Origin of the sequence: Enterobacter sp. R-1.6.2, assembly GCF_035064085.1 — a bacterium.
Taxonomy (GTDB): Bacteria; Pseudomonadota; Gammaproteobacteria; order Enterobacterales; family Enterobacteriaceae; genus Enterobacter; species Enterobacter asburiae_B.
Genome location: NZ_JASEYI010000011.1, coordinates 1 through 56,460 on the forward strand (window position 1 = coordinate 1; position 56,460 = coordinate 56,460).

At 56.6% G+C, this 56,460-nt stretch carries 57 protein-coding genes and 2 pseudogenes (1 of these 59 only partly in view); 33 read left to right on the top strand and 26 right to left on the bottom strand.

Features of this window, described 5'->3' with window-relative positions:
- The first annotated feature begins 3 nt into the window (after positions 1-3).
- Positions 4-60 carry an IS1 family transposase gene (locus tag QMN93_RS26270; protein ID WP_003032489.1) on the top strand — a complete coding sequence of 19 codons (57 nt, stop codon included), beginning with the start codon at positions 4-6 and terminating at the stop codon, positions 58-60.
- A 15-nt stretch (positions 61-75) separates the two neighbouring features.
- On the opposite strand, the pseudogene QMN93_RS13135 reads toward QMN93_RS26270, so the two are convergent.
- A pseudogene (locus tag QMN93_RS13135) lies at positions 76-804 on the bottom strand (CSS-motif domain-containing protein); the annotation flags it as partial.
- A gap of 205 nt (positions 805-1,009) precedes the next feature.
- Between QMN93_RS13135 and QMN93_RS13140 the strand changes: the two are divergent.
- The 3 genes and pseudogenes from QMN93_RS13140 (at position 1,010) to QMN93_RS13150 (ending at position 4,692) form a co-directional block, all read left to right on the top strand.
- A pseudogene (locus QMN93_RS13140) lies at positions 1,010-2,560 on the top strand (EAL domain-containing protein).
- 125 nt (positions 2,561-2,685) lie between these two features.
- Positions 2,686-4,158, top strand: coding sequence for a sensor domain-containing diguanylate cyclase (locus QMN93_RS13145; RefSeq protein WP_193139970.1), 1,473 nt, complete (start codon positions 2,686-2,688; stop codon positions 4,156-4,158).
- Positions 4,159-4,443: 285 nt separating this feature from the next.
- Complete coding sequence (locus tag QMN93_RS13150) at positions 4,444-4,692, top strand: GlsB/YeaQ/YmgE family stress response membrane protein (protein ID WP_006174788.1); 249 nt, start codon at positions 4,444-4,446, stop codon at positions 4,690-4,692.
- 130 nt (positions 4,693-4,822) lie between these two features.
- Here the strand turns inward: QMN93_RS13150 and QMN93_RS13155 are convergent, their stop codons facing one another.
- A complete protein-coding gene (locus QMN93_RS13155) occupies positions 4,823-4,921 on the bottom strand; it encodes a YoaK family small membrane protein (protein ID WP_193139050.1) in 99 nt (32 codons plus the stop codon).
- A 45-nt stretch (positions 4,922-4,966) separates the two neighbouring features.
- A complete protein-coding gene (locus QMN93_RS13160; protein ID WP_064672933.1) occupies positions 4,967-5,995 on the bottom strand; it encodes a sensor domain-containing diguanylate cyclase in 1,029 nt (342 codons plus the stop codon).
- 310 nt (positions 5,996-6,305) lie between these two features.
- On the opposite strand from QMN93_RS13160, the gene QMN93_RS13165 reads away from it, so the two are divergent.
- Both QMN93_RS13165 and QMN93_RS13170 read left to right on the top strand, forming a co-directional pair.
- Positions 6,306-6,560 (top strand): DUF333 domain-containing protein, encoded by a 255-nt coding sequence (locus QMN93_RS13165; RefSeq protein WP_023311246.1) that lies wholly within the window; start codon positions 6,306-6,308, stop codon positions 6,558-6,560.
- 80 nt (positions 6,561-6,640) lie between these two features.
- Positions 6,641-6,946, top strand: coding sequence for a periplasmic protein (locus tag QMN93_RS13170; protein ID WP_039262013.1), 306 nt, complete (start codon positions 6,641-6,643; stop codon positions 6,944-6,946).
- Here QMN93_RS13170 and QMN93_RS13175 read toward each other — a convergent pair whose 3' ends face one another.
- Positions 6,947-7,291, bottom strand: coding sequence for a DUF488 domain-containing protein (locus QMN93_RS13175; RefSeq protein WP_193139052.1), 345 nt, complete (start codon positions 7,289-7,291; stop codon positions 6,947-6,949).
- A 101-nt stretch (positions 7,292-7,392) separates the two neighbouring features.
- Between QMN93_RS13175 and QMN93_RS13180 the strand changes: the two genes are divergently transcribed.
- On the top strand, positions 7,393-8,100 hold the full coding sequence (locus QMN93_RS13180; protein WP_048975694.1) for a CTP synthase: 708 nt from the start codon (positions 7,393-7,395) through the stop codon (positions 8,098-8,100).
- A 32-nt stretch (positions 8,101-8,132) separates the two neighbouring features.
- On the opposite strand, the gene QMN93_RS13185 is transcribed toward QMN93_RS13180, so the two are convergent.
- Positions 8,133-9,320, bottom strand: coding sequence for a CynX/NimT family MFS transporter (locus QMN93_RS13185; RefSeq protein WP_193139054.1), 1,188 nt, complete (start codon positions 9,318-9,320; stop codon positions 8,133-8,135).
- Positions 9,321-9,419: 99 nt separating this feature from the next.
- On the opposite strand from QMN93_RS13185, the gene QMN93_RS13190 reads away from it, so the two are divergent.
- Entirely contained in the window at positions 9,420-10,211 is a 792-nt protein-coding gene (locus QMN93_RS13190) for a helix-turn-helix transcriptional regulator (protein WP_047061599.1), read from the top strand.
- Here the strand turns inward: QMN93_RS13190 and QMN93_RS13195 are convergent.
- Positions 10,195-10,641, bottom strand: coding sequence for a DUF441 domain-containing protein (locus tag QMN93_RS13195; protein WP_024908579.1), 447 nt, complete (start codon positions 10,639-10,641; stop codon positions 10,195-10,197). The genes QMN93_RS13190 and QMN93_RS13195 overlap by 17 nt on opposite strands.
- Positions 10,642-10,786: 145 nt before the next feature.
- Between QMN93_RS13195 and yoaI the strand changes: the two genes are divergently transcribed.
- Positions 10,787-10,891 (top strand): small membrane protein YoaI, encoded by a 105-nt coding sequence (gene yoaI, locus QMN93_RS13200; RefSeq protein WP_010430055.1) that lies wholly within the window; start codon positions 10,787-10,789, stop codon positions 10,889-10,891.
- Positions 10,892-10,912: 21 nt separating this feature from the next.
- Here yoaI and QMN93_RS13205 read toward each other — a convergent pair whose 3' ends face one another.
- The 3 genes from QMN93_RS13205 to yeaG all read right to left on the bottom strand — a co-directional run bounded on the left by QMN93_RS13205 (position 10,913) and on the right by yeaG (position 14,805).
- Complete coding sequence (locus QMN93_RS13205) at positions 10,913-11,413, bottom strand: YbaK/prolyl-tRNA synthetase associated domain-containing protein (RefSeq protein WP_064672303.1); 501 nt, start codon at positions 11,411-11,413, stop codon at positions 10,913-10,915.
- Between the two features lie 98 nt (positions 11,414-11,511).
- Positions 11,512-12,795, bottom strand: coding sequence for a YeaH/YhbH family protein (locus QMN93_RS13210; RefSeq protein ID WP_032651499.1), 1,284 nt, complete (start codon positions 12,793-12,795; stop codon positions 11,512-11,514).
- 75 nt (positions 12,796-12,870) lie between these two features.
- Positions 12,871-14,805, bottom strand: coding sequence for a protein kinase YeaG (gene yeaG / locus QMN93_RS13215; RefSeq protein ID WP_008500713.1), 1,935 nt, complete (start codon positions 14,803-14,805; stop codon positions 12,871-12,873).
- Positions 14,806-15,236: 431 nt separating this feature from the next.
- On the opposite strand from yeaG, the gene QMN93_RS13220 reads away from it, so the two are divergent.
- Entirely contained in the window at positions 15,237-15,983 is a 747-nt protein-coding gene (locus QMN93_RS13220; protein WP_032657936.1) for a MipA/OmpV family protein, read from the top strand.
- A gap of 78 nt (positions 15,984-16,061) precedes the next feature.
- Here the strand turns inward: QMN93_RS13220 and QMN93_RS13225 are convergent, their stop codons facing one another.
- Together QMN93_RS13225 and gapA are read right to left on the bottom strand one after the other, a co-directional pair.
- Positions 16,062-16,946: a D-hexose-6-phosphate mutarotase gene (locus tag QMN93_RS13225; RefSeq protein WP_193139056.1), complete on the bottom strand. Its 885-nt coding sequence runs from the start codon at positions 16,944-16,946 to the stop codon at positions 16,062-16,064.
- Between the two features lie 74 nt (positions 16,947-17,020).
- Positions 17,021-18,016, bottom strand: coding sequence for a glyceraldehyde-3-phosphate dehydrogenase (gapA, locus tag QMN93_RS13230; RefSeq protein WP_023311257.1), 996 nt, complete (start codon positions 18,014-18,016; stop codon positions 17,021-17,023).
- A gap of 339 nt (positions 18,017-18,355) precedes the next feature.
- Between gapA and msrB the strand changes: the two genes are divergently transcribed.
- Positions 18,356-18,769: a peptide-methionine (R)-S-oxide reductase MsrB gene (gene msrB, locus QMN93_RS13235; RefSeq protein ID WP_008500710.1), complete on the top strand. Its 414-nt coding sequence runs from the start codon at positions 18,356-18,358 to the stop codon at positions 18,767-18,769.
- Between the two features lie 41 nt (positions 18,770-18,810).
- Positions 18,811-19,089 (top strand): YeaC family protein, encoded by a 279-nt coding sequence (locus QMN93_RS13240; RefSeq protein ID WP_023311258.1) that lies wholly within the window; start codon positions 18,811-18,813, stop codon positions 19,087-19,089.
- Between the two features lie 45 nt (positions 19,090-19,134).
- Here the strand turns inward: QMN93_RS13240 and pncA are convergent, their stop codons facing one another.
- From pncA to sppA, 3 genes are all read right to left on the bottom strand, one after another.
- Entirely contained in the window at positions 19,135-19,776 is a 642-nt protein-coding gene (gene pncA / locus QMN93_RS13245) for a bifunctional nicotinamidase/pyrazinamidase (RefSeq protein WP_323619703.1), read from the bottom strand.
- Positions 19,777-19,785: 9 nt separating this feature from the next.
- Positions 19,786-20,802: an asparaginase gene (gene ansA / locus QMN93_RS13250; RefSeq protein WP_193139060.1), complete on the bottom strand. Its 1,017-nt coding sequence runs from the start codon at positions 20,800-20,802 to the stop codon at positions 19,786-19,788.
- 63 nt (positions 20,803-20,865) lie between these two features.
- Positions 20,866-22,722 (bottom strand): signal peptide peptidase SppA, encoded by a 1,857-nt coding sequence (gene sppA / locus QMN93_RS13255; protein ID WP_264884891.1) that lies wholly within the window; start codon positions 22,720-22,722, stop codon positions 20,866-20,868.
- Positions 22,723-22,889: 167 nt separating this feature from the next.
- Here sppA and QMN93_RS13260 point away from each other — a divergent pair, with 167 nt between their 5' ends.
- From QMN93_RS13260 to QMN93_RS13270, 3 genes are all read left to right on the top strand, one after another.
- The gene (locus tag QMN93_RS13260) at positions 22,890-23,441 is read left to right on the top strand and encodes an NAD(P)H nitroreductase (protein ID WP_064672307.1); all 552 of its coding nucleotides are present in this window, start codon (positions 22,890-22,892) and stop codon (positions 23,439-23,441) included.
- A 115-nt stretch (positions 23,442-23,556) separates the two neighbouring features.
- The gene (selD, locus tag QMN93_RS13265) at positions 23,557-24,600 is read left to right on the top strand and encodes a selenide, water dikinase SelD (protein WP_039262032.1); all 1,044 of its coding nucleotides are present in this window, start codon (positions 23,557-23,559) and stop codon (positions 24,598-24,600) included.
- A gap of 4 nt (positions 24,601-24,604) precedes the next feature.
- Positions 24,605-26,518, top strand: coding sequence for a DNA topoisomerase III (locus QMN93_RS13270; protein WP_323619704.1), 1,914 nt, complete (start codon positions 24,605-24,607; stop codon positions 26,516-26,518).
- Positions 26,519-26,646: 128 nt separating this feature from the next.
- On the opposite strand, the gene gdhA is transcribed toward QMN93_RS13270, so the two are convergent.
- A complete protein-coding gene (gene gdhA / locus QMN93_RS13275) occupies positions 26,647-27,990 on the bottom strand; it encodes an NADP-specific glutamate dehydrogenase (RefSeq protein WP_048979437.1) in 1,344 nt (447 codons plus the stop codon).
- A 228-nt stretch (positions 27,991-28,218) separates the two neighbouring features.
- Between gdhA and QMN93_RS13280 the strand changes: the two genes are divergently transcribed.
- On the top strand, positions 28,219-28,497 hold the full coding sequence (locus QMN93_RS13280) for a DUF1496 domain-containing protein (protein ID WP_029742006.1): 279 nt from the start codon (positions 28,219-28,221) through the stop codon (positions 28,495-28,497).
- Here QMN93_RS13280 and QMN93_RS13285 read toward each other — a convergent pair.
- Positions 28,457-28,873 carry a pyrimidine (deoxy)nucleoside triphosphate diphosphatase gene (locus tag QMN93_RS13285; RefSeq protein WP_032657918.1) on the bottom strand — a complete coding sequence of 139 codons (417 nt, stop codon included), beginning with the start codon at positions 28,871-28,873 and terminating at the stop codon, positions 28,457-28,459. The genes QMN93_RS13280 and QMN93_RS13285 overlap by 41 nt on opposite strands.
- A 75-nt stretch (positions 28,874-28,948) precedes the next feature.
- Here QMN93_RS13285 and QMN93_RS13290 point away from each other — a divergent pair, with 75 nt between their 5' ends.
- Positions 28,949-29,518 (top strand): carboxymuconolactone decarboxylase family protein, encoded by a 570-nt coding sequence (locus QMN93_RS13290; protein WP_182383372.1) that lies wholly within the window; start codon positions 28,949-28,951, stop codon positions 29,516-29,518.
- On the top strand, positions 29,511-30,128 hold the full coding sequence (locus tag QMN93_RS13295) for a CDP-alcohol phosphatidyltransferase family protein (RefSeq protein ID WP_182383373.1): 618 nt from the start codon (positions 29,511-29,513) through the stop codon (positions 30,126-30,128). The genes QMN93_RS13290 and QMN93_RS13295 overlap by 8 nt, the downstream gene beginning before the upstream one ends.
- Here QMN93_RS13295 and QMN93_RS13300 read toward each other — a convergent pair.
- From QMN93_RS13300 to xthA, 6 genes are all read right to left on the bottom strand, one after another.
- Positions 30,125-31,432, bottom strand: a complete 1,308-nt coding sequence (locus QMN93_RS13300; RefSeq protein ID WP_182383374.1) for a sulfurtransferase — start codon at positions 31,430-31,432, stop codon at positions 30,125-30,127. The genes QMN93_RS13295 and QMN93_RS13300 overlap by 4 nt on opposite strands.
- Before the next feature lie 73 nt (positions 31,433-31,505).
- Positions 31,506-32,126 carry an ATP-binding cassette domain-containing protein gene (locus QMN93_RS13305; RefSeq protein ID WP_182383375.1) on the bottom strand — a complete coding sequence of 207 codons (621 nt, stop codon included), beginning with the start codon at positions 32,124-32,126 and terminating at the stop codon, positions 31,506-31,508.
- Positions 32,126-33,655 carry a thiamine ABC transporter permease gene (locus QMN93_RS13310; RefSeq protein ID WP_182383376.1) on the bottom strand — a complete coding sequence of 510 codons (1,530 nt, stop codon included), beginning with the start codon at positions 33,653-33,655 and terminating at the stop codon, positions 32,126-32,128. The genes QMN93_RS13305 and QMN93_RS13310 overlap by 1 nt, the downstream gene beginning before the upstream one ends.
- Positions 33,628-34,797: an ABC transporter substrate-binding protein gene (locus QMN93_RS13315; RefSeq protein WP_182383377.1), complete on the bottom strand. Its 1,170-nt coding sequence runs from the start codon at positions 34,795-34,797 to the stop codon at positions 33,628-33,630. Before QMN93_RS13315 ends, QMN93_RS13310 begins: the two co-directional genes overlap by 28 nt.
- 6 nt (positions 34,798-34,803) lie before the next feature.
- Complete coding sequence (locus tag QMN93_RS13320) at positions 34,804-35,487, bottom strand: TVP38/TMEM64 family protein (RefSeq protein WP_182383378.1); 684 nt, start codon at positions 35,485-35,487, stop codon at positions 34,804-34,806.
- 6 nt (positions 35,488-35,493) lie between these two features.
- Entirely contained in the window at positions 35,494-36,300 is an 807-nt protein-coding gene (gene xthA, locus QMN93_RS13325; protein ID WP_193139066.1) for an exodeoxyribonuclease III, read from the bottom strand.
- A 433-nt stretch (positions 36,301-36,733) separates the two neighbouring features.
- Here xthA and QMN93_RS13330 point away from each other — a divergent pair, with 433 nt between their 5' ends.
- From QMN93_RS13330 to ves, 7 genes are all read left to right on the top strand, one after another.
- Positions 36,734-37,954 (top strand): aspartate aminotransferase family protein, encoded by a 1,221-nt coding sequence (locus tag QMN93_RS13330; RefSeq protein WP_029742016.1) that lies wholly within the window; start codon positions 36,734-36,736, stop codon positions 37,952-37,954.
- Positions 37,951-38,985, top strand: coding sequence for an arginine N-succinyltransferase (astA, locus tag QMN93_RS13335; protein ID WP_023311275.1), 1,035 nt, complete (start codon positions 37,951-37,953; stop codon positions 38,983-38,985). The genes QMN93_RS13330 and astA overlap by 4 nt, the downstream gene beginning before the upstream one ends.
- Positions 38,982-40,469, top strand: coding sequence for a succinylglutamate-semialdehyde dehydrogenase (gene astD / locus QMN93_RS13340; RefSeq protein ID WP_182383379.1), 1,488 nt, complete (start codon positions 38,982-38,984; stop codon positions 40,467-40,469). Before astA ends, astD begins: the two co-directional genes overlap by 4 nt.
- Positions 40,456-41,781, top strand: a complete 1,326-nt coding sequence (gene astB / locus QMN93_RS13345; protein ID WP_182383380.1) for an N-succinylarginine dihydrolase — start codon at positions 40,456-40,458, stop codon at positions 41,779-41,781. The genes astD and astB overlap by 14 nt, the downstream gene beginning before the upstream one ends.
- Positions 41,782-41,791: 10 nt before the next feature.
- Positions 41,792-42,757 carry a succinylglutamate desuccinylase gene (gene astE, locus QMN93_RS13350; RefSeq protein WP_064672316.1) on the top strand — a complete coding sequence of 322 codons (966 nt, stop codon included), beginning with the start codon at positions 41,792-41,794 and terminating at the stop codon, positions 42,755-42,757.
- A gap of 338 nt (positions 42,758-43,095) precedes the next feature.
- Complete coding sequence (gene spy, locus QMN93_RS13355) at positions 43,096-43,590, top strand: ATP-independent periplasmic protein-refolding chaperone Spy (RefSeq protein WP_033145263.1); 495 nt, start codon at positions 43,096-43,098, stop codon at positions 43,588-43,590.
- A 297-nt stretch (positions 43,591-43,887) separates the two neighbouring features.
- Positions 43,888-44,445: an environmental stress-induced protein Ves gene (gene ves, locus QMN93_RS13360; RefSeq protein WP_023311280.1), complete on the top strand. Its 558-nt coding sequence runs from the start codon at positions 43,888-43,890 to the stop codon at positions 44,443-44,445.
- Here the strand turns inward: ves and cho are convergent.
- Both cho and nadE read right to left on the bottom strand, forming a co-directional pair.
- Positions 44,423-45,301, bottom strand: a complete 879-nt coding sequence (gene cho / locus QMN93_RS13365) for an excinuclease Cho (RefSeq protein WP_196354557.1) — start codon at positions 45,299-45,301, stop codon at positions 44,423-44,425. The genes ves and cho overlap by 23 nt on opposite strands.
- Positions 45,302-45,479: 178 nt before the next feature.
- Positions 45,480-46,307, bottom strand: a complete 828-nt coding sequence (gene nadE / locus QMN93_RS13370; protein ID WP_182383382.1) for an ammonia-dependent NAD(+) synthetase — start codon at positions 46,305-46,307, stop codon at positions 45,480-45,482.
- 232 nt (positions 46,308-46,539) lie between these two features.
- Here nadE and osmE point away from each other — a divergent pair, with 232 nt between their 5' ends.
- From osmE to chbG, 7 genes are all read left to right on the top strand, one after another.
- Entirely contained in the window at positions 46,540-46,884 is a 345-nt protein-coding gene (gene osmE / locus QMN93_RS13375) for an osmotically-inducible lipoprotein OsmE (protein ID WP_010430142.1), read from the top strand.
- A 281-nt stretch (positions 46,885-47,165) separates the two neighbouring features.
- Positions 47,166-47,483 carry a PTS N,N'-diacetylchitobiose transporter subunit IIB gene (gene chbB / locus QMN93_RS13380; protein WP_008500676.1) on the top strand — a complete coding sequence of 106 codons (318 nt, stop codon included), beginning with the start codon at positions 47,166-47,168 and terminating at the stop codon, positions 47,481-47,483.
- A gap of 79 nt (positions 47,484-47,562) precedes the next feature.
- On the top strand, positions 47,563-48,921 hold the full coding sequence (gene chbC, locus QMN93_RS13385; RefSeq protein WP_023311283.1) for a PTS N,N'-diacetylchitobiose transporter subunit IIC: 1,359 nt from the start codon (positions 47,563-47,565) through the stop codon (positions 48,919-48,921).
- Positions 48,922-48,968: 47 nt separating this feature from the next.
- Positions 48,969-49,316, top strand: coding sequence for a PTS N,N'-diacetylchitobiose transporter subunit IIA (chbA, locus tag QMN93_RS13390; protein ID WP_023311284.1), 348 nt, complete (start codon positions 48,969-48,971; stop codon positions 49,314-49,316).
- A 5-nt stretch (positions 49,317-49,321) separates the two neighbouring features.
- On the top strand, positions 49,322-50,164 hold the full coding sequence (gene chbR, locus QMN93_RS13395) for a transcriptional regulator ChbR (protein WP_071789366.1): 843 nt from the start codon (positions 49,322-49,324) through the stop codon (positions 50,162-50,164).
- 109 nt (positions 50,165-50,273) lie between these two features.
- Positions 50,274-51,629: a 6-phospho-beta-glucosidase gene (locus tag QMN93_RS13400; protein WP_182383383.1), complete on the top strand. Its 1,356-nt coding sequence runs from the start codon at positions 50,274-50,276 to the stop codon at positions 51,627-51,629.
- 11 nt (positions 51,630-51,640) lie between these two features.
- Positions 51,641-52,390, top strand: coding sequence for a chitin disaccharide deacetylase (gene chbG, locus QMN93_RS13405; RefSeq protein WP_182383384.1), 750 nt, complete (start codon positions 51,641-51,643; stop codon positions 52,388-52,390).
- Between the two features lie 129 nt (positions 52,391-52,519).
- Here the strand turns inward: chbG and katE are convergent, their stop codons facing one another.
- Entirely contained in the window at positions 52,520-54,769 is a 2,250-nt protein-coding gene (gene katE, locus QMN93_RS13410; RefSeq protein ID WP_182383385.1) for a catalase HPII, read from the bottom strand.
- Positions 54,770-54,855: 86 nt separating this feature from the next.
- Between katE and cedA the strand changes: the two genes are divergently transcribed.
- Positions 54,856-55,212, top strand: coding sequence for a cell division activator CedA (gene cedA, locus QMN93_RS13415; protein WP_072196682.1), 357 nt, complete (start codon positions 54,856-54,858; stop codon positions 55,210-55,212).
- 48 nt (positions 55,213-55,260) lie between these two features.
- Here the strand turns inward: cedA and QMN93_RS13420 are convergent, their stop codons facing one another.
- Positions 55,261-56,460 carry the 3' portion of an L-cystine transporter gene (locus QMN93_RS13420; RefSeq protein ID WP_045336125.1) on the bottom strand. The gene runs 192 nt beyond the window's last position, so 1,200 of the gene's 1,392 nt are visible here — the last part of the coding sequence; its start codon lies off the right edge, out of view; its stop codon occupies positions 55,261-55,263.

A 56,460-nucleotide genomic window follows, 5' to 3' on the forward strand; every position in this document is an offset into this window, starting at 1 on the left:
TCGGTGGAGCTGCATGACAAAGTCATCGGGCATTATCTGAACATAAAACACTATCAGTAAGTTGGAGTCATTACCGATACGGAAGATAAATAACGTTATCGCAATCCAGATAAAACAGAGAATGACCGCGAGAAGCGCAAAGATAAACGGAGGCAACGAGGCGAGCCCGGCGTCGTGATGCTTCACGATGACGCACAGGTCCCAGAAGGCGCTGCACTGTGTCAGGGTCAGGGTAAACAACGTCGAATGCAGCCAGCTCTGCTGATTTAGCTCCGTGGCGGCCGAAAAAAAGACTCTGCCGAAGTCTTTGGTGGTAGCACTGAGCGAATAGCTTGCGGTAACCGGGGTGAATTTATCGTAAGCATAGCGGGAGGTGAAGATAATAATATTATTATAAATTGCCGCATTGCCCGTGAAAAAGTCTTTTCTCGAAAACTGGGCCAGGAGAAAGCCCCTCGGCGTTTTATGCAGTTCTGCAGGAAGTGCAACGGGCGTCGCGAGTTTCCCCCAAAAAGCGGTACAGACTATTTTTCCCTTCTCAATAAAGCCGATATCGGCAAAATAAAGATTATTAAGCTTAATTTGTCTGTAGCGATCGAGGCTGGTTTTATCGCATCCCTGCGTCGTGATGCTTTTGAGACCCAGCGCCACGCTTTGGGACACGTCTTCTGAATAATGTAAAAGGGTACGGGATATTTCACGCTGTTTGCTCTTCTGCTGACCAATGATTACAGCATTGACCGCATAAAGAGACAGGAAGACCAGAAGCGTTGAAACAATAGCAACGTCAATGAGCTTTTTCATTTTCCAGTTATCCAGTCCGCTCCCTGATTTCACAAATCTTAACACAGCCAGGGCAAGGAACAAGCCTGATAGTCACGTCATGTGAGTAAATGCCGGCAGGTGAACTCATACGAAAGTATCAGTTTTTTAAGACAATTCTCAGCTAAGCTATTTTCATTGTTATAAGCAATACCGGGTTAGCACAGGCTCTTCTACCAGAACATCCATGCTTGTTTTTTCTATTAAGGAAAACATCGTGCGCAACGTGATGATCCCTATTCTTAGCGCTCTGTTTCTTTTTCTGAGCGGCATTTTGATTATTAACTGGCAGCTATGACAGATGGCGAAGCTGAGTAATAGTCATACCGCCACGGCGAGCACCCAAAAAATAGAAAACATTCTGGCTGAAGCCGTCAGTGCGGCCAGCACGGCAAAGGGCGTTGCGGCTCAAGGGTGTACCAGTAGCGGACAGCTGGCGCTGGGGACAGAGGCAGCGCTAAAACCGCATCTGCGCGCCATCATGATCGAGCTGCAGGGTAAAATCATCTGTACTTCCCTTCCCGGGAATGGCGTGTTGATTATTCATCCTGAGACGTTACCTGCCGAAAAATTGATGCTGTTACCCGGCAATCGACTGGTGAACGGCATTCCGGTGCTTGTCTTCCAGATGCCCATCGCGGGAGGGCGCGTCATCGTCAGCATCAGTGACGCGCATTTGCAGGACGTCATTGCAAGCGCATCGAACAGCGTGGATCTGAGGCTGGTTGTCGGCGAAAGCATGCTTGTTCGCAACGGCGATGTGAGGGGCTGGAAAGCGGCCTCCTGGACGGGGTCGCTTACGGCATCAACGCAATTTCCCTTTAGCCTGGCGTGGCAACCTCCTGCCTTTTTCAGCCTGACGCGGCTTTTGCAGCAGGGATGGAGCCTGATACTGCTTATTCTCGCGCTATCGGTGGCGGTGGGCATTTTGATCCGCCGATACAAGGGGAAAAGCACCTCATTTGAAGACGACTTGCGTAAGGCCATTTTGCAGGGGGAGATCGAGCCTTATTACCAGCCGATCGTGAACGGCGATACCGGCGGGCTGTACGGCGTTGAGGTCCTGGCAAGATGGAAGCATCCAAAGTCAGGCTTTATCCCGCCGGATGTCTTTATTCCGATTGCCGAACGTAGCGGGTTGATTATTCCGCTGACCAAAGGATTGATGGCGAAAGTAGTGACCCAGCTTAAGCCGCTTTTGCCTAAGCTACCGGACGGGTTTCATATCGGGGTGAACATCAGCGCCAGGCATATTAATGCGCCTTCATTCATCGGTGACTGTCGCGTCTTCGGGAAGGGGTTTCAGGGTAAAGAGGTCAAACTGGTTCTCGAGGTGACCGAGCGTGAACCGCTGGTTGATAATCCTCACCTCGTGGAGAACCTTAACATGCTGCATAACGCCGGCTTTGTTATTGCCCTGGATGATTTTGGTACGGGTTATTCCGGGCTGTCATGCCTTAATGCGCTTGCCATTGATTATATTAAAATTGATAAAAGCTTTGTGAAACGGGTTTCAGAGGAAAAGGACTCAACCATCTTGCTGGACTGCGTCATTGACCTGGCGAAAAAACTCTCATTGCGCATTGTCGCTGAAGGCGTAGAAACAAAAGAGCAACTGGAGTATCTCAACCGTAATGAGATAACCCTGTTACAGGGATATTATTTTGGTAAGCCCGTCTCCTATATCGATTTTATTAAGGTTATTTTATCTAAACCCAGGGAGACCGTTAGTTTGTAAAACGAAATAAAGACGAGCTTCTGTTGTATGCTTAAGTGCAATTCATTTTCCTCTTATCCCGAGCTTTGTTACAGTGACAAGAGTTGTCAGCCAGGGATGTCAGGCGTGATAAGGTGGAAAAGCTCGTGCATGTGAAAAATACTTTTTACACAACAACCATTACCGTCATCATTGTCTCATTGATCATCTCGCTGTCGCTTGCCGTCCAAATTGCTACGTCCAGACAGCAGTCAATACAGCAAATTAATACCGGCGTTGCTAACCTGAGCCATACCCTTGATGTCTATACCGAGGGGATCATGCGCCAAAGCGAAATGTTAATTACTACCGTTTCCGACATAATCGAAATTTATGGCATGACGCCGCAACAGGCGACCAATATTCAGCGGATGATAAATAATCAGGATAATCTTCTTACCCAGATTAATAATGTGGTTGTTTACGACGCTCAGGGCGATATCTTTACCGCGCTGCACGAAACTTTTACAGGCCCACGCAAAGGATCGGACAGGTCATTTTTTATCTATCACAAGGAAAATAAAAATCAGCAGATTTTTATTGGTGAGCCCGTGGTAAGCAGAACCAATGGCAAATGGGTCATTACCATTAGTCGTCGCCTTGAAACCCACACCGGGGCATTTAACGGTGTCGTGGTGGTGACGCTGGGTATTGAGAATTTTCTCGCGCTTTACGGGCAGATTAATATTGGTCACCTGGGCGTCATTGGCTTAACGACGCAATCCGGCGTGCTGCTGGTCCGTCACCCCTTTAAAAATACCTACGTCGGCACGATTTTTTCTGATTCACCCCTCTTCAGGAAATACCTTAAGGTACAAAATACCGGGATAGCCAGTTCCGTTTCGCGGTTTGATAAAATCGAACGCATTTACGCCTATGAGAAAAACCGACGCTACGGGCTGGTGACCACCGTGGCCGTCAGCATTGATGAAGCCCTCGCACCGTGGCGCAAGCAGGCTATTCAGCTGGCGCTGCTCATTTTCGTTTTCACTGCGATACTTATCGTCGCGTCATACTTCCTGTATTCCGACTTATCCAGAAAAACCAGAGATAATAAGGCGCTGAAGATTATCGCTTCCGAGGATGCGTTGACCGGGCTGTACAACCGTCGCATTTTTGATGAAAGAATCCTCTCGGAAATCGCGACTTGTGCCGCGCATGACGCAGCAATTTCGATACTGATTGTGGACGTGGACTACTTCAAAAAATACAACGATAACTACGGCCATCCGGAAGGGGACCGGTGTCTGACGCTGCTGGGAAACAGTCTCCGGGAGAGCCTTACCCGTGATAATCAGATTGTGGCGCGCTATGGCGGAGAGGAGTTTGCGCTGATATTGCCTGATACGGATATCCAGGAGGCGCTTCGACTGGCGCAGACGATTATTCGCAACGTGTTCTCCCTTCAAATCGCGCATGATTTTAGCCCCTTCGGGCGGGTGACGGTAAGCGTCGGGATTTCCACCGCGCGTGCGGTCGACATCGCGGGCAGCCAGCAGAATATCATTATTGCCGCTGACCAGGCGCTCTATCAGGCAAAGCGCGCAGGACGTAACCGGTACGCGTTTGTTGGGGTATGAACAGAAAAAAAAGCCCACTCAGGAGTGGGCAAGAAATACTGGAAGCAATGTGAGCAATGTCGTACTGAATACCTGAGTGTTACGCTCAACTATTCAGTGTTGAGAAAGATAATCTTTCTCAACAAAAGATGCAACCCCACAGTTTATGCGGCTGAACCCTTTTGTTGATGAATAATTGCGCACTCTCTCATTGTGATGCTTATCACAAATTTCCTTTCTGAAATCCTGTGCTATTCTTTTTTGTGTCGTTGATTTAATGACAAAAACCATACAGAGAGGAAAGTTATGGGAATTTTATCCTGGATTATCTTTGGGCTTATTGCGGGTATTCTGGCGAAGTGGATCATGCCGGGCAAAGATGGCGGTGGGTTTATCGTCACCGTAATACTGGGTATTATCGGCGCGGTAGTCGGCGGCTGGATCAGTACGCTGTTCGGTTTTGGCAAAGTCGATGGCTTTAACTTCGGCAGCTTTGCCGTCGCGGTCATCGGTGCGCTGGTTGTTCTGTTTATCTACAGAAAAATCAAAAGCTAAGGCTTACAAGCGTGAAAAAAGGCTGCCAGATGGCGGCCTTTTTACGTAGTGGCGTTTACCACCAGCCAAGCTGCGTGCCGGCAAACGCCGCGATGGCAACGATCAGCATAACGAGGGTCGTTTTTCTCATTTATGCCCCAGGCGCCGCGTAACCACCGACAAAAAACCATGCTAAAAAAATCACCGCCGTTATAAAAATAACGACCGGGAAGAGGATCCCTAGTCTCATATCATCACCTGTTTCGGTTTTTGTAACGCCGTAGAGTGTACGGGGTTAATCCATAGCGAGAAAGCGTGTTTTGCTTTTTCCTTTCTTATCCTGATACATCGCGACATCCGCATCGCGTAATGCGCTGTCCGGATCGGTTACCCGAGGGTCCACTTCGATAACGCCGACGCTGGCTCCGGGGTAAATGAGGTTGACGTTACCCAGCCAGTATTCCCCGGCAATACAGGCGCTCAGGCGCGTTCTGAGCAGCGTGACCTGCGCGTTATCTCCTTCGCTGTGGGATGTGCTCAACGACGCCACCAGAAACTCATCGCCGCCCAGCCTGCCAATGATATCGTCCTGCTGTTTTTCTTCCGTCAGACGCTTGCCCACTTCAATCAGGAACTGGTCGCCAGCCTCGTGGCCGTAGCGATCGTTAATCAGCTTGAAATCATCGAGATCGATGAACGCGATGACGGTGTTACGTTTAAGGTGACGCGCCAGGGAAAACAGCGTGGTCAGATCTTCAAAAATGGCGCGACGGTTGGGTAAACCGGTAAGGGCATCCGTGTAAGAGTGCGCGATGAGGGCCGCGTTGGCTTCGCGAAGCTGGGTTACCAGCGACTCTTTCTGAATGGACTGGGCAATCAGACCGGCGAATAACTTCAGGACCTGTTCACCGCGCTCGCTAAGCGGCTTTCTGGCCGTGCTGGTGGCACAAAGCGTTCCGTAGAGTGAACCATCCGCAAGATGGACAGGAATACTCATGTAGGTCGTAATGCCGAGCGCTTTCGCCGCCTCGCACTCCGGCCAGCGTTCGGGAACGTCGTTGCTGAATACGGTGTCGCTATCCAGCGCGCGCTTGCACAGTGTTTCATCCCATGGGACGCTCAGCCCCTCAGGAATTGTCATCTGCTTGCTGTTGCGGGCGTAGAGGATATGCTGCAGTCGGGCTTCGATATCTACCTTGGTGAGGTAAGTCGACTCCATGTCAGTCACAATCTCCAGCATCTCCAGCAGCTGGCGAACGAGACCTTCAAGGGATTGTTCAGTGGCGAGGGTTTCTGAAACACGGGCAAGGATAATATCCGACATGACGTAGAGTGACTCCCAGGCAGAAGACGTCTGCATCTGCATGTTATGCTGAATTTTTAGACTTCAGGCATAGTAAAACATGAATATAAAAAATTTAATATATGCAGGGAGAGGGCAGCAGCAGAGAAAAAAAGGCCCCGTTGTTGAGACCGGGGCAAAGACATCTTGATTACGGAATGATGTTCTCTGGTCATATCGAGAACATGCCACACTATAGTGTTGAAAAGTGCAGTTAAAATGGAGAAATCATGGAGAAAGGGGCGATGACCCGTTAACCTTAGATTGTCATGATGTCACAAGGATCAATGAGATGAGATTTCTGCTTCTGGCGCTGGCGCTTCCCCTGGCTGCCTGCACCGCGAAAACAACCCCACCCGATGCGCCGAAACCACCGCACGCTATCGGTATGGCGAACCCGGCCTCCGTGTACTGCCTGGAGAAAGGCGGGGAACAGATCCCGGTTCAAAGCCCGCAGGGCGTACGCACGGAGTGCAAACTACCGGGGGGCGAAGTGATTGATGAATGGACGCTCTACCGTCGCGATCGTCCGCAACCCACCAGGTGACAGACCTATATTGCCTGCGATACACTTCTCTTTAGGATTATTCTTAGCCAGTCCCTGGCTACCGTTACCGTGAGAGAAGTATGTTTCAGCTTAAACCGGGCAGCATGGCGATGATCATCGGTGCCCGCACGGCGTCAGGCCGTCGCAATATTGGTAAATCTGTTGAGCTGTTTGGCCTGTGTCAGCCCGGCCTGCGTTTCGTTAACCCGGTCAACGGCGTGATGACGCAATTACCCGCTACCGCCGATCGCGCCCTTTGGCTGGTGACTGGCGATGTTTACGCCTTTGACAATCAGCACGGCTTTGCCTTTGTCCGCGCCGAACATCTGATGCCGCTCACTCCCGATGAAGCGCCGCAAATCCTCGATGAGCTGGCGATCGGCTGATCAGAGATGGCGCAGCCAGTCGGCTAATACCAGGGCGTGATTTTGCTTCGTGTCTTTGGCAGCGTAGAGCAGGGTGACGGTCTGCCTGTTCGCCAGCGTCGCCAGACGCATTCCCTCGTCAGCATGCTGCGCCAGCTCTTCCCGATAGGCTTTGCTGAAGGCGGCGAAATCAACGGTTTCGCTATGAAAGGCCTTGCGTAATTCATTCGAGGGCGTGAGCACTTTGCACCATTCATCATACGCGAGGTCCGTTTTCTTGACCCCGCGCGGCCACAGCTTGTCCACCAGTACCCGATAGCCGTCGTCCGGACCAGCCTGCTCGTATACGCGTTTGCATTGAATCATAATTCCACCCTCCCAATTTAAGGTATTGTGATAATTGCAGAAGATCGGTAGTCTGAGGTTCCTTATGTTATCTGATAATACTCTGGCATAAGGAACCTTTCATGGAACACCTCCCGGTTAAAACGACGCTGCGCATTGCGCTGGTTGGCGATTACAATCCCAGTGTTATTGCGCATCAGGCGATCCCGCTGGCGATTGACGACGCCGCCGCAGTCCTTGACCTCACCGCCGATTACGACTGGCTTGCCACCACTGAGCTGACAAGCCCTGAAGATCTGGTGGGCTACGATGCCATCTGGCTGGTGCCTGCCAGCCCCTATAAAAACACTGAGGCCGCCTTTATCGCCGCGCGCTACGCGCGTGAAAACGGCGTACCGTTCCTGGGCACCTGCGGCGGATTCCAGCACGCGCTGATTGAGTATGCCCGCAATGTGTTGGGCTGGGCCGATGCGGCACATGCCGAGACGGATACCGAAGGCACCATGGTGATTGCGCCGCTGACCTGCTCGCTGGTGGAAAAAACCGATGCCATTGAGCTGCGCAAAAATACGCTGATCGCGAAAGCCTACGGCAAGCCGGAAATAGAAGAGGGTTATCACTGTAACTATGGCGTGTCGCCGGCGTTTTCCCAGGCGCTGGAAAGCGGTGATATGCATGTTACGGGCTGGGACGAACAGGGGGAAATTCGCGCCGCAGAGCTGGTTACGCACCCGTTCTTCGTGATCACCTTATTCCAGCATGAGCGTGCCGCGCTGGAAGGCCGTCCGGTCGTGCTGGTGCAGGCGATGCTGCGCGCGGCTCGCGGGTAGGAAAAGGCAGACCCGATGGTCTGCCAGAGTCTTTAACGGGGCGCGATCTCGCGGTCTCGCCCGGCAAGCACGCCGCAGAGCGCCATTATCACGGCGGCCAGAGCGCAGCCCAGAAGCGGGATTTGCCAGTCTCCCGCGCTATCGTGAATTTTCCCCATCAGCGGAGGGCCGCAGGCGGCGAGCAGATAACCAATCGACTGCGCCATGCCGGACAGCGCCGCAGCCTGGTGCGCGGAGCTGGCGCGCAGACCGATGAACGTCAGGCCGAGGATCATCGTTGCTCCGGAGCCAAAGCCAAACACCAGCGTCCACATCACCGCCATGTCAGGCATAAACCATAGCCCCGCCGCGCTTACCGCGCACATCAGCGCCACCGCGCCGGCGATCCCCCGCTGGTCTTTCAGACGGTGGAGGATCAGCGGAACGGCAAGCCCCGGCACGGCCGTGGCCAGCTGCAACAGCCCGTGCACCGAGCCGGCCTGCGCTTCGCTGTAGCCGTGGCTGAGCAATATCGCCGGCAGCCAGCCGATGATGACGTAGTAAATCAGCGAGTTAATCCCCAAAAAGAGCGTCACCTGCCAGGCGAGGGCCGAACGCCAGATGGCGCGATTATGCAGCGCGCCAGCACCCGTTACCGTCGCAACGTGTTTCTGACGCCACTGCGGCAGCCAGAGCAGCAGCGCGACCAGCGGAAACGCCATCAGCATCAGCAGCGCGCCATGCCAGCCTGCGCTACCCTGCGCCAGGGGAACAATCATCGCTGAGCCAAGCGCCGCCGAGACGCCCATCGTCAGGGAATAGGCCCCGGTGAGTCGGGCTACCTGACCCGGGAAGTCACGCTTAATTAATCCGGGTAACAGCACGTTCCCGAGCGCAATTCCGCAGCCGATGACCGCGGTTCCGATGAAAAGCAGCGCGGCGGAAGGCAGCGAGCGAAGTGCAATTCCGGCGCAAATCAGCAGCAGGGCGCCAAACAGGCTGCGCTCCATGCCAATACGTCGGGCAACGCCTGCGGCGAGCGGCGAGACAAGGGCGAAAGCCAGCAGGGGCAGGGTAGTCAGCAGACCGGTTTGCGCCGTGCTTAAGCCATAATCAAGACGAATAGTGTCGAGCAGCGGAGCTGCGCCGGTAAAGGTGACGCGAAGCGTAGTGGCAATCATCAGGATGCCTGCAATCAACAGCGCGCCGTGTTTTCCTGAGGTGCGAATAGCAGTAGTCATTATGTTCTCATACGTTCAAGCGAGCGCACACAATACCGATTTTCCCGACGGTTGAAATCAGGCTAAAATGACAGTTTATCGCTAAAATCGGACAAATTGATGATTGGTCTGGGACTGGACGGCTATGATCCCGATAGCCAGCACGATGCGGCCGTCGCATTTCGCATCCGCGTGGTGGCGGAGGAACAGTATATTCCCCGGCATCATCACCGTAAGGGGCAGCTGATTCTGGCCCTCGGCGGCGCGATCACCTGCGAAGTGGAAAATGCCATGCTGATGGTTCCGCCCCAGTACGCCGTCTGGATCCCCGGCCAGATGCCGCACAGCAACAGGGCCACCCCGGGCGCGCAGCTCTGCTTTTTGTTCATTGAACCGGGGGCGGCAAGCTTGCCCGACCGCTGCTGCACCCTGAAAATTTCCCCTCTGGTGCGGGAGCTGATTTTATCCCTGGCGGAAAAATCGCGTGAACAACTCTCTCTTGCGGCCACGTCGCGCCTGGTAGACGTTCTGTTTGACGAGTTGCCGCTCCAGCGTCAGGAGCATCTGCAGCTGCCCGTCTCGCCCCATCCTAAAATTCGGCTGATGAGCGAGAAAATGGCGGAAGAGCCCGCCGCCTGGCAGACGCTGACGCAGTGGGCGAGCCACTTTGCCATGAGCGAACGCAACCTGGCGCGGCTGGTAGTGAAAGAGACCGGTTTAAGCTTTCGCCGCTGGCGTCACCAGCTGCAGCTGATCGTGGCGTTACAGCATTTGATCGGTGGGAAATCGGTACAGCAGGTGGCACAGACACTCGGCTACGACTCTACCACCGCGTTTATCACCATGTTCAGAAAGGGACTGGGCCAGACGCCGGCGCGTTATATGGCCAGCCTGACTACGACTTCCCGATAAACAGAGAGACAAGGCCAGCCGCAATCAGCGGCCCCACAGGAACGCCGCGAAAGAGCGCCACGCCCAGCACGGTGCCCACCAGTAGACCCGCCACCAGCGAGGGCTGGCTGCTCATCAGCGTAACGCCGCGCCCGCCCAGCCACGAAACAAAAATCCCCACCGCGATCGCCACCAGCGATTTCCAGTTTACAAACGAGTGCAGCAGGGTTGAGGCGGGAAGCGTGCCGCTGGCGATGGGCGCCATTACCCCGATGGTTAAAATGATGATCCCGATGGTAAGGCCTTGTTTTTCTATCCACGGGAAGAAGGTATTTAACGGGGTCACGCGAACAATAATCAGCACCAGAATCGAGATGGCGACGGTGGTGTTATGGCTGACAAAGCCGAGCGCGGCGAGTGCCAGAAGAATGAGCAGAGTAGGGTCAAACATAGGGAATCCTTGCCAAAATAATCAACTTGCTTACTGTACGCGCAAACGCGGCGGAGGACAGTTTTAAAAAGATTATATTGCTGTCATAACCTTGTCATTTACGCGGATTAAAACGGAGGCAGATATCGCAAAAGGGGTCGCCATCATGAACGATCACATGTTTGTTGAAACGCTGATTATCTCCTCATCGTTTTTCGCTATTGCCGTTATTCTCGTCGCCTCCGTGCTGTTTCTGGAAAGAAAAGGCTGACAGGGTCGCCAGCCATCGCGGTTACGCTTTGTGGAAGGTCACCAGCTCAGGACGGGCGATGCGCAGGTAATCCTGGGTATCCATAATCACGGATTTCTCCAGCAGGCCGGCGTTAAAGGCGATTTCGTCAAAGCGCTCGAACAGCAGCGGGTCGGCAACCAGCGCCAAATCAGGATGGAAGCTAAAGGGCGGGATCGCGCCGAAAACGCAGGCGGTCAGGATATCGACCTCGGCCGGGCTGGCGAGGGAGGCCTTTAGCCCGCCAAAATGGCTGGCAAGCTGGCTCAGGTCAGCCTGCAGATCGGCGGCCAGAATCGCCAGAACGTGTTTTTTTACGCCGTTTCCCTTCACCTTGCAGACCAGGGCCTTTGCGCCTTGCCGCAGATCGGTCCCGCGAATTTCACTTACCGCTTCACATTTCCCGACCGCCTCGTGCTCCATGACGCGAAAACGCGCGCCCTGCTCGGTGAGTAAGGTAATCAGCTGCTGGTGGGTTCCTGCCCCAATAACGTCGTCAGTCATAACGATTTCCCGGTGATAATCCATTTTGCAGGGTTCTACATTAGCACGGGATGAACGGGGCCGAAAGAAAACAGCCAGCGGGTTCGCTGGCTGTTGGATTATGCGTTGCTGGTAGCAGATTGTTTATGGAACAGCTCCCTGAACACCGGATAGATATCATCCTGGTCACGGATATGCTGCATGGCAAAATTATCGAACATTGCTTGCAGATGTTCATACTCCCGCCACAGGGTCTGGTGCGCGCGACGGGTAATTTCGATATAGCTGTAGTAACGCACCACCGGCAGAATTTTCTTCGCCAGAATCTCGTGACACAGCGGTGAGTCATCGGCCCAGTTGTCGCCATCGGACGCCTGCGCGGCATAAATGTTCCACTGCGCCGGGTCGTAACGCTCTTTCACCACTTCATCCATCAGCTTCAGGGCGCTTGATACGATGGTCCCGCCGGTCTCCTGCGAGTAGAAAAACTCATGTTCATCTACTTCTTTCGCCTGAGTATGGTGACGAATATAAACCACCTCCACGTTCTTATAGGTTCTGCTCAGGAACAGGTAGAGCAGAATATAAAAACGCTTCGCCATATCCTTCGTGGCCTGGTCCATCGAGCCGGAAACGTCCATCAGACAGAACATCACCGCCTGGCTGGAGGGCTCAGGGCGTTTTTCGTAATTCTTGTAGCGCAGGTCGAAGGTGTCGATAAACGGTACCCGTTCGATCTTCGCTCTTAGTTCCGCAATCTCTTTACGCAGACGCTCCTCTTCCAGCAGTTGCGCCGGTTCCGTGTTTTCCACGACCTTCAGGCTGCTCTCCAGCTCGCGCAGTTCGCGCCGTTTGCCCGCCGTCATGGCCGTTCGTCGCGCCAGCGAATTCTGTAACGAACGCACGACGCTGATATTGGCGGGCACGCCGTTGGCGGTATAGCCCGCGCGATGGGTTTTGTATTCATTAAGCTGACGATGCTGATTCTTTTTCAGATTCGGCAGCGCCAGGTCTTCAAACAGCAGGTCGAGATATTCGTCTTTCGAAATCTGGAAGACAAATTCGTCCTGACCTTCACCGTCCTGGCTGGCCTGTCCCTGACCGCTTCCTGAACCACCGCCGCCGCCCTGAGGACGCTCAATTCTGTCGTTCTGAACGAAGTGGTCATTACCTGGGTGTACGCGATGGCGCAGGCCGCCTCGCCCCTGATGAAACATCGGTTCGCTGATGTCATCGGTGGGGATGGAAACAGACTCGCCGCTGTCGACGTCGGTCACCGAGCGTTTGTTGATGGCCTCGGAGATAGACTGTTTAATTTGCGCTTTATAACGACGCAAGAAGCGCTGGCGGTTCACCGTGCTCTTGTTTTTGCCGTTAAGACGCCGGTCAATAAACCAGGTCATATACCCCCCGTACTGCATTTGCCAACTTGCATTTTGTAGGCCCGGTCAGCGCTAACCGCCACCGGGCACTTGTTTTTAAGACGATTTACGCACGCGCAGATACCATTCGCAGAGCAGACGGACCTGCTTGCGGGTGTAGCCTTTTTCCATCATACGGTCGACAAAGTCGTCGTGCTTTTTCTGCTCATCGGTTGAGGTTTTGGCGTTAAACGAGATCACCGGCAGCAGCTCTTCGGTATTGGAGAACATTTTCTTCTCGATGACCGTGCGCAGTTTCTCGTAGCTGGTCCAGTTCGGATTGCGCCCGTTGTTATGCGCTCTGGCGCGCAGGACAAAGTTCACAATCTCGTTACGGAAGTCTTTCGGGTTACTGATCCCGGCAGGCTTCTCGATTTTTTCCAGCTCCGCGTTCAGGGATTCACGGTCAAACAGCTGGCCGGTATCCGGGTCGCGGTACTCCTGATCCTGGATCCAGAAGTCAGCATAGGTGACATAACGGTCGAAAATGTTCTGCCCGTATTCTGAATAGGATTCCAGGTAGGCCGTCTGGATCTCTTTGCCAATGAACTCGGCGTATTTCGGGATCAGGTAACCTTTGAGGAACTCAAGGTAGCGTTCAGCCTGCTCCTGCGGGAACTGCTCGCGTTCGATTTGCTGCTCCAGCACGTAGAACAGATGAACCGGGTTGGCCGCCACTTCCGCATGGTCGAAGTTAAAGACGCGGGAGAGGATCTTAAACGCGAAACGCGTGGACAGACCGTTCATCCCCTCATCAACCCCGGCATAGTCGCGGTATTCCTGATACGACTTCGCTTTCGGGTCGGTATCTTTCAGGCTTTCACCGTCATAGACGCGCATTTTTGAATAGATGCTGGAGTTTTCCGGCTCTTTCAGACGCGAAAGGATGGAGAAGCGCGACAGCGTTTCCAGCGTGCCGGGCGCGCAGGGAGCGTGCACCAGCTCGCTGTGGTTAAGCAGTTTCTCGTAAATTTTGATCTCTTCGGAGATCCGCAGGCAATAAGGCACCTTGACGATGTACACGCGGTCAAGGAAGGCCTCATTGTTTTTGTTATTACGGAAGGTCACCCATTCAGATTCGTTCGAGTGGGCCAGGATAATCCCGTTAAACGGCAGGGCGGAGATACCTTCCGTTCCGTTGTAGTTGCCTTCCTGGGTAGCCGTCAGCAGAGGATGCAGCACTTTAATCGGTGCTTTAAACATCTCGACGAATTCCATAATCCCCTGGTTAGCACGGCACAGCGCGCCTGAGTAACCGTAGGCATCCGGATCGTTTTGCGCGAAGTTTTCCAGCTTACGGATATCGACTTTACCTACCAGAGCCGAGATATCCTGGTTGTTCTCATCACCCGGTTCTGTTTTGGCGATGGCGATCTGCTCAAGGATAGACGGCCAGACCTTCACCACGCGGAATTTGGTGATGTCGCCACCAAACTCGTGCAGGCGTTTTGCCGCCCACGGCGACATGATGGTGCCAAGGTAGCGACGCGGGATGCCATACTCTTTATCCAGAATCTGCGCGTCTTCCTGCGGATTGAACAGGCACAGCGGATGGTCGTTCACCGGGCTGCGTTCACCGTTGGCGCTCAGCACATAAATAGGAACGCGCTGCATCAGTGACTTCAGGCGTTCAGCCAGCGAGGATTTACCGCCCCCCACCGGGCCGAGTAAATAGAGGATCTGTTTCTTCTCTTCCAGACCCTGAGCGGCATGCTTCAGATAGGAGACAATCTGTTCGATGGCATCTTCCATACCATAGAACTCTTCAAACGCCGGGTATCTGGCGACCACCCGATTCGAAAAGAGACGGGAAAGCCGAGGCTCCAGGGCAGTGTCAACCATGTTTGGCTCACCAATGGCCATCAATAGCCGTTCTGCCGCATTGGCATAGGCACTGCGATCTTGCCGACAGATGGTAAGAAACTCCTGCAGTGTGAACTCTTCGTCCTTGGCAGCTTCATAGCGCTGGCGATAGTGATCGAATATATTCATGGCATGCCGTCCTTTCGTTTTTTAGCACAGGATAAGAGCCGTTCGTATGAGTAGTGGAGGCTCCCGGAAGAGAATCTCTCGCACCTCACTGCCAGAGCAGCAACCTGTGTGCCAGGTCAGACGCTAAGAACCGCAGGGTGTTCAGGAAAACTCTTCTTAAATTAAAGCGTAGATGGCATTTGCAAAACTTGCATGCCCAGAAAATCTACTTTCAATGACATATCAATAACTCATCCAAAAATTTCCACTGTCGTTATAAGACAAATGCACGTTTTTCATTCAGTGGTCATATAAATGAAAGCGTGTTGTCATCTGAAAAGTTAAAAATAACGGGTTAATCAGACTGATTAGCAGGCAAAAAATTTTGGGATGTACGGGAATGGCGGTTACACTTCATCCGCTGATTATTTGACTACAGGAAAGAATGGATTGTGACCAAACTCAAACTTCTGGCATTAGGCATCCTTGCCGCGACCGCAGTGAATACCGCGCAGGCGGAAAGTCAGTGGACGGTTGGCGCGGGTGTTGGCGTCATTAACAGCCCGTATAAACAGTATGACCGTGATGTTTATCCTGTTCCCGTTATCACCTATGAAGGCGACAACGTCTGGTTCCGCGGGCTCGGCGGCGGCTACTATCTCTGGAACGATAAGGCCGATAAGCTTTCCATCATGGCCTACTACGATCCAACGCACTTCAAGCCGGGTGACAGCGACAGCCATGCGCTTCGCCAGCTCGACAAGCGTAAAAGCACCATGATGGCCGGGCTCTCGTATGTACATAACACCGAGTATGGCTTCCTGCGTACGGCCCTGGCGGGTGACACGCTGGATAACAGCAACGGCTTTATCTGGGATCTGGCGTGGTTGTACCGCTACACCAACGGTGGGCTCACCCTGACGCCGGGTATCGGTGTGCAGTACAACAGCGAGAACTACAACGACTACTACTACGGCGTCTCTAAAAACGAGTCCCGCCGCAGTGGTCTGAAAAGCTACAGTGCAGATGACGGCTGGGATCCTTACCTGGAGCTGACCGCGAGCTACAACTTCCTTGGCGACTGGAGCGTGTACGGTACCGGCCGCTATGAGCGTCTGAGCGATGAAGTGAAGGATAGCCCGATGGTCGATAAGTCCTGGGCAGGCATCTTCTCTGTGGGTGTGAGCTACAAGTTCTGATTGTGCATTAATTTAGTGCAATTTATGCATCAAAACGGGGCGCTTGCGCCCCGTTTGCTTTAGCGTGGTGCAGTGAATTTATCGCTTAACAATGCGAATCGTCTGCCCTAAACGAGACGGTTTTTCCTCACTCGCTTTTTGCGGGTTGCTCACGCAAGCGGTTTCCACGCAGACAAACGTTTTGTAGCCATCATCCGTCATGTCGGCCATGCTGACGGAAAGCGCAGGGCCCGGGTTCCAGCCCACCACGTCGCTGTGATGATGATGGACCACTTCAATGCCGCGGTTCAGGGCGCCGTCGTGGATCACGCTGCACGCTTCCGGGTGCAGGTAAACGCAGTCGGTACGGTCAGGGAATGCCTGAACGCCGTCGCTCAGTTTGCCTTCTTTCGCGTTATCCACTTTATCAATATAGGTATCGCCGAGGCCGCTCACCTTCACGGCGCTGATATCACCCACGTTGAAATAGGTGTGCAGGGCAGAGGTGGTTTCGAACTCGCCGTGAGCTTCCAGTTCGATTTCACAGGTTTTACCCAGCTTGAAGCGGGCATACAGGGTGAAATCGTGCGGCCAGAGGGCGCGGGTTTCATCATTAGCCTGCAGCTCAAAGGTCAGCACTGCGCCGTTGTCATCTTCGTTATGCGCTTTCAGCGTCCACTGCTGGTTGCGGGCAAAACCGTGAGACGGCAAACCCGGCTGTGCGGACGGGCCGAACCACGGCCAGCAGATCGGTACGCCACCGCGGATTGCGGCCCCTTTTTTGAAGGAGGTCGCATCGCTCAGCCATAAGCCTTCTGCTTCGCCTTCCGGTTTCCAGGAGAGCAGGTGGGCGCCGTTGAGCGCTACGGAGGCTTTAACGCGTGGGTGGTCAACGACGATGATATCAGCACCGTCAATCTGACGGCGGGAGAGCACAGGGGTAAGTTGTTCGACTACCGGAAGTGCAAAAATTTTATTAGTCATTAAGCAATCCTCTGTCTAAAAACAATAAAAAAGGCGACCGAAGTCGCCTTTTTGGATCAAACACTCATCTCAACTTATTTGGAGATGTGAGCGATCAGGTCCAGTACTTTGTTAGAGTAGCCGGTTTCGTTGTCGTACCAGGAAACCAGTTTCACGAAGTTGTCGTTCAGTGCGATACCTGCTTTAGCATCGAATACTGAAGTGCAGATTTCGCCGTTGAAATCGGTAGATACAACGTCGTCTTCGGTGTAGCCCAGAACGCCTTTCATTGCGCCTTCGGAAGCAGCTTTGATTGCTTTCTTAATTTCTTCATAAGAAGCAGCTTTTTCCAGACGAACGGTCAGGTCAACAACGGATACGTTAGGAGTTGGAACGCGGAACGCCATACCAGTCAGTTTGCCATTCAGTTCTGGCAGTACTTTACCTACAGCTTTAGCAGCACCGGTAGAGGATGGGATGATGTTCTGAGCCGCGCCACGACCGCCGCGCCAGTCTTTGTGAGACGGGCCATCAACGGTTTTCTGAGTAGCGGTAGTCGCGTGAACGGTAGTCATCAGACCTTCGATGATGCCGAAGTTGTCGTTGATAACTTTAGCCAGCGGTGCCAGGCAGTTGGTGGTGCAGGATGCGTTAGACACGATATCCTGGCCAGCGTAAGTTTCGAAGTTTGCACCACGAACGAACATTGGGGTGTTGTCTTTGGAAGGACCAGTCAGAACAACTTTCTTCGCACCCGCGGTGATGTGTTTACGCGCAGTTTCGTCGGTCAGGAAGATACCGGTTGCTTCAGCAACAACGTCAACACCGATTTCGTTCCATTTCAGGTTAGCTGGGTCTTTTTCAGCAGTAACGCGGATGGTTTTGCCATTAACAACCAGGTGGCCGTCTTTCACTTCAACGGTGCCGTCGAAACGACCGTGAGTTGAGTCGTACTTCAGCATGTACGCCATGTATTCAGCGTCCAGGAGATCGTTGATACCAACGATTTCGATGTCAGAACGTTTCTGAGCAGCACGGAAAACAATACGGCCGATACGGCCAAAACCGTTGATACCTACTTTGATAGTCATATATTCCACCAGCTATTTGTTAGTGAATAAAAGGTTGCCTGTAAAATTACAAAAACCTTACGCAGCGTCAAGCGGAATCGTGTCAATCATTGCGACAAATCAATCCTGTGACTAACGTTTGTGCGACTGACTCGCCTCACTTTCCCTTTGAGCTTGCACCCATATGGGGGCTGAGCCGGGATTTTAAAGTCCTCTCAGGATAAAAATGTGAACGTGATCACAATTGCCTGACCGCTTATTCGCGACACATAAGTTTAGATCAAAAGTGCACGCAAGGGTGTTAATGTTTTGTTAGAATCCGGGTTAAAGATGTCTGTTTCTACAGCGAGATGTAAGCATATGTCGAACCAACGTAACCCTGACGATTTGAAAAAAAACCTCACAGAAATGCAGTTTTACGTGACGCAGAATCACGGAACGGAACCGCCGTTCACCGGGCGTTTACTGCACAACAAGCGAGACGGCGTCTACCACTGCCTGGTCTGCGATGCGCCTCTGTTCAATTCACAAACGAAATTTGATTCTGGCTGCGGCTGGCCGAGTTTCTACGAGCCGGTGAGCGATGAGGCCATCCGCTACCTGACCGACTCGTCGCACGGCATGGTGCGTACGGAAATTCGCTGCGGCAACTGCGATGCGCACCTTGGGCACGTCTTCCCGGATGGCCCCCAGCCTACGGGCGAGCGTTTCTGCGTAAATTCAGCCTCAATGAGCTTCACCGATGATGAAAACGGTGACCAGATTAAGGGTTGAAAAAACGATTCAGCAAATTATTCCTTTGAAAGGGCGCGAGAGTGAATATTGATGACATGATTAGCGGCATGACGCCGGAGATTTATCAGCGTCTGGTGACCGCCGTAGAACTGGGAAAATGGCCCGACGGCGTTGCGCTGACGCCGGAGCAAAAAGAGAATAGTTTGCAGCTGGTGATGCTGTGGCAGGCGCGCAATAACACCGACGCGCAGCACATGACGATCGACACCAAAGGCCAGATGGTCATGAAGAGCAAGCGCGAGCTGAAAGAAGACTTTGGCATCACGCCGAAGCCGATTGCGACGATGAAAATGCAATAACGGTGCAGGTTGATACCCTCTCCCACAGGGAGAGGGCGTAAAAGACTACGCCTGTGTTTCCAGCCAGTCTTCGAGCGTATACAGCGTTGCGCCTTCCGCAGCCATATCCATAAACGCCTGAGCGCTGTCCTGCGGGTGAATGTTTACCCCGCGGCAGCCGTCGGTGATGACGCTGACGGTATACCCCAACTGGAGCGCGTCCAGCACGGTAAACTTCACGCAGTAATCCGTCGCCAGGCCCAGCACGATCAGCTCCGTGATTTCATGGTGGCGTAACCACGCGTCCAGCGCCGTTTTCTGGCGATGCCCGTTATCAAAAAACGCGCTATAGCTGTCGATAGCCGGGTTTTCACCTTTATGGAACACCGCGTTGATGGCTTTCTGGTTCAGGAGCGGATGCAGCTCCGCGCCTTCCGTCTGCTGTACGCAGTGATCCGGCCAGAAGGTTTGCGTCAGCCCGTCGAGTTCCCCCTGAGTGAAAGGCTCGACGTCGTGCTGGCTGGCAAAGCTGCCGTGATTCGCCGGGTGCCAGTCCTGGCTTGCGACAACCGCTTCGCCGCGGGCTTTGCACCAGTCAATCAGCGTGTTTGCTACGTCAACGGTGCTGTCACCTTCGGCGACGGCCAGCGCACCGCCCGCGTAGAAATCATTTTGCAAATCGACCAGTAGCAGGGCGCGTTGCTTCATGAGCACTCCTTATTCGTCCGGGGTCAGCTCGCCGCGCAGGTTTTGCATCATCGCGCTGCGAATGGACTGAATGTCCAGATCCTGACTCAGTAAATAGTGAAGTTTAGTCAGCGTTGCCTCAACGGTCATATCGAAGCCGCTGATAACTCCCGCATGCGCCAGCGCGTTGCCGGTGGCATAGCCGCCCATGTTGACCTTTCCGGACATACACTGGGTCAGGTTCACGACCACAATTCCGCGCTCGCTGGCTTCCTGTAGCTCTTTCAGGAATTCGCCGTTCTGCGGCGCGTTGCCGACGCCATAGGAGCGCAGAATCAGCGCTTTCACCGGCTGGCGCAGGAAGTTACGCACCACGTCGGCAGAGATACCCGGGTAGATAGTGACCACGCCAATCGGCTGCGGAGTGATCGGATGCACGATCAGCTCGCCGGCGGTGTTCGGCGCAGGCGGCGTGCCCAGACGACGGATATGAATCCCGGCCTCCAGCAGCGGCTGCAGGTTAGGGGAGGCGAAGGCGTCAAAACCGTCAGCATGGGCTTTGGTGGTACGGTTGCCGCGATACAGACGGTTATTGAAGAACAGCGACACTTCGTTGATCGGGTAATTCGCCGCCACGTACAGGGAGTTCAGCAGGTTGATCTGCCCGTCCGAGCGCAGCTCCGCCAGCGGGATTTGCGACCCGGTGACGATAACCGGCTTGCTCAGGTTCTCCAGCATGAAGGAGAGCGCCGAGGCGGTAAACGCCATGGTGTCGGTGCCGTGCAGGATCACGAAGCCGTCGTACTGGTCGTAATGGGCTTTAATGTCATCCGCGATATGCTGCCAGTCTTCCGGCGTCATGTCGGAGGAGTCCATCAGCGGCTCGTATTCGTGGATGGTGAAGTCAGGCATCTCCGGACGGTGGAATTCTGGCATCAGCGCAAGCTGACGCTGAAGGTGGCCGGAGACAGGGATATAGCCGTTTTCAGAGAGCTGCATACCGATGGTACCGCCAGTGTAGGCTACATAAATCGATTTCTTCTGCATGGTAGTGAGTTCTTGTTCTTCAAAAGAAAAAAATCCCCTCTTCGCGTGAAGAGGGGACGGTTTTTAACGGACGTTAGCGCAGGTCAGGCAAAACGCGTAACGACTCTGTGGATCGTTAAAGGCCGCGAGCTTATCGCTTTCCGCCTTCATCGCTTTCGCCGCCGTGGCGACCGGCGCAGGCAGGTAAGCCTCCATCGCCTCCGGCAGCATGGCGCGTACCGAGCCGGACATGCTGTCCATGACCATATCGAAGAACGACGGCTCGTCCTGGTAATACTCGATATGCCACTGCTTGAGCTTCGCCAGCTCGGCGGCTTTCTTCACCGCGTCATCGAAGTCGCCCAGGCTGTCCACCAGACCGTTGCTCTTCGCATCCTGGCCGGTCCAGACGTGGCCTTGCGCAATCTGGTCGATCTGCTCTGGCGTCTTTTTACGCGAGTCCGCCACCAGGGTGATAAAGCGCTTATAGCCGTTCTCAATGCTGAGCTGCATCATCTCAGAGACTTCCGGCGGCAGGGATTTGGTCACCGACACATCCGCCAGCGGAGAGGTGGCCACGCCATCGGTATGCACGCCCAGAGAATCCAGGCTATTCTCCACGGTGTTGATCACCCCGAAGATGCCAATCGAACCGGTCAGCGTGCTTGGGTTGGCCACGATGTAGTTGGCTGGGGTTGAGATCCAGTAACCCCCGGAGGCGGCCATTCCGCCCATGGATACGACGACCGGCTTGCCGGCGGCACGCGCCGCGGCCAGTTCAGAGCGGATCACCTCGGAGGCGCTGACGCTGCCGCCAGGGCTGTTCACCCGCAGGACGATCGCTTTCACTTTTGGATCCAGGCGAGCATCGCGGATTTGTGACGCGGTAGTATCGCCGCCCACGTTCCCCGGCGTCTCCTGGCCGTCCATGATGGCGCCGTTGGCAAACACCACCGCGACGCTGTCACCGCTGTCATCCGGCTTTTTCGCCGAGTAATCATACATGCTGATGGCGCTGTAATTTTTGTCCTCTTTGCTCCAGCCAAACTGCTTGCTCAGGGATTTTTCAATCTCGGCGCTGGTGCCCAGGGCATCTACCAGTTTGTTATCCAGCGCATATTTCGCGGTATCACCGTCAACCTTACGCAGGCCATCCAGCACGCCCTGCGCGCCGGGGAACGCCTGCTCAGGCGTAATCTGGCGGTTGGCGGCAACGGTGCCGAGATAGTTCTGCCACAGCTCGCCAATCCAGCGGCTGTCCGCTTCGCGGGCGGCAGGAGACATGTCGTCGCGGATAAACGGCTCGACGGCGGATTTATACGTGCCGACGCGGAAGACGTGGGTGGTAACCTTCAGCTTGTCGAGCAAGGATTTGTAGTACAGGCCGTTGGTGGCAAAACCGTGCAGATCCACCGTCCCCTGCGGGGAGAGCCAGATTTTATTGGCGAAGCTCGCCAGATAATATTGCCCCTGGCTGTAGCTGTCGCCCACGGCAATCACCGGCTTGCCGCTGTCGCGGAATTCGCGCAGCGCTTTACCGATGTACTGCATTGAAGGCTGATCGCCTCCGGCGAAATCTTTCAGATCCAGCACGATCCCGGTGATGTTCCGGTCGTCTTTGGCCTGGCGGATGGTATCGACGATATCGAACAGGGAGTTTTCCTGCAGACGGTCTGATGTCGCGCCAAACAGCTGGCGGCTGATTGCCCCCAGACGGTTGCTGGCGGACGGTTTATCAACGATAACGCCGGTGATATCGAGTAACAGGGCCCCGCGAGTCGAATGCTGCGCCTGATTCGCGTTGCTGATATGCATCCAGATGCCCGCGCAAACCAGAACCAGCAGGATGAAGAAGATGTTCATCACCAGGTTGCGGACGAAGTTGAGCAGTCGCCACGTCCATTTAAAGAAACCGGCAATGATTCGCCAAAGGGTTCGCATGTATTCTCCCTAACCAGAAAATGACTGTTTCCGTCGCCACTGGACGGTAATGTGGGGTTATCGTAATGACCCAACCGCCACTTGTCAGCAGGAATCGCCTGCCAGGCTGTAACAAAATCTGCCGTCGTGTTAATTTTGTGAGTAAATTTCAAGAAAGGAGTTAACCAATGGACGCACTCGAACTGCTTGTTAACCGCCGTAGCGCTTCCCGTCTGGCCGAACCTGCCCCGGCAGGCGAGCAGCTGGAGAACATTCTGCGTGCCGGCATGCGTGCCCCCGATCACGGCACGCTGCAGCCGTGGCACTTCTTTGTGATTGAAGGTGAAGGCCGCGATCGTTTCAGTCAGCTGCTGGAGCAGGGCGCGGTTGCCGCCGGTCAGGATGAGAAAGGTATCGACAAGGCGCGCAATGCCCCGTTCCGCGCCCCGATGATTATCGCCGTCGTGGCGAAATGCCAGGCTAACCATAAGGTGCCGGTCTGGGAGCAGGAAATGTCCGCAGGCTGCGCGGTGATGGCGATGCAAATGGCCGCCGTCGCGCAGGGCTTTAACGGTATCTGGCGTACCGGTGCGCTGACCGAAAGCCCGGCGGTCCGTGACGGTTTTGGCTGCGGTGAGCATGACAAAATTGTCGGCTTCCTCTATCTCGGCACCCCGCAGCTTAAAGCCTCCAGCACCATCAGCATTCCGGACACCACGCCTTTCGTCAGCCATTTCTGATAACGCACCTAAACTGTCTGGATTCTGAGCATCTGCCGCAGAATTCAGACAGTCATACTTACCTCTTTATGGAATGAGCGCTACCATAGCGCGATTGAGATGACAGGAGACGTCCATGAGCGAGCAAACCATTCGTTTAACGCAGTACAGCCACGGAGCCGGTTGCGGTTGTAAAATTTCCCCGAAAGTGCTGGAGACCATCCTGCACAGTGAACAGGCGAAGTTTGTCGACCCGAACCTGCTTGTCGGCAATGAAACGCGTGACGATGCTGCAGTTTATGACTTAGGTAACGGCACCAGCATTATCAGTACTACCGACTTCTTTATGCCGATTGTCGACAACCCGTTCGACTTCGGGCGCATTGCGGCCACCAACGCCATCAGCGATATCTTCGCGATGGGCGGTAAGCCGATCATGGCGATTGCCATTCTGGGCTGGCCGATCAACACCATCCCGCCGGAAGTGGCCCGTGAAGTGATTGATGGCGGACGCTTTGCCTGCCAGCAGGCGGGGATTGCCCTGGCCGGCGGTCACTCTATTGATGCGCCGGAGCCTATCTTTGGCCTGGCCGTTACCGGCGTAGTGCCGACCGAACGCGTGAAGCGCAACAGCACCGCGCAGGCGGGCTGCAAACTGTTCCTCACCAAGCCGCTGGGCATTGGCGTGCTGACCACCGCTGAGAAAAAATCCCTGCTGAAACCGGAGCACAAAGGCCTGGCAACGGAAGTTATGTGCCAGATGAACCTTGCCGGTGCGGCGTTTGCCAATATCGACGGCGTGAAGGCGATGACCGACGTCACCGGTTTTGGTCTGCTGGGACACCTCTCTGAAGTGTGTCAGGGCGCGGGCGTTCAGGCGCAGGTCTGGTATCAGGACGTGCCGAAGCTGCCGGGCGTGGAGGAGTATATTGCTCAGGGCGCGGTCCCGGGCGGTACCCAGCGCAACTTCGCCAGCTACGGTCACCTGATGGGCGAAATGCCTGAGGAGTGGCGCAGCCTGCTGTGCGATCCGCAAACTTCCGGCGGCCTGCTGCTGGCGGTCACGCCGGAATCCGAAGCTGAGGTTCAGGCCACTGCCGCCGAGTTCGGCATCACCCTGACGGCGATCGGCGAGCTGGTGACCGCGCGCGGCGGTCGTCCGATGATTGAGATCCGTTAATTCGATGCGGTTGTTTATTGCCGAAAAGCCGAGCCTGGCCCGTGCCATCGCCGACGTGCTGCCTAAGCCGCATCGCAAGGGCGACGGCTTTATCGAATGCGGTAACGGGCAGGTGGTCACCTGGTGTATTGGTCACCTGCTTGAGCAGGCGCAGCCGGACGTTTACGACAGCCGCTACGCCCGCTGGAACCTGAACGATCTGCCCATCGTGCCGGAAAAATGGCGTCTGCAGCCCCGGCCTTCGGTCACCAAACAGCTCAACGTGATCAAGCGTTTCCTGCATGAAGCGGCTGAAATTGTGCACGCGGGTGACCCGGACAGGGAAGGGCAGCTGCTGGTGGATGAGGTGCTGGACTATCTTGAGCTGGCGCCGGAAAAGCGCCAGCAGGTGCAGCGCTGCCTGATAAACGACCTCAACCCGCAGGCCGTCGAGCGGGCGATTTCGCGCCTGCGCGCCAACAGCGAGTTTATTCCGCTGTGCGTCTCGGCTTTAGCCCGCGCCCGCGCCGACTGGCTGTACGGCATCAACATGACCCGCGCCTACACCATTCTTGGGCGCAACGCGGGCTATCAGGGCGTGCTTTCCGTGGGGCGCGTGCAGACGCCGGTGCTGGGGCTGGTCGTGCGTCGTGACGAAGAGATTGAGAACTTCGTCGCCAAAGATTTCTTCGAGGTGAAAGCGCATATCGTCACGCCTAAAGACGAACGCTTTACCGCCGTCTGGCAGCCGAGCGATGCCTGTGAATCGTATCAGGATGAAGAGGGGCGACTGCTCCATCGTCCGCTGGCGGATCACGTGGTTAACCGCATTACCGGCCAGCCGGCTATCGTCACCAGCTATAACGATAAACGGGAATCAGAACCCGCGCCGCTGCCGTTCTCGCTTTCTGCACTTCAGATTGAGGCGGCCAAAAAGTTTGGCCTCAGCGCGCAGAACGTGCTGGACATCTGCCAGAAGCTCTATGAAACCCACAAGCTCATCACCTATCCGCGTTCGGATAGTCGCTATCTGCCGGAAGAGCACTTTGCCGGTCGCCACTCGGTGATGAACGCCATCAGCGTCCACGCGCCGGATCTGCTCCCGCAGCCGGCGGTAAACCCTGACACCCATAACCGCTGCTGGGACGACAAAAAAGTCGATGCTCACCACGCGATTATCCCGACGGCGCGCGCCAGCAACGTCAACCTGACCGAGAACGAAGCGAAGGTCTATAACCTGATCGCCCGTCAGTACCTGATGCAGTTCTGCCCGGACGCGGTATTCCGTAAGTGCGTGATTGAGCTTGAGATTGCCAAAGGCAAGTTTATCGCCAAAGCGCGTTTCCTCGCGGAAGCAGGCTGGCGCACGCTGCTCGGTAACAAAGAGCGCGATGAAGAGAACGACGGCACGCCGCTGCCGGTGGTCGCTAAAGATGACGAACTGCTGTGCGAGAAGGGCGAAGTGGTTGAACGTCAGACCCAGCCCCCGCGCCATTTCACCGATGCGACGCTGCTGTCGGCGATGACCGGGATCGCCCGGTTTGTGCAGGATAAAGATCTGAAGAAGATCCTGCGCGCCACCGACGGTCTGGGGACGGAAGCGACGCGAGCGGGGATCATCGAGCTGCTCTTTAAGCGCGGCTTCCTGGAGAAAAAGGGACGCTACATCCACTCAACGGAACCGGGCCGGGCGCTGATTCATTCTCTGCCGGAGCTGGCCGCGAGGCCGGACATGACCGCGCACTGGGAATCGGTGCTGACGCAGATCAGCGAGAAGCAGTGCCGCTATCAGGGCTTTATGCAGCCGCTGGTCGGGACGCTTTACCAGCTGATCGATCAGGCGCGCAGCACGCCGGTGAAAACGTTCAGAGGGATGGTTGCGCCCGGTGGCGGCGCGAAGAAACCATTCAAGAAGAAAAAGAGCGCGGCAGCCTCTTAAACCGTAGGTCGGGTAAGGCGCAGCCGCTACCCGGCGAAAAGCAGCTCTGCGGCCTGATACGCCCGGTTTTCTCCCTCTCCCTGTGGGAGAGGGCCGGGGTGAGGGCATCCGGCCGCACGCGATAAACCTTAAATCACGCCCTGACCAATCATCGCATCCGCCACCTTCACGAATCCGGCGATATTCGCCCCGCGCACGTAGTTGGTTTGCGACGCCTCGCCGCCGTACTCCACGCAGGCATGGTGAATATCCAGCATGATGTGGTGCAGGCGCGCATCCACTTTTTCCGCCTTCCAGCCGAGACGCGCGGCGTTTTGCGCCATCTCGAGGCCGGAGGTCGCCACGCCGCCCGCGTTAGCGGCCTTGCCCGGCGCAAACAGCACGCCCGCCTCCAGGAACAGATCCGTCGCGTCGATGGTGGTCGGCATATTCGCCCCTTCGGCCACCGCTTTTACGCCGTTGCTAATCAGGGTACGCGCGGCGTCCGCATCCAGCTCGTTCTGCGTTGCGCACGGCAGGGCGATATCCACCGGAACGCCCCACGGCTGTTTCCCTTCCAGGTAGGTCAGGCCAAGCTCCCGGGCATAATCCGCCACGCGACCGTCGCGGCTGGCTTTGATTTCACACAGGCGCGCCAGCTTCTCTGCCGTGAAGCCCGCTTCATCCACTACCGTGCCGCTGGAGTCAGAGGCGGTCACCACGCGAGCGCCAAACTGCATCGCTTTCTCAATCGCGTACTGCGCCACGTTACCGGAGCCGGACACCGCGACGCGCATACCTTCAAAGCCTAAACCGTGACGCTTGAGCATCGCCTCGGTGAAGTAAACCAGGCCGTATCCCGTCGCTTCCGGGCGGATCAGGCTCCCGCCAAACGACAGCCCCTTGCCGGTAAAGACGCAGGCGCTGTTGTTGGAGAGCTTTTTCATCATCCCGGCCATAAAGCCCACTTCACGTCCGCCCACGCCGATATCACCGGCAGGAACGTCGGTATCCGGGCCGAGGTGACGGTAGAGTTCGGTCATCAGCGCCTGGCAGAAGCGCATGACTTCGCCTTCGCTTTTGCCTTTCGGGTCGAAATCGCTGCCGCCTTTGCCGCCGCCCATAGGGAGCGTGGTGAGGGCGTTTTTAAAGGTCTGCTCGAAGCCGAGGAATTTCAGAATCGACAGGTTCACGGACGGATGAAAACGCATGCCGCCCTTAAACGGACCAATCGCCGAGTTAAACTGAACGCGCCACGCGCGGTTAACCTGTACCTGGTTGCGATCGTCAACCCACGTCACGCGGAACTGGATCACGCGCTCTGGCTCGACAAGGCGTTCAAGCAGAGACATCTGGCGATAACGCGGGTTTTGTTCAAGGAAGGGCCACAGGGTGGTCATAACTTCACGCACCGCCTGCGCGAACTCGCTTTGGTGCGGGTCGCGCTGCTGAACATGGGCAAGGAAACTTTCCAGAGAGCGTGTCTGATCCATAGATATAAGAACCTCTTATCGTATTTTATGTTTATTACTTATGCGATTTGTGTTGTTTTTTTGACTATACCACCCGTACCGCTTTGTGAGGCAAGCAGAAATTTATGAGGAAAGGGAAATTAATGAGAGGGCGGGCGTCATAACGAAAAGCGATGAAGAGATAAATTAAAGGTTCGGCTCTGGTTTACCGTTATAGTCATTATCAAGGAACTACTGGAAGATGTGTCTATGAAACGTTATCTACTCACCGCGTTATGTCTGATCTTTACCGCAGGCGTGCAGGCCAACCCCATTCTCCCGGATGTGGAAGTGAATGTGCCGCCGGAAGTGTTTAGCTCCAGCGGCCAGAATCAAACGGTGCAGCCCTGCAATCAGTGCTGTATCTATCAGAACCAGAACTACTCGGAGGGGGCCGTTGTGAAAGCGGACGGCATTCTGTTGCAGTGCCAGCGCGACGAGCGCGCCATCAGCACGAACCCGCTGGTCTGGCGTCGCGTAAAACAATAAACGCTTCCAGCAGCGGAATATCCGCGGGGGCTAAGGCGTAGCCAAACGCCTCTTCCGGCGTACACCACGCGAGCGCGCTGTGGTAGTGCGCCGTGAGCTCGCCGCGGAAAGCAGGAACGTGCCAGGCATGCAGGTTAATCAACCGCTGCGAGACTTCCCGCTGGTGGCTTGCCACGTATTGTCCCGGCAGGGCGTCAATGCCCAACTCTTCACGCAGCTCGCGGATAAGCGCTTCTGGCTGGGTTTCTCCGGCCTCGACTTTACCGCCTGCAAATTCCCACATTCCCGGCTGGTCGGCGTGGGCAGGGCGCTGCGCCAGTAAAATGTTGCCGTCTTTTTCGATGATGGCGGCAACGACATCGAGTGTTTTCAGCATGGTCGTCAATAATTGATAGCGAAAAAAGACATATTATCGTGCCCTTTCTCAGAGTCCAGTAAACAGGAGAATCAGGTGAAAGAGTCCACCGCCTGGGTTGCCCCCCTCGAATCCCTTCCCGCCAGCCTTAAACCGATTGCCGCCATGCAGAAAAAGCACTTTGGCGCGGTGCTGAATCCCACCCGCTGGTGGGGGCGAATGCCGCGTCTGTTCTGGCTGGTGGCGCTGTTTGTCGGCTTTCTGGAGCGTCGTCGCGCGCGGCTGACGCCCGCGCTGCGTTCGCTGCTCATGACGCGGGTATCCCAGCTCTGTCACTGCGCTTTCTGTATTGATGCCAACAGCCTGCGTCTGGCCGAGCGCTGCGGCGCGCTGGATAAGGTTCAGGCCGTGAGCGACTGGCAGGATTCCGCCTTGTTCACCGAGCAGGAGCGCGCGGCGCTGGCCTACGCCGAGGCGGTAACCGCCACGCCGCCCCGGGCGGATGAGACAGTCAGAACGGCGCTGAAACGCCACTTCACGGACGATGCCATCACCGAGATGACGGCGCTTATTGCGTTTCAGAATCTCTCCGCCCGTTTTAATGCCGCGCTGGATATTCCGGCGCAGGGGCTGTGCGCCACGTTTAACGAGGCTCCCCATGCTTGACCGTCATCTTCATCCGCGGGTAAAGCCCGTTCTGAATCGTCTGGTTTCCGTGCTGGATAAGCCGGGCATCACGCCCGACGGATTGACCCTGACCGGGTTTGTCTTCGGCGTGCTGGCGCTGCCGTTTCTGGCTCTCGGCTGGTATCCGGCTGCGCTGGCCGCCATCGTGCTTAACCGCCTGCTGGATGGTCTGGACGGCGCGCTTGCGCGCCGGAGAGGGCTGACCGACGCGGGCGGATTTCTCGACATCGCGCTCGATTTTCTGTTCTACGCCCTGGTACCGTTTGGCTTTGCGCTCGCGGCTCCGGCAGAGAATGCGCTCGCGGCCGCCTGGCTACTGTTTGCGTTTATCGGTACCGGCAGCAGCTTTCTGGCGTTTGCGGCGCTGGCCGCAAAGCACGACATCGACAACCCCGGCTATGCGCACAAGTCGTTTTATTACATCGGTGGGTTAACGGAAGGGACGGAGACCATCGCGCTGTTCGTACTGTGCTGCCTCTTCCCGGCGCACTTTACGCTGTTCGCGTGGGTATTCGGCGCGCTGTGCTGGATGACCACCACAACGCGCGTCTGGAGCGGTTATGTAACTCTGAAGTCACTCATCCGTTAGAGAGTACTCTCGGGCCCGCGCTCTCCGGTGGTGACCGGGTTCTGCGGGTGGCTGCTCCATTCGTACCAGCCGCCGTCATAGACGGCGACATTCTTCCAGCCCATCGCCCGGGCGTACATAAAGGTTTCTGACGCCCGCCACCCGGTGCCGCAGTAAAACGCGACGTGCTGCTCCGGCAGAATATTCCAGCGCTTCCACTGGGCGGCGATATCGTCCGCGCTGCGCATGGTGCCATCCGGGTTATGGAAATCTTCCATATGGGTCGCGTCGCTGCCCGCATGACCCCAGCGGGCACCGGCTATTTCACCTTTTGGCTTGATGTAGCTGTAGCCGCTGGTTTCGCCGATGAACTCCGGCCACGAACGAATGCTGACCAGGGAGGCATCCTGACGGTGCAGCATCCCCCGCGCCTGTTCCATATCAACCATCAGCTGCGGCTGGCCGGGGATCGGCGCGCCAAAATCGGGGGCTGGCGTCACTTTCGCGGGCGTGCCGCGCTCAACCGGCAGGCCTGCATCCGACCACGCCTTCCAGCCGCCGTCGAGAATACGCACATCCTTCACGCCCGCATACAGCATGATCTGCGCCACGCGCGCGGCGGCGTAAACGTCACGGCCATACAAAATGACGGTGGTGTCGTGACGGATCCCGTGCTTTGCCAGCATCGCTTTCAGCGCGTCGTCGGAGACTTTATTCCACAGCGGCTCGCTCTCCACCTCGTTGGTGTCGATGTAGCCCGCGCCGGGAATGTGGTTCAGCAGGTAAAACTTCGGTGCGCCCCAGGCGGCTTCAATCACTTTCCAGTCACCAGCAGGCGCGGCGGTCACGGGTTTACCCTGCTGGAGGCGGTGGATCCACTGCGGGTAAACCAGCTGTTCAAAGTGAGGCAGGCGCTGAAGGCGGTCGGGCGTCTGCAGCGCGTCGCTGAGCAGCGAGACGTGGCGGTATCCGGCTTTCTCCAGGCGGGATTTCACCGCCAGGTTATCGTTCTCTTCGCCGTAGAGGGCGATGGCCGTCGCGGGCGTAAGCTGATGCTGCTTTGCCCAAAGCGCAATCTGCCCGTCGCTCATTGCGCCCAGCCAGGCGGCAGCCAGGTTGAGTGCGGCGGGTTCATGCCCGGAAGGGCCGCTGAGGGTTTGCGGCCAGCCGTTATAGAACGCGCTGGGGCGGGTGTCGACAGGCGTGCCGTGCTGCGCCTGAAGCTGGGAGAGCGTCATCGCGTTGGGCATATCAGCCGCCAGAGAGGAAAAGGACGCGAGGCCGCAGAGCAGGGCCAGCGCGGTCAGTTGAGAAACACGTTTCATCGAATAACCTGACGTCAGTAAAAGAGGGGGGCATTGTCGTCTCTCCCGAAACGGAAAACATTGCGTTAGCACATTATTGCCAGCGAGAAATCTCAATCAGCTCGCCGCCAGGCGGAATATCATCCTCATCGTGCGTGACCAGCACCACCGGGATATTGCGCGCGCGGACGGCGTCAAAAACCCATTCCCGAAACGCTATGCGCAGCGTTTTATCGAGACGGCTGAACGGTTCGTCCAGCAGCAGCGCCTGCGGCTCTGCGAGCAGGGCGCGCAGCAGGCTGACCCGGGCACGCTCCCCGCCGGAAAGGGTGGCCGGATCGCTGGCGTAATGACCGCTCAGCCCGGCGGAATCCAGCGCCTGCTCGACCGCTTCCCGACGCGCTCTCCCTACGATGCGCTCAGGCAAGGCCAGCAGCAAATTTTGCCCGACGCTGAACGGTTCAAACAGCAGCGCGTCCTGAAAAAGTATGCCCAGCCCGCGGGATTCAACGGGGAGGCTATCGCAGCGACGCGCGTCGAGCCACAGTTCGCCCCGGGCCTGGAAATCGTCTGACAGCGCGCCGACCATCCACGCAAAAAGGGTCGATTTACCGCTGCCGGACGGCCCCATCAGGGTAACGATCTCCCCGCGGGGAACGCAAAAACTGACCTCGCGGAAAAGCGGTTCGATGGTGAGATCTTTTACCTTCAGCATTAACGTAATCCTTGACGGTAGCGGCCCACGAGCCGGGATAACAGGGCGGCAAGACCGAACACCGTGCCCGTGACCAGCAGTAATCCCAGCGCCCGGTTCGCGAGAACAGGGATGCTGCCCCCGCTGCTGAGCGCGACGGTTTCAGTGGTCAGCGTGGCGAAACGCCCCGCGCCAAGCCAGAGCGTCGGCATGTATTGCGCCATGCTGACGGAAAAACCAATGGCAAAGGCCAGCAGCGCCGGGCGCACCAGCAGGGGGCATTTCAGCAGTAAGAATATTTTCGCCCGTCGCCAGCCGAGCGTTCTGGCGGTAAGGATAAGCCGGGGATCGATCCGCCGCCAGGCGGGCTGCAGAACCAGCAGCATCCAGGGTAACACCCACAGCAGATGGCTCCAGAGTACGGCGGCATAGCGCCCGTCGAGCCCCAGACGCAATGCAATAAAGTATTGCCCGGTGACGAGCGGCAGCGCCGGTAGGGCAAGCGGTGACCACACCCACGCTGCGCCGCGCTGCGGTCCCCATTCCAGCCAGAGAAAAATGACGATGAGGGCGATCAGGCTCGACAGCAGGCCGAAGGAAAGGCTGGTCTCCACGGGGCCCACGTCGCCCCCTTGCGCCAGCATCAGCAGTACCGCAGCGCACAGGACGCCGCACGCGGGTAGTAACCCGCTGAGCGCCCGCTCAGGCAGGGCGCGCTGAGACCTTCTGCGCGTTCCCGCGAGTTGCGGAATTGTGCGACGCCATGCCTTCCAGAGGCCGTATCCGAGGGCGGCCAGCGCGGCCAGCAGCACAAGGAGAAGCAGGCACAGCAGCATTCCTTTTGCCTGCTGCTGCGCGTCGCCCTGGCTTAGCCACTGCCAGGCCAGCACGGCCAGGGTGGGCGGGTTGCCGGGCCCGAGAACGATCGCCACGTCCACGACCGAGAGCGACCATGCCAGCACCGCCAGCATCACCGCGCCGAGGACAGGCGCGATCGCCGGGAGGATCAGCCAGCTGAGCGTCTGATAACGCCCGTAGCCAAAGGTTTGCAGGACGATCTTCTGCTGCGCGAGCCGTTTTTCCGGCAGCACGGCGTAAATGGCCCACAGTACGAACGCGCTCTCTTTGACCGCGAGCGTCAGGCCCAGCCCGACGCCGTAGCGGTCAAACGGAGCCGTACAGATGGTACAGAGCTGATAAAACAGACCGCCCTCGGCAAACAGCAGCAACGCGCTGGTGGCGAAAGCCACATGGGGGATCGCCAGTAGCCACGGCAGGCGGGTCGTGAGGCGTCGCCAGCGTTGACCGGGACACAAAAGGCAGACGAAGAAAAGAGCAATCAGCAACGCCCCCAGCGTGGCGATGAGCGTTGAGACCAGCGTGGCGACGGTCGCCTGCGGCAGCTGCGGATCGTTCAGCAGCCGCTGCCAGTTTGTCGCAGAAAGCGCCGGTGCGAACAGCATCACGCCAGCGGGCAGGATCGGCAGATAAATCACCGCCATCGCCAGCCAGACAAGCCCGCTCAGCGGGTGCCGTAACGACGCAGCCATTCCTGCTCCAGCGCGTTCACCCAGGCGGACTGCGGCTCTGCAAGCACCTGCGGCAGCCCCTGAGGCGTATGGGCCAGCAGCTGTTTCGCGTCACCTTCGGGCAGCGTTTTCGCATCCAGTACGCTCGGGTCTCCCCAGATGGCCGGGTCGGCCTTGCGGATTTGCGCCTGCGGCGACAGCAGGAAATTAGCGACCACTTTTGCACCCGCGCTCGCGCCGGCATTGGCCGGGATAGCCACAAAATGCACGTTGCCGAGCATCCCGCTCTGGAAACCAAAGCTGTAGCTGTCGGCGGGCAGTTCGCCGCTCGCCACTTTCTGCTGCGCATGAGCCGGGTTAAAGGTCAGCGACAGGTTCAGACTGCCGCTGGCAAGCAGGGTATCCATTCGGGCAGGTGAGGGAGGGAAATCTTTTCCTTCGCGCCACAGCAGCGGGTGCAGCTTATCGAGGTAGGCCCAGAGCGGTGCCGTAACCTCAGCAAACGTTGCATCGGGCGCTTTTTGTAACGCCTCAGGGCGATCGGTGAGCGTCAGCAGCAGCTGCTCCAGTAAGGCCGTGCCGGTAAAATCGGGCGGGCGAGGATAGCTGACCTTGCCCGGATGCTGCTGCGCGTAGGCCAGCAGCGCCTGGGGATCCACCGGCGGCGTCGGCATGCTGGCTTTGCGGGCGATAAAGGTCAGCTGCGCGCCGCCCCACGGGGATTCCGCCCCGTCGGTTGGAATCGCAAAATCTTCCGTAACGGGTTTGCGGGTATCGACATAGCGCCAGTCTGGCAACGTCTGCGCCCATCCGGTTTGCAGCAGGTTCGCCTCTTTTAACGTGCGGAAGTTTTCGCCGTTGACCCACAGCAGGTCAACCGAGCCGTTGGCCTTACGCCCTGCGGCGGCTTCGGTCTGAATACGTTTTACCGCATCGGCGGCATCCGCCAGCGGGACGATTTTTAGGGTAATGGCGTAGTGCGTTTGCATCTCACCGCTGACCCACTCAAGGTAGCGGTTGACCGCCGGATCGCCGCCCCAGGCGTTAAACCAGACGGTCTGGCCTTTGGCCTGCTGTTGAATAGCGTGCCAGCTTTCGGCGGCACAGAGGGGGGCTGCCAGCAGCAGACCGATCAGGAACGCGCAAAAACGCACACGGCGCATAATGCCTCACTTTTTAACAGACGGGAGATAACGGGAAAACAGCCGGCGAGTCGCCAGCGGCAATAACCCCAGTAGTGTAAAGGCGATTAGCATGCCCGGCGACAAAATATCGCGCAGCGACGCCACTTTCCCCAGCTCGCGCCCGGCGTTCAGAAACACAACCGTCGCGGGCAGCATGGCTGCCTGGCTGACCCACCAGTAGCGGCAGACTCCAATGCGGGTCAGCCCCATCAGCAAATTCACCAGGAAAAACGGGAACAGCGGCATCAGGCGCAGGGCAAAAAGATAGCCCGCGCCGTCATGCGCCATACCGGCGTTCACCGTTTTCATCTGCTGAGCAAACCGCCGCTGGACCCCGTCGCGCAGCAGATAACGGCTGGCGAGCATCGCAAGCGTCGCCCCGAGCGTGGAGGCAAACGAGACCAGAACGGTGCCTTCCCACAGGGGAAATAACGCTCCGCCCAGCAGGGTGAGGATCGCCGCGCCGGGGATCGACAGGGCGGAAACCGCCACATAGAGCGCAAAAAAGATCAGCGCGCTTCGCAGCGGCGCGTGGTTAACATGGGAGAGGAGTGCCTGCTGGTGGGTTTTAATCCCTTCCAGGGAGAGCGTGCCTGGGGGAAGCATGACAAACGACAGAATAAATGCGCCCAGAAGGGCGCACAGGAAAGCAATTTTTCGAATGTTCACGCGTCATTACAGCTTGAATTTAGCCCACACCGGCGCGTGGTCAGACGGTTTTTCCATGCTGCGGATCTCGTAGTCGATCCCGGTTTCGATGCAGCGCTCTGCCAGCGGCGAACTGGCGAGCAGCAGGTCGATACGCAGGCCGCGGTTGTCGTCAAAGCCTTTTGAGCGGTAGTCAAACCACGAGAAGCGATCCTGCGTGTCCGGGTTGGAGGTACGGAAGGTATCCACCAGCCCCCAGTCCAGCAGGCGCTGCATCCACTCGCGCTCTTCCGGCAGGAAGGAGCATTTGCCGGTACGCAGCCAGCGTTTGCGGCTGTCTTCACCGATGCCAATATCCAGATCGGTCGGGCTGATATTCACATCACCCATGATCAGCACCGGATTTTCTTTGTTCAGTTCGGTGGTCAAATAGTCCTGCAGATCCTGATAAAACTTGGCTTTAGCCGGGAATTTGGTCGGATGGTCGCGGCTCTCGCCCTGGGGAAAGTAACCATTAATCACGGTGATGTTCCCCAGCGGGGAAGGAAGTTCCGCCATGATGATGCGGCGCTGTGCTTCTTCGTCATCGCCGGGAAACCCGCGGCGGACTGAAACTGGCGTCTCTTTGGTCAACAGCGCAACGCCGTAATGGCCTTTCTGCCCATGATAGAAGACGTTGTAGCCGAGCTTCGCCACCTCTTCGAGGGGGAACATGTCGTCGTGAACCTTGGTCTCCTGCAGGCCGATCACATCTGGCTGATGTTGTTCAACGATAGCTTCAAGCTGATGGGGGCGGGCGCGCAGGCCGTTGATATTAAAAGAGACAAATTTCATAGTCGCTGCCAGTGCAAGGTGAATAGTGCATGGATGGTAGCAGAATTTGCGTCAACTGTTACCGGGTTCGGCCAATAACTGCGACAGTTAATGCCGGTGGTGCAATATTTGCACCATTCTGACGCGCCTCGCCCTCAAACAGGGCGTAAATGACCGATAAATTTCGCGAGCGATCACAATTCCAGAATTATATTTGGCCTGTGCATACTCTTTCTGATTTTCATGCGGCAAAGCGCCGCTTGTCGTAAAAATATTCACTTTTTATGCACCAACAGTGAATAACTCCATATTGTAACTTATTGATATTCTGTTACCTCAACCCGTTTATGCAATTTTATCGCTGGCTGGCACGAAGGCTGCAATCTACATTCACAGTGCAAACACTCAATTATTTAACATTCAAATAACTTTTTATTTACCGGATGAGGTCGCTATGTCTCTGTCAATTACGCGTGAAAATTTCGATGAATGGATGATGCCGGTTTACGCTCCGGCGGCTTTTATTCCGGTTCGTGGGGAAGGCTCGCGCCTGTGGGATCAGCAGGGTAAAGAGTATATCGACTTTGCAGGTGGGATTGCGGTCAACGCGCTGGGTCATGCGCACCCTGCGCTGCGTCAGGCGCTAAATGACCAGGCGGCGAAGTTCTGGCATACCGGCAACGGCTTTACTAACGAGCCCGCGCTGCGCCTGGCCAAAAAACTGATCGACGCGACGTTTGCCGAAAAGGTCTTTTTCTGTAACTCGGGGGCGGAAGCCAACGAAGCGGCGCTGAAGCTGGCGCGCAAATATGCGCACGATAAATTTGGTACTCACAAGAGCGGCATCGTGGCGTTTAAAAACGCCTTCCACGGGCGCACGCTATTTACCGTCAGCGCGGGCGGCCAGCCTTCCTACTCGCAGGATTTCGCCCCGCTGCCGCCGGATATCCGTCACGGTATTTATAACGATCTGCAGTCCGCCAGCGAGCTGATTAACGACACCACCTGCGCGGTGATCGTCGAACCGATGCAGGGCGAGGGCGGCGTGCTTCCGGCGCAAAAAGCCTTCCTGCAGGGGCTGCGCGAGCTGTGCGATCGCCACAACGCGGTACTGATTTTCGACGAAGTCCAGACCGGCGTGGGCCGCACCGGCGAGCTGTATGCCTATATGCACTACGGCGTGACGCCGGACGTGCTTTCTACCGCCAAAGCGCTGGGCGGCGGCTTCCCGATTGGCGCGACGCTGACCACCGATAAATTCGCCAGCGTAATGACCGTAGGTACCCATGGCACCACCTACGGCGGTAACCCGCTGGCCACCGCCGTCGCCGGGCAGGTTCTGGACATCATTAACACGCCTGAGGTGCTGAAAGGCGTTAAGCAGCGTCACGACTGGTTTGTTGAACGTCTGAACGCCATCAACGGCAAAACGGGGCTGTTTAAAGAAATTCGCGGTCTGGGGCTGTTAATCGGCTGCGAGCTCACCGCCGAGTTTGCCGGAAAAGCTAAACTTATTTCACAGGAAGCGGCAAAAGTGGGCGTGATGGTGCTGATTGCCGGTGCCAACGTGGTGCGTTTTGCGCCGGCGCTGATCGTCAGCGAGGAAGAGGTGCAAACCGGTCTGGACCGTTTTGCGCTGGCGTGTGAAAAAGTGAAATCCGGGGTGTCATCATGATGGTCATCCGTCCCGTTGAGCGCGGCGATCTCGCCGGGCTCATGCAGCTTGCCGGTAAGACGGGAGGCGGGCTGACCTCGCTTCCTGCCGATGAAAAAACGCTGTCGGCGCGCATTGAGCGCGCCCTGCAAACCTGGCAGGGGACGTTGCCAAAAAGCGAACAGGGGTATGTGTTCGTGCTGGAAGACACCGACACGGGGACCGTGGCCGGGATCTGCGCCATCGAAGTGGCCGTCGGGCTTAACGACCCGTGGTACAACTACCGCGTCGGCACCATGGTTCACGCCTCGAAAGAGCTGAACGTCTATAACGCGCTGCCCACGCTGTTCCTCTGTAATGACCACACGGGCGCCAGCGAGCTGTGCACGCTGTTCCTCGACCCGGCGTGGCGCAAAGAGGGCAACGGCTATCTGCTCTCCAAATCGCGCTTTATGTTTATGGCCGCCTTCCGCGATCGCTTTAACGAAAAAGTGGTCGCAGAGATGCGCGGCGTGATCGACGACACCGGCTACTCGCCGTTCTGGGAGAGCCTGGGCGAGCGCTTCTTCTCGATGGAGTTCAGCCGGGCGGACTATCTTTGCGGCACCGGCCAGAAAGCCTTTATCGCCGAACTGATGCCGAAGCATCCTATCTATACCCATTTCCTCAGCCCGGAAGCGCAGGCGGTGATTGGCGAAGTCCATCCGCAGACCGCGCCCGCCCGCGCGGTGCTGGAGAAAGAGGGGTTCCGCTACCGGAACTATGTCGACATCTTTGACGGCGGCCCAACGCTTGAGTGCGATATCGACCGCGTGCGCGCGATCCGTAAAAGCCGTCTGGTTGAGGTCTCTGAAGGTCAGCCCGCGCCGGGTGACTGGCCCGCCTGTCTGGTGTCGAACGAAAATTACGCCAACTTCCGCGCCATGCTGGTGCGTACCAACCCGAAATGTGAACGTCTGGTGCTGACGGCTGCAGAACTGGATGCCCTGAAATGTAACGCCGGCGATACGGTTCGCCTGGTGCGTCTCTGCCCTGAGGAGAAAACAGCATGACATTATGGATTAACGGTGACTGGGTCACGGGCGAAGGCGAAGAGCGGGTAAAGACCAATCCGGTTGGAAAAGAGGTGCTCTGGAAGGGGCATGACGCCAGCGCCGCGCAGGTGGAACAAGCCTGCCGTGCCGCGCGCCGCGCGTTTCCAGCGTGGGCAAAACAGCCTTTCGCCGTGCGCCAGGAAATTGTTGAAAAGTTTGCCGGGCTGCTGGAGGCAAACAAGGCCGAACTGACGCGCATCATCGCGTCTGAAACCAGCAAGCCGCGCTGGGAAGCGACAACCGAAGTGACGGCGATGATCAACAAAATCGCCATTTCGGTGAAGGCGTACCACACCCGCACCGGCGAACAGCATACCGACATGCCGGACGGCGCGGCCACGCTGCGCCACCGTCCCCACGGCGTGCTGGCGGTGTTTGGCCCGTATAACTTCCCGGGACACCTGCCGAATGGCCACATTGTGCCTGCGCTGCTGGCGGGCAATACCGTCATCTTCAAACCGAGCGAGCTCACGCCATTCACCGGCGAGGCGGTGGTTAAGCTGTGGGAACAGGCCGGCCTGCCGCCGGGCGTGCTGAACCTGGTGCAGGGCGGGCGGGAAACCGGTCAGGCGCTGAGCGCGCTGAGCGATATCGACGGCCTGCTGTTTACCGGCAGCGCCGGTACGGGCTATCAGCTGCACCGCCAGCTGGCAGGGCAGCCGGAGAAAATCCTGGCGCTGGAGATGGGCGGCAACAACCCGCTGATTGTGGAAGACCCTGACGATATCGACGCTGCGGTGCACCTGACGATTCAGTCCGCCTTTATTACCGCCGGACAGCGCTGCACCTGTTCCCGCCGTCTGCTGGTGAAGCGGGGCGCGCAGGGGGATGCCTTCCTGAAACGTCTGGTTGAAGTGAGCGCGCGTCTGGTGCCTGCCGCGTGGGATGCCGATCCGCAGCCGTTTATCGGCGGGCTGATTTCCGAACAGGCCGCGCTGAACGTGCTGAAGGCCTGGCAGGACCACGTCGCGCGCGGCGCGAAAACCCTGCTGGAGCCGAAGCAGGTTCAGCCGGGGAGCTCGCTGCTGACGCCGGGCATTGTAGAGATGAGCGGCGCGAGCAACGTGCCGGACGAAGAGGTCTTTGGCCCGCTGCTGTGCGTCTGGCGTTACGACGATTTCGATGCGGCCATTGCGATGGCGAACAACACCCGCTACGGCCTGTCGAGCGGGCTGATTTCGCCGCATCGCGAGAAGTTTGATCGGCTGCTGCTGGAAGCACGCGCCGGGATTGTGAACTGGAATAAACCGCTGACCGGGGCCGCGAGCACCGCGCCGTTCGGCGGCGTAGGCGCGTCGGGCAACCATCGCGCCAGCGCGTGGTATGCCGCCGATTACTGCGCGTGGCCGATGGCGAGCCTGGAAACCCCGGCGCTGACGCTGCCGGAGACGCTTAATCCGGGGCTGGATTTTACCGGAGGGGATCGTCATGAAAGCGCGTGAGGTTAACTTTGACGGGCTGGTGGGGCTGACGCACCACTATGCCGGTCTCTCTTTTGGTAATGAAGCCTCGACGAAGCACCGTTTTCAGGTCTCCAACCCGAAGCTGGCGGCGAAGCAGGGGCTGCTGAAGATGAAGGCGCTGGCGGATGCCGGTTTCCCACAGGCGGTGATCCCGCCGCAGGAACGCCCGAACGTGGTAGTCCTTCGTCAGCTCGGCTTTAGCGGTACCGATGAGCAGGTCGTCGAAAAAGCGGGTACGCAGACCCCGCACCTGCTCTCCGCGGCAAGCTCCGCCTCCTCTATGTGGGTGGCAAACGCCGCGACCGTCGCGCCGTCAGCCGATACGCTGGATGGAAAAGTTCATCTGACGGTGGCGAACCTGAATAACAAGTTCCACCGCGCCACCGAAGCGGAAACCACCGAGCGCGTGCTGCGCGCCATTTTCAACCATGACGCCCATTTTGAGGTGCATCAGGCTCTGCCGCAGGTGGCGATGTTTGGCGACGAAGGCGCGGCCAACCATAACCGCCTGGGGGGCGACTATGGCGACCCGGGCCTGCAGCTGTTTATCTACGGGCGAGAAGAGGGGGGCCACGCCGCGCCAACCCGTTATCCTGCCCGTCAGACGCTGGCGGCGAGCCAGGCGGTTGCCCGACTGAACCAGGTCAATCCTTCCCAGGTGGTTTTTGCCCAGCAAAACCCGCATGTGATTGACCAGGGCGTTTTCCATAACGACGTGATTGCCGTTTCTAACCGCCAGGTGCTGTTCTGCCACGAGCAGGCGTTTGCCCATCAGGAGAAGCTGCTCGCCACGCTGCATGAGCGCGTGCGCGGTTTTACGCCAATCCAGGTGCCCACGGAGGCGGTGAGCGTGCAGGACGCGGTAGAAACCTATCTGTTCAATAGCCAGCTGCTGAGCCGTGACGATGGCAGCATGATGCTGATCCTGCCGCAGGAGTCCCGGGATCATAAAGGCGTGTGGCACTACCTGACGGAGCTGGTTAAGGCCGATAACCCGATTGACGAACTGCGCGTGTTTGACCTGCGCGAAAGCATGGCCAACGGCGGTGGTCCAGCCTGTTTACGTCTGCGCGTGGTCCTGACCCAGGACGAAATGCAGGCGGTGAACCCGGCGGTCATGATGAACGATACGCTCTTTACGCGGCTGAATGACTGGGTCGATCGCTACTACCGCGATCGTCTGACGCAGGCGGATCTGGTTGACCCGCAGCTTCTGCGTGAAGGGCGCGAGGCGCTGGACGCGTTATCGACAATCCTGCAGCTGGGATCGGTTTACCCGTTCCAGCGCTAAAGGAGTGGATATGGAAAATTTACTGGCGCTGACCCTGGCCGATGAGACGCCGGAACAGAAAGAGGGGGACGGCCCCTCATTTCGCTGGCGGTGGCTGGGGCGCGGGGTGCTTGAGCTGACGCCGACCGTAAAAAGCGATCTCTCGCTGCTGCTTTCAACGGGTATCCACGGGAATGAAACCGCGCCCGTTGAGATTGTTGATCTGCTGCTGCGTGCGCTGTACCGCAATGAGATCGCCCTGAAGTGCCGCACGCTGGTGGTGCTCGGCAATCCCCCTGCGCTGGCGCAAAACAAACGGTATCTGGTGAGCGATATTAACCGCATGTTTGGCGGCCGCTGGTCGCAGTTTCCCCAGAGCGATGAAACGGCGCGGGCAGAGTGGCTGGAGAACGTCGTGACCGCGTTTTTTGCCGCCGCGGGGCCGGGGCGCTGGCATCTGGATCTGCATACGGCAATCCGCGCGTCCTACCACGTTCGCTTCGGCGTTCTGCCGCAGCGCAGTCAGCCTTGGGATGAAGCGTTCCTGAGCTGGCTGGGTGACGCCGGGCTGGAGGCGCTGGTATTTCATCAGTCGCCGGGCGGAACGTTTACCCATTTCACCTGTGAACGTTTCGCTGCGCTGTCCTGCACGCTGGAACTGGGAAAAGCGCTGCCGTTCGGCCAGAACGATCTGAGCCGCTTTGCGCCTACGCATTCCGCCCTTCGGGCGCTGCTGGGAGGAACGGCTCCCGAGCACGCGCATCAGCCCGTTGAGCGGTATCGGGTCGTACAGCAGATCACGCGCCGCAGCGATGCCTTCCAGCTCCATATGGCCGCACACACCCTGAACTTCACCCCGTTCCGCAAAGGGGCGCTGCTGGCTGAGGATGGCGAGGAACGTTACGAGGTGCAAAACACCACCGAGTATGTTTTATTCCCTAACCCCACCGTCGCGTTTGGCCTGCGGGCCGGGCTGATGCTGGAAAAAATATCCTGAACCTTTCCCCTCTCATCATCCGGGAGGGGGAAGTAAAAAACTTTTTTTAACGATTAAAGCGCTTGCGCTTGTTTTGCAGAATATTCCTGGTGAATTGCTTTATTATTGATCTTCACTTCGCTATACTTCTGCTTAATCTCTTTAAAATCATCCTGTTAAATATTTTTTGTTGCAACTCTCCACGCTTTATCCTTATTTCCTCCACATTTGGCGAAAATTTGTTTTTTACACTTTCATTGTTTTACCGTTGCTCTGACTAATTGACGATAAACCCCGTAAAGTTAATCTCGTCAACACGGCATAGCGCCGAAGAATAACTGAAAGAAAGGAAATAAATTATGCGTAAGTTTACTGCACTGTTTGTTGCTTCTACCCTGGCTCTGGGCGCTACCAGCATGGCGTTCGCCGCAGATACTGCGACCACTACACCTACCGCGCCTGCTGAAGGCAAAATGATGATGCATCATAAAGGTCCGGGTATGCACAACGAGATGATGATGTTTAAGGATCTCAACCTGACGGATGCGCAGAAGCAGCAGATCCGCGACATCAGAAAAGGCGAACGCGACCAGATGAAACGTCCTCCGCTTGAAGAGCGCCGTGCGATGCATGACATCATCGCCAGCGATAGCTTCGATAAGGCGAAAGCCGAAGCGCAGATCGACAAAATGGCCGAGCAGCACAAAGCCCGCATGCTGGCTCACATGGAAACCCAGAACAAGATCTACAACATTCTGACCCCGGAACAGAAAAAACAATTTAATGCGAATTTTGAGAAGCGTCTGACAGAACGTCCGGCGATGGAAGGTAAAATGCCAGCTCCAACCGAATAATCGGTTCACTCTCTTAAGACCGCCGGGATCCTGTCCACAAAAGCGCAACCGCTGTGGACAGGACCGGCGGTTTTTCTTTCCTGCCCTCTTGCCTGCCGCCGCCAGCGCGGTATCCTCCTGTAGTCGCTTCAGAGAATGTTTGCAGAGTCATGGCGTTAGAATTTTTATTAACGTTCAGCTAAGGCCTGCCCGCTCTGCTGCCGATACTGTTTCTGTGAATACCCAACGATAACAAACAAGACAGCAACGATAGCGATATCCTTGCCCTGGCACGGGTTGTGCCATTCAGGAGTGGTGATGGAGTTCTTTGATATCCGTAAGATGCCGGTCAGCCTCTGGCGCAATGGTGCTGGCGAAACGCGTGAGATTTGCTGCTTCCCTCCCGCGACGCGCGATTTTCACTGGCGTGCCAGTATCGCGACGATTGCCAGCAACGGCGAATTCTCCTCGTTTCCCGGTGTTGACCGGGTGATTACCTTGCTGGAAGGGGGAGAGGTGACGCTGGACGCGGGTCAGGCGTTCTCCCATACCCTCAAGCATCATCAGCCCTACAGTTTTGCCGGCGATCTGCCGGTGAAAGCGCTGCTTTCAGATGGGCGGATGGCGATGGACTTTAACATCATGACCCGGCGCGACTGCTGCCGGGCGAAGGTGCGCGTTGCTGACCGAACCTTCACCACCTTTGGCTCACGCGGGGGCGTGGTGTTCGTGCTAAGCGGGGCGTGGCAGCTGGGCGATAAATTGCTGACGGCCGATCAGGGTGCCAGCTGGGAGGAGGGTACCCATACGCTGCGTCTGCTGGAGGCTCAGGGCACCTTATTGTTCAGCGAAATCACGTGGCTGCCGGGTCATTGAGCACAATGATCTCAAACTTTCCTGTCAGGACCGGTTTACAGAGAATTTTGTAGCCATCGTGGTCAAATCCGGCGGGCGTGCGCAGCAGGGTTGCCGCGTCGTTGATGTCGTCGACGGCGCCCAGCCAGAGCCAGTTGTTGACGATGTGATACTGGGTCATGGCCTCGCCCACTTCTTTTAGCGCAACGGCGCTTTCCCAGGGCCAGCAGTTCACGCTGATGGCCGCCAGACCGGTGAGAAGCCGGGCGTGATGCGCCTCAACGCTCTCCTTCCCGCAGCACGCACCGGCGCAGCGCTTCAGCGCGGATCGAAAACAGGCGCGTCCCCGGGTGGTTGCCTCCAGACCTAAAAGGCTGTAGCAAAGCTGTAAATCGTCCGCCAGCGTCTGCAGCGCCTGGAGCGCGGCGCGTTTATTGGCGAATAGCCCATAGAGATTCGGGGCATGAGAAAAATCGACGTCGCGCGCGTAGACGACCTGCGGCCTGCCATCGTTTATCTGCAGGGAGCAGAGCTGACGGTTGCGGCGCAGGCGCTTATTGAACAGCGGCTGTTGTTCTTTTATCAACCGCGCCTCCAGCAACAGCGCGCCCATTTCTCCCGCCGTCTGGAACCAGGAAATGCGTCGCGACTGGCGCAGCATGGCGGCCTCGTCCGGCGTACGGAGATGGGATAACACCCGACTGCGAATGTTAACGCTCTTGCCGATATAGAGCGGCAGGGTATCGCTTTCACCGTGAAAGATGTACACGCCCGGCTGTTTAGGCAGCGCCTCAAGCCAGGGGCGAAGGTGCTCGGGATATTCGTAGATAGCCGCCGCTTCAAATTCAAGACGCGGGGCGGATTGACGCCTGCTCACATACTGCTCCATATACTGTTCAGGTATACAGTGTAGCAGGAGTGTGGTGGTTAAAAAAGAGCCGGGTGGCGGCTAAGCCTTACCCGGCCAGGACGTGCGGCTTGATGCCCTCACCTCAACCCTCTCCCACGGGAGAGGGCGCAAACATTAAAAGCGGTAACCTGGTTACCGCTTTGCTTTATTTTTTCCAGAAGTCGTCAAACACCGTAATGGGCGTGTGGCGCTTGTGCTCGGTTTTCAGATACCAGCCTTCGATGATTTTCGCGGTCCGTTCATCCAGCTTTTTGCCTTCCAGATAATCATCGATGTTGTCATAGGTGACGCCAAGGGCCGCTTCATCCGGCAGGGAAGGTCGATCGTCTTCAAGGTCCGCTGTTGGCGCTTTCTTATACAGATGCTCAGGACACCCCAGCGCGGCCAGCAGCTGCTTACCCTGACGCTTGTTGAGACGGAAGATAGGGTTAATGTCGGTGCCGCCGTCGCCGTATTTGGTGAAGAAACCGGTGATCGCTTCTGCCGCATGGTCGGTGCCGACGACAACACCTTTGGTCATCCCGGCGATGCTGTACTGCGCTTTCATGCGCTCGCGGGCCTTCTCGTTGCCGCGAACAAAATCGCTCAGCTCAATGCCCGCTTCGCGAAGCGCCTGCTCGCTTGCCAGCACCGAGCCCTTAATATTCACGGTCAGCACGCGGTCAGGCTGAATGAAGGCAATGGCATCCTGGCAATCCTGCTCGTCCGCCTGTACGCCATAAGGAAGACGCACCGCGATAAACTGCAGTGTCTCATCGCCCGTCTCTTCGCGAAGCTCTGAAATCGCCATCTGGCAGAGTTTACCGGTCAGGGTAGAGTCCTGGCCGCCGCTGATGCCCAGCACCAGGGATTTCAGGAAAGCGTTCTTTTTTAAGTACGATTTTAAAAAATCCACGCTGCGGCGGATCTCTTCACGTGCATCTACCGTAGGCTTCGCGCCCAGTGCCTGAATAATCTCTTGTTGCAGAGCCATCACGCCCTCCATATGTAGTACATAAACAGAATGTGTTAGCTGTTAAAACTAACCCTTTGGGCGAGAAACGACAAGGATCACAGTTTCGAGTGCGCTAATTTGCGCCGATTTAGCAGGTTATCGTTGTTTTATTAGAATTTTCCGAAATTCGTCTGGCGTAACTCACAAAGTTGAACAATAGTACTTTTTATCCCATGCTTAGATAACACGCTGATAAACAAGAGGACGGAATATGAACAAGAACGTAGCAGGAATTCTTAGCGCAGCGGCGGTACTGACTATGCTGGCAGGGTGTACGGCTTACGATCGCACTAAGGATCAGTTTACGCAGCCCGTAGTAAAAGACGTTAAAAAAGGGATGACCCGTTCGCAGGTGGCTGCGATTGCCGGTAAACCTTCTTCTGAAGTGACCATGATTCATGCGAAAGGGACCTGCCAGACCTATATCCTGGGTCAACGTGATGGTAAGGCAGAAACCTACTTCGTCGCCCTGGATGATACCGGTCATGTGATCAACTCCGGCTATCAGACCTGTGCTGAATACGACACCGATCCGCAGGCACCTAAGGCGCAGTAACCCTGCTTGCCTGAGGATGTTAACAAACCGGCCCATGGGCCGGTTTTTTTATGCATCAGAAAATCTTATTTCTTTGCGCGAATTATTTGCCCGAAATGTGAGGGGAGTCAACAAGCCAGGTCAATGAGAGACAATTTGAGTCTATCCAGAATTATCCCCTGTCTGTACCATTGCGTATACTCACTCCAACGATAAACAACAGTACGCAAGCTACCTGTCTGCCGGGACAGCGAGTCGAGTGATAGCGCGATGGCAGGTAGTCATACAAGAGGGAAATCACGATGGAAAAGAAACATATCTACCTGTTCTGCTCAGCGGGCATGTCAACGTCGCTTCTGGTGTCAAAGATGCGTGCGCAGGCTGAAAAGTATGAAGTCCCTGTGGTGATTGAAGCGTTTCCAGAGACGCTGGCGGGCGAAAAAGGCCAGACAGCCGATGTTGTTTTACTGGGGCCGCAAATTGCCTATATGTTGCCCGAAATTCAACGACTGTTACCGAATAAACCGGTCGAAGTGATCGACTCGGGGCTGTACGGCAAAATTGATGGTTTAGGTGTTCTTAAAGCTGCTGTGGCAGCCATTAAAAAAGCTGCTAATTAATTTTTATTTTTCCCGTCAAAGAGTTATTTCACACACAATACGCCGTAACATGCGTTACGGCATTTAAGGGTATTTTCCTATGAGTAAAGTCATCGCTTCACTTGAAAAGGTACTCCTTCCTTTTGCTGTTAAAATAGGAAAGCAGCCTCACGTTAATGCCATCAAAAACGGCTTTATTAAATTAATGCCGTTGACGCTGGCCGGGGCCATGTTCGTTTTAATTAACAACGTTTTTCTGAGCTTTGGTGAAGGTTCCTTCTTTTATTCATTAGGAATTCGGTTAGACGCTTCCACTATTGAAACCCTTAATGGTTTTAAAGCCATTGGCGGCAACGTCTATAACGGTACGTTAGGGATTATGTCGCTGATGGCGCCTTTCTTTATTGGGATGGCACTGGCAGAAGAGCGTAAAGTGGATCCGCTGGCTGCCGGGTTATTATCCGTTGCCGCCTTTATGACCGTAACGCCTTACAGCGTGGGTGAAGCCTATGCCGTTGGCGCCAACTGGCTGGGCGGGGCCAACATCATCTCCGGTATTGTTATCGGCCTGGTGGTGGCAGAAATGTTCACCTTTATTATCCGCCGCAACTGGGTTATCCGCCTGCCGGATAGCGTACCGGCTTCCGTTTCTCGTTCATTTTCCGCGTTGATTCCAGGCTTCATTATTCTCTCCATCATGGGGATTATCGCCTGGGCGCTCTCCCACTGGGGCACTAACTTCCACCAGATCATCATGGACTCTATCTCTACGCCGCTGGCGTCGATGGGTGGCGTGGTCGGTTGGGCGTATGTGATTTTCACCTCTCTGCTGTGGTTCTTTGGCGTGCATGGTTCACTGGCACTTGCCGCGCTGGACAGCGGGATTATGACCCCCTGGGCACTGGAAAACGTTGCGCTTTACCAGCAGTACGGCTCCGTTGACGCGGCGCTGGCAGCGGGTAAAACCTTCCATGTGTGGGCGAAGCCGATGCTTGACTCCTATATCTTCCTGGGCGGTACCGGGGCGACCTTGGGTCTGATCATCGCGGTCTTTATTGTCTCTCGTCGTGCTGACTACCGTCAGGTCGCGAAGCTGGCGCTGCCATCAGGCATCTTCCAGATTAACGAACCGATTCTGTTCGGTCTGCCAATCATCATGAACCCGGTAATGTTCATTCCGTTCATCCTGATTCAGCCGCTGCTGGCCGCGATCACCCTGACGGCGTATTACATGGGCATCATTCCACCGGTCACCAACATTGCGCCGTGGACCATGCCGGCGGGCCTGGGCGCCTTCTTTAACACCAACGGTAGCGTCGCGGCCTTCCTGCTGGCGATATTCAACCTCGGGATTGCCACCCTGCTGTACATGCCGTTCGTGGCGATTGCCAACAAAGCCGCCACCATTATTGATGAAGAAGAGAGCGAAGAGGATATTGCCCTCTCACTGAAATTCTAGGATTGACCGGCGCGGGGAAGCCCGCGCCAGCCACAAGGAGCTTAAACATGTTAGATTTGGATAGTATTGTCGCAGACGAAGCCGTCGAGAACGATCTCGAAGAAGTGGTGATGGGGCTTATCATCAACTCCGGACAGGCCCGCAGCCTGGCCTATGCCGCACTGAAGCAGGCCAAGCAGGGGGATTTCGCCGCGGCGAAAACCATGATGGACCAGTCCCGCACGGCGCTCAACGAAGCGCACCTGGTGCAGACAAAGCTGATTGAAGGCGATCAGGGCGAAGGGAAGATGAAGGTCAGCCTGGTGCTGGTCCACGCGCAGGATCACCTGATGACCTCGATGCTGGCGCGTGAGCTGGTGGCGGAGCTTATCGAGCTTCACGAGAAAATGCACTGAGTCGGATTTCGCAGCAGGAGGTCAGCACGATGGAAATTAAAACCGCACTTGAACAGCAGCTGTTTAACGGCAAAAATTTTCACGTGGTTATCTACAACAAGACGGAGAGCGCCAGCGGTCTGCACCAGCATGACTACTACGAGTTCACGATTGTTCTGACCGGCCGCTACTACCAGGAGATCAACGGTAAGCGCGTCCTGCTTGAGCGAGGGGATTTTGTCTTCCTGCCGATGGGTTCTTATCACCAGAGCTTTTACGAATTTGGTGCCACCCGTATTCTGAATGTGGGCGTCAGCAGACGCTTCTTTGAGAAGCACTATCTGCCGCTGGTGCCGTTCTGCTTTGTGGCCTCCCAGGTCTATCGGGTCAAAAACGAGTTCATGACCTGGATTGAAACGGTTATCGCCTCGCTTAACTTCCGCGACAATGAATTTGATGAGTTTATTGAAACGGTGACCTTCTACGTGATGAACCGGCTGCGCCATCATCGTGAAGAGCAGCAGGTGACGGACGATATTCCACAGTGGCTGCGCAGCACCGTTGAGCTGATGCACGATAAAGGTCAGTTCAGCGAAAATGCGCTGGAAAATATGGTGTCACTGTCGGGAAAATCCCAGGAATATCTGACCCGCGCGACGCAGCGCTATTATCGTAAAACACCCGTGCAAATTATTAATGAAATCCGCATTAATTTTGCGAAGAAACAGCTGGAAATTACCAACTACTCTGTCACCGATATTGCGTACGAGTCAGGATACAGCAGTCCCAGCCTGTTTATTAAGACCTTTAAAAAATTGACTTCATTCACACCGAACAGTTACCGGAAGAATTTAACGGTAATTAATTAACTTTCGGCGGATTACCCGCCACAAATATTGCTTTAATGGCTTGCCCAAATAGCGGGAAGAGTACGCTATACCTTGCAGGCGATTAACCTGATACGCTAAGGGAGATATTATGCAGAAGAAATTAAAAGTCGTAACCATTGGTGGCGGCAGCAGCTATACCCCGGAATTACTTGAAGGTTTTCTGAAACGTTATCATGAATTACCGGTCAGCGAATTATGGCTGGTGGACGTGGAGGAAGGTCAGGAAAAGCTGAATATTATTTTCGACCTGTGCCAGCGCATGGTGGAGAAAGCGGGCGTGCCTCTGACCGTGCATAAAACTCTGGACCGCCGTCTGGCGCTGAAAGAGGCGGATTTCGTCACCACCCAGCTGCGCGTCGGCCAGCTGAAGGCGCGCGAGCTGGACGAACGTATCCCGCTGAGCCACGGCTATCTCGGGCAGGAGACCAACGGCGCGGGCGGCCTGTTCAAAGGCCTGCGTACCATCCCGGTGATTTTCGACATCGTCAAAGACGTACAGGAGATCTGCCCGAACGCGTGGGTGATTAACTTCACCAATCCGGCCGGGATGGTGACCGAGGCGGTCTATCGTCATACCGGTTTCAAACGCTTTATCGGCGTCTGTAATATTCCGATCGGTATGAAGATGTTTATCCGCGACGTGCTGGCGCTGAACGACAGCGACGATCTCTCCATCGACCTGTTCGGCCTGAACCACATGGTGTTCATTAAAGACGTGATCGTGAACGGTAAATCGCGCTTTGCCGAGCTGCTCGACGGCGTGGCTTCCGGTCGCCTGACGGCGGCATCGGTGAAAAACATCTTTGACCTGCCGTTCAGCGAAGGGCTGATCCGCTCGCTGAACCTGCTGCCGTGCTCGTACCTGCTTTACTACTTTAAGCAGAAAGAGATGCTGGCCATCGAAATGGGCGAGTACTATAAGGGCGGCGCGCGCGCGCAGATCGTTCAGAAAGTCGAGAAGCAGCTGTTCGATTTGTATAAAGATCCGAACCTGAACGTCAAACCGAAAGAGCTGGAGCAGCGCGGCGGGGCCTACTACTCCGATGCGGCGTGCGAGGTGATTAACGCCATCTACAACGACAAGCAGGCGGAGCACTATGTCAACGTGCCGCACCACGGCCATATCGACAATATCCCGGCGGACTGGGCGGTCGAGATGACCTGCATCCTGGGACGCGATGGCGCTAAACCGCATCCACGCATCACCCACTTCGATGATAAGGTTATGGGCCTGATCCACACCATCAAAGGCTTTGAAGTGGCGGCAAGCAACGCGGCGCTGAGCGGCGAGCTCAATGACGTGCTGCTGGCGCTGAACCTCAGCCCGCTGGTGCATTCCGACCGTGATGCGGAGCAGCTGGCCGGCGAGATGATCCTGGCGCATGAAAAATGGTTGCCGAACTTTGCCGCCACGATCGAGAAGCTCAAGTTCAAACACCACTGAGAGGACGCACAATGGAAAACCTGCTGATCGTTAATGCTGATGATTTTGGCCTCTCGAAAGGCCAGAACTACGGCATTATTGAAGCCTGTCGCCGGGGTGTTGTGACCTCGACCACGGCACTGGTGAATGGTGAGGCGGTTGAACACGCGGCGCACCTGAGCCGCGAGGTGCCGGAGCTGGGCGTCGGCATGCATTTTGTGCTGACGCTCGGGATGCCGCTTTCGCCAATGCCGGGCCTGACGCGCGACGGCCAGCTGGGCAAATGGATTTGGGAACAGGCAGAGCAGGGCGCTCTGCCGCTCGAAGAGATTGCCGGAGAGCTGGAGCGTCAGTTCCACCGCTTTGTTGACGTGTTTGGTAAGGCACCGACGCACATCGACAGCCATCACCACGTGCATATGATCCCGGCGATTTTCCCCATTGTCGCTGAGTTTGCAAAGCGCAAAGGCGTGGCGATGCGCGTGGATCGGGAGGCGCGCGGCGTGCCCGACTGCGACGTGACCACCACTGAGGGGTTCAGCAGCGCATTTTACGGCGACGAGATCGACGAAGCGCTGTTCCTGAAGGTGCTGGATGAGTCCGCCGCTCGCGGTGAAAAGTCCGTAGAGGTGATGGCGCATCCTGCTTTTGTCGATAATACCGTGCGGAAAAGCGCCTACTGCTGGCCGCGCCTGGCGGAGCTGGACGTGCTGACGTCGGCGTCGCTGAAATACGCGATTGCCGAGCGTGGGTATCGGTTGGGAACGTTCGGGGATTTGTGAGAAATTCCCCCTCACCCTAACCCTCTCCCCAAAAGGGAGAGGGGACTGGGCCGTGCGGTCTGTAATGCGAACACAGGTCTGCATTTCACCCTCTCCCTTTCAGGGAGAGGGCCGGGGTGAGGGTATTTTTTACGCCGGGATCTGGTCAATCTTACTGCTGCGCGACCAGACGCGGTGCGCGGCGAGCAAATCAAACAGCTTCGTCATAAAGGCATCGTCAACGTTGTCGCCCTCGACAATGCCGTCCTCACCCTGATCGGCCACCTTCAGGTGCGCCTTAAACCGTCGCGCGTCGCCGGACAGCGCGATCGGTTTCAGGTGCTTATAGGCTTCCAGCAGATAATACACGGCGTCACCGTTGTTCAGCAGGCTGTCAATGTCTCCGCACGGCACAATCACCGCATCGACGGTCAGCGATGGCGCCCCGGCAAAGGTCGCCGCCACCGGCAGCACGGAGCCGTCATCGGCGGTCACTTCCCCCATGCGGGAATAAAGCAGTTTCGCATGCACGCCCTGGGTCTTCAGCGCCTGCATGATCCCCAGCACGTCGCTGGCGCGGGTTTTGTCGTTCAGCAGGATGGCGACCACGCGGCCTTTAATCGAGCCACCCGGCACGGCATACAGGCTCAGTGACGGATCTTTCTTCACGCCGTTAACCTCTTTAGGCGGGGCAAGGTTGCGCTGCTCGTCGGTCAGCGTAATGCCCAGGTTATCCGCAACGCTCTGGGCGAGCTGAATATCAATGCGCGCCAGCTGATCGACGACCCGCTCGCGGATGTAGGTACGCACCACTTTGCTCAGCTCAAAGCTGAAGCCGCCGATAATGTGCTGTTGCTCAATCGGCGTCTGGCTGTTCCAGAACAGGCGAGGATGGGCGTAATACTCGCCGAACGACGGGCTGCGCTCGCGAATTTTGTTGCCGTCGATACGCTCCTGGTACGATTCGAATCCACCGCGTTTCGGCGCCGGAGGCGTTTCGCGCGGCCAGTTATCGTTGATGGAGTTCGGCTCATAGTTCGCCGGATTGGTATCAATATCCTGACGGTGCATCCCGTCGCGCTGGAAATTGTGGTATGGGCAGGTTGGGCGGTTAATTGGAATTTCGTGGAAGTTCGGTCCGCCAAGACGGCTGATCTGCGTATCGGTATACGAGAACAAACGTCCCTGCAAGAGCGGATCGTTGGTGAAATCCAGCCCCGGTACGATATGCCCAGGGTGGAACGCGACCTGTTCGTTCTCGGCAAAGAAGTTATCCGGGTTACGGTTGAGCACCATTTTACCCACCAGCTGAACCGGCACCAGCTCTTCCGGAATCAGCTTCGTCGGGTCAAGCAGGTCGAAATCGAACTTAAATTCGTCCTCTTCCGGTATGAGCTGCAGGCCCAGTTCGTATTCCGGGAAGTCGCCCGCTTCAATGGACTCCCACAGCTCGCGGCGATGGAAGTCCGGGTCGCGCCCGGTCAGCTTTTGCGCCTCGTCCCACACCAGCGAGGCTTTACCCGCCACCGGCTTCCAGTGGAAACGGACGAACGTGGCTTTACCCTCGGCGTTGATCAGACGGAAGGTATGGATGCCAAAGCCTTCCATGGTGCGATAGCTGCGCGGAATGCCGCGGTCTGACATCGCCCACATCACGTTGTGTAAGGTTTCAGGCTGCAGGGAGACATAGTCCCAGAATGTGTCGTGCGCGCTTTGTCCCTGCGGTATGGCCCAGTGGGGCTCCGGTTTTACCGCATGGACAAAGTCAGGAAATTTATGCGCGTCCTGAATGAAGAACACCGGGGTGTTATTGCCCACCAGATCGAAAATACCCTCTTCGGTATAAAACTTGGTGGCAAAGCCGCGGATATCCCGGACGGTATCTGCCGAACCCGCGCCGCCCTGTACGGTGGAGAAGCGCACAAATACCGGAGTGATTTTGTCCGGATCGGAGAGGAAATCCGCTTTGGTGATCGCTTTCAGGCTCTTATAGGGCTGGAAGTAGCCGTGCGCAGCGGAACCGCGCGCGTGGACGATGCGTTCCGGTATCCGCTCGTGGTCGAAATGGGTGATTTTTTCCCGCAGGATAAAATCTTCCAGCAGGGTTGGCCCGCGCGCGCCTGCGCGAAGGGAGTTCTGATCGTCAGCAATGCGCACGCCCTGATTGGTGGTCAGCGCAAAACCTTCGCCGCCTTTGCGGTGCGGCTCAAGCGATTTCAGCTTCTCGTTTCCCGTCTCCGGCGATTTCATGCTTCCCGGTGCGGTAGGCTGTTCGCCCGGTGCAGAGGGGCCAGGGGAGGGGCGGTGAGAGCCGTCAGCAGGGGCGAGAGAGTCCATACCCGGTTGAGATTCCTCAGTGCCATGAATCGGTGATTGATGTGTTTTATCTTTGTTCGACATTGCACGCTTCTCCTTTATCCATTGCTAAAAACCCTATTAAGGATAGAACAATGTCGCGAGATGGCTCGCGAACTAAGAGTTTTCACATGCCGTCATTGACGAAAGGAGCCTTCTCGCCCACTCGGGGCGCGACGGAAGGCAGCAGGATCGGCTATCATAGAATTTTCCTGCTTCAAGAATTTGCTTTAGTGAACCAGTCGCTTATGAAACCTCTTCGTCAACAAAACCGCCAGGTTATTAGCTATGTGCCCCGCGTTGAGCCCGCGCCGCCTGACCATGCCCTGAAAGTGGAGGGTTTTCGCGATGTCTGGCAGCTTCGGGGGAAATATGTGGCCTTTGTGCTGATCGGCGAACACTTCCGCCGCTCGCCCACGTTTACCGTGCCGGAGTCAGCGCAACGGTGGGCGATGCAGATCCGCCAGGATGAAGAGGTTGAGGAATAACAGCCATAAAAAAACCGCCATCAGGCGGTTTTTTTATTTCGACCGTAATTAACGGTGCGCCAGCTCGGCGTCGTCTTCACTTTCCAGAATCGCTTTGTCGGTCTGCTTCAGCCACTGGCTGGTCAGCGTACCGGCGGTCATGGAGCCGCTCACGTTCAGCGCGGTACGGCCCATGTCGATCAGCGGTTCGACGGAGATCAGCAGCGCGACCAGCGTCACGGGCAGACCCAGCGCGGGCAGCACAATCAGCGCGGCGAAGGTTGCGCCACCGCCAACACCCGCAACGCCTGCGGAGCTTACGGTAACAATCCCGACCAGCGTGGCGATCCAGACCGGATCTAGCGGGTTAATCCCCACGGTAGGGGCAACCATCACCGCCAGCATCGCCGGGTACAGACCCGCACAGCCGTTCTGACCAATGGTGGCACCAAAGGAGGCAGAGAAGCTGGCGATGGATTCAGGCACGCCCAGACGGCGGGTTTGCGCTTCAACGTTCAGCGGAATAGACGCGGCGCTGGAACGGCTGGTAAAGGCAAAGGTCAGCACCGGCCAGACTTTACGGAAGTATTTCAGCGGGCTGACGCCGTTTACGCCCAGCAGGATGCCGTGCACCACGAACATAATGCCCAGACCCAGATAAGAGGCGACAACGAAGCTGCCCAGCTTAATGATGTCCTGCAGGTTAGAGCCGGCAACCACTTTGGTCATCAGCGCCAGCACGCCGTAAGGCGTCAGCTGCATCACCAGACGCACCAGCTTCATCACCCAGCTTTGCAGGGTATCAATCGCGGTCAGCACGCGTTCGCCTTTAGGCGCGTCGTCTTTCAGCAGCTTCAGCGCCGCTACGCCCAGGAACGCGGCGAAAATAACCACGCTGATGATCGAGGTTGGGCTCGCCCCGGTCAGGTCAGCAAACGGGTTCTTCGGTATGAAGGAGAGCACCATCTGCGGCACGGTCAGGTCAGCCACTTTACCAACGTAGTTGGTTTGAATCGCGGTAAGACGCGCCGTTTCAGCGGTACCCTGAACCAGACCTTCTGCGGTCAGGCCAAACAGGTTGGTGACCAGCACACCCACCAGCGCGGCAATCAGCGTGGTGAACAGCAGCGTACCAATGGTCAGGAAGCTGATTTTTCCCAGCTGGGTCGCGTTATGCAGGCGGGCAACGGCGCTCAGAATAGAGGCGAATACCAGCGGCATAACGATCATCTGCAGCAGCTGAACATAGCCGTTACCGACGATGTTGAA

Coding starts and splice junctions, on each gene's coding strand:
- astD (WP_182383379.1), top strand. CDS start 38,982: ATGACATTATGGATTAACGGTGACTGGGTCACGGGCGAAGGCGAAGAG.
- QMN93_RS13150 (WP_006174788.1), top strand. CDS start 4,444: ATGGGAATTTTATCCTGGATTATCTTTGGGCTTATTGCGGGTATTCTG.
- gdhA (WP_048979437.1), bottom strand. CDS start 27,990: ATGGATCAGACACGCTCTCTGGAAAGTTTCCTTGCCCATGTTCAGCAG.
- QMN93_RS13205 (WP_064672303.1), bottom strand. CDS start 11,413: ATGACTGACGACGTTATTGGGGCAGGAACCCACCAGCAGCTGATTACC.
- selD (WP_039262032.1), top strand. CDS start 23,557: ATGAGCGAGCAAACCATTCGTTTAACGCAGTACAGCCACGGAGCCGGT.
- QMN93_RS13165 (WP_023311246.1), top strand. CDS start 6,306: ATGAGATTTCTGCTTCTGGCGCTGGCGCTTCCCCTGGCTGCCTGCACC.
- QMN93_RS13195 (WP_024908579.1), bottom strand. CDS start 10,641: ATGTTTGACCCTACTCTGCTCATTCTTCTGGCACTCGCCGCGCTCGGC.
- ves (WP_023311280.1), top strand. CDS start 43,888: ATGGAGTTCTTTGATATCCGTAAGATGCCGGTCAGCCTCTGGCGCAAT.
- QMN93_RS13185 (WP_193139054.1), bottom strand. CDS start 9,320: ATGACTACTGCTATTCGCACCTCAGGAAAACACGGCGCGCTGTTGATT.
- QMN93_RS13270 (WP_323619704.1), top strand. CDS start 24,605: ATGCGGTTGTTTATTGCCGAAAAGCCGAGCCTGGCCCGTGCCATCGCC.
- katE (WP_182383385.1), bottom strand. CDS start 54,769: ATGTCGAACAAAGATAAAACACATCAATCACCGATTCATGGCACTGAG.
- QMN93_RS13225 (WP_193139056.1), bottom strand. CDS start 16,946: ATGACTAATAAAATTTTTGCACTTCCGGTAGTCGAACAACTTACCCCT.
- QMN93_RS13175 (WP_193139052.1), bottom strand. CDS start 7,291: ATGATTCAATGCAAACGCGTATACGAGCAGGCTGGTCCGGACGACGGC.
- msrB (WP_008500710.1), top strand. CDS start 18,356: ATGTCGAACCAACGTAACCCTGACGATTTGAAAAAAAACCTCACAGAA.
- sppA (WP_264884891.1), bottom strand. CDS start 22,722: ATGCGAACCCTTTGGCGAATCATTGCCGGTTTCTTTAAATGGACGTGG.
- xthA (WP_193139066.1), bottom strand. CDS start 36,300: ATGAAATTTGTCTCTTTTAATATCAACGGCCTGCGCGCCCGCCCCCAT.
- QMN93_RS13285 (WP_032657918.1), bottom strand. CDS start 28,873: ATGCTGAAAACACTCGATGTCGTTGCCGCCATCATCGAAAAAGACGGC.
- QMN93_RS13305 (WP_182383375.1), bottom strand. CDS start 32,126: ATGCTGAAGGTAAAAGATCTCACCATCGAACCGCTTTTCCGCGAGGTC.
- QMN93_RS13260 (WP_064672307.1), top strand. CDS start 22,890: ATGGACGCACTCGAACTGCTTGTTAACCGCCGTAGCGCTTCCCGTCTG.
- cedA (WP_072196682.1), top strand. CDS start 54,856: ATGCCGTCATTGACGAAAGGAGCCTTCTCGCCCACTCGGGGCGCGACG.
- QMN93_RS13280 (WP_029742006.1), top strand. CDS start 28,219: ATGAAACGTTATCTACTCACCGCGTTATGTCTGATCTTTACCGCAGGC.
- pncA (WP_323619703.1), bottom strand. CDS start 19,776: ATGAAGCAACGCGCCCTGCTACTGGTCGATTTGCAAAATGATTTCTAC.
- chbA (WP_023311284.1), top strand. CDS start 48,969: ATGTTAGATTTGGATAGTATTGTCGCAGACGAAGCCGTCGAGAACGAT.
- chbG (WP_182383384.1), top strand. CDS start 51,641: ATGGAAAACCTGCTGATCGTTAATGCTGATGATTTTGGCCTCTCGAAA.
- QMN93_RS13400 (WP_182383383.1), top strand. CDS start 50,274: ATGCAGAAGAAATTAAAAGTCGTAACCATTGGTGGCGGCAGCAGCTAT.
- astB (WP_182383380.1), top strand. CDS start 40,456: ATGAAAGCGCGTGAGGTTAACTTTGACGGGCTGGTGGGGCTGACGCAC.
- ansA (WP_193139060.1), bottom strand. CDS start 20,802: ATGCAGAAGAAATCGATTTATGTAGCCTACACTGGCGGTACCATCGGT.
- gapA (WP_023311257.1), bottom strand. CDS start 18,016: ATGACTATCAAAGTAGGTATCAACGGTTTTGGCCGTATCGGCCGTATT.
- QMN93_RS13315 (WP_182383377.1), bottom strand. CDS start 34,797: ATGCGCCGTGTGCGTTTTTGCGCGTTCCTGATCGGTCTGCTGCTGGCA.
- QMN93_RS13170 (WP_039262013.1), top strand. CDS start 6,641: ATGTTTCAGCTTAAACCGGGCAGCATGGCGATGATCATCGGTGCCCGC.
- QMN93_RS13330 (WP_029742016.1), top strand. CDS start 36,734: ATGTCTCTGTCAATTACGCGTGAAAATTTCGATGAATGGATGATGCCG.
- QMN93_RS13310 (WP_182383376.1), bottom strand. CDS start 33,655: ATGGCTGCGTCGTTACGGCACCCGCTGAGCGGGCTTGTCTGGCTGGCG.
- astA (WP_023311275.1), top strand. CDS start 37,951: ATGATGGTCATCCGTCCCGTTGAGCGCGGCGATCTCGCCGGGCTCATG.
- yoaI (WP_010430055.1), top strand. CDS start 10,787: ATGAACGATCACATGTTTGTTGAAACGCTGATTATCTCCTCATCGTTT.
- osmE (WP_010430142.1), top strand. CDS start 46,540: ATGAACAAGAACGTAGCAGGAATTCTTAGCGCAGCGGCGGTACTGACT.
- chbC (WP_023311283.1), top strand. CDS start 47,563: ATGAGTAAAGTCATCGCTTCACTTGAAAAGGTACTCCTTCCTTTTGCT.
- QMN93_RS13160 (WP_064672933.1), bottom strand. CDS start 5,995: ATGTCGGATATTATCCTTGCCCGTGTTTCAGAAACCCTCGCCACTGAA.
- QMN93_RS13210 (WP_032651499.1), bottom strand. CDS start 12,795: ATGACCTGGTTTATTGACCGGCGTCTTAACGGCAAAAACAAGAGCACG.
- QMN93_RS13295 (WP_182383373.1), top strand. CDS start 29,511: ATGCTTGACCGTCATCTTCATCCGCGGGTAAAGCCCGTTCTGAATCGT.
- QMN93_RS13155 (WP_193139050.1), bottom strand. CDS start 4,921: ATGAGACTAGGGATCCTCTTCCCGGTCGTTATTTTTATAACGGCGGTG.
- nadE (WP_182383382.1), bottom strand. CDS start 46,307: ATGGCTCTGCAACAAGAGATTATTCAGGCACTGGGCGCGAAGCCTACG.
- QMN93_RS13180 (WP_048975694.1), top strand. CDS start 7,393: ATGGAACACCTCCCGGTTAAAACGACGCTGCGCATTGCGCTGGTTGGC.
- chbB (WP_008500676.1), top strand. CDS start 47,166: ATGGAAAAGAAACATATCTACCTGTTCTGCTCAGCGGGCATGTCAACG.
- QMN93_RS13190 (WP_047061599.1), top strand. CDS start 9,420: ATGATTGGTCTGGGACTGGACGGCTATGATCCCGATAGCCAGCACGAT.
- astE (WP_064672316.1), top strand. CDS start 41,792: ATGGAAAATTTACTGGCGCTGACCCTGGCCGATGAGACGCCGGAACAG.
- spy (WP_033145263.1), top strand. CDS start 43,096: ATGCGTAAGTTTACTGCACTGTTTGTTGCTTCTACCCTGGCTCTGGGC.
- yeaG (WP_008500713.1), bottom strand. CDS start 14,805: ATGAATATATTCGATCACTATCGCCAGCGCTATGAAGCTGCCAAGGAC.
- QMN93_RS13300 (WP_182383374.1), bottom strand. CDS start 31,432: ATGAAACGTGTTTCTCAACTGACCGCGCTGGCCCTGCTCTGCGGCCTC.